The organism is Falsiroseomonas bella (assembly GCF_003173615.1).
GTDB classification, from domain to species: Bacteria; Pseudomonadota; Alphaproteobacteria; order Acetobacterales; family Acetobacteraceae; genus Falsiroseomonas; species Falsiroseomonas bella.
This window is the reverse complement of record NZ_QGNA01000003.1, coordinates 115,344-169,880: the sequence shown is the minus strand read 5'-3', so window position 1 is coordinate 169,880 and position 54,537 is coordinate 115,344. Positions and strand designations below refer to the sequence as shown.

The window sequence follows — 54,537 nt, the reverse complement described above, 5'->3', positions numbered from 1 at the left end:
CCGCGCGCCTCGGCCGCGCCGCCTGAGCCATGGCGCGCGCGCCGAAGCCCGTTGTCTTCGAGGAGGACGAGGACCTTCCGGTCCGCGCCAATCCCGACCTGGTTGGCCACGAAGCGGCCGCGGCCGTGCTGGAGGCCGCCGCGCGGTCCGGGCGGCTGCCGCATGCCTGGCTGCTCGCCGGGCCGCCCGGGATCGGCAAGGCGACGCTCGCCTATCGCTTCGGCCGCTGGCTGCTGGCCGGCGGCGCGGACCAGCCCCCCACGCCCGGCGCGCCACCGCTGCACCTGCCGCCCGAGAACCCTGTGTTCCGCCGCGTCGCCGCCGGCAGCCACGCCGACCTCTTCGCGCTCCGGCCGGAAGCCGGCAGCGGCGTGAGGGCGCTGATCAAGATCGAGGATGTCCGCCGTGCCATCCAGAAACTGGCGCTGACGCCAGGGGAGGGCGCCTGGCGCTTCGTGCTGGTGGACCATGCCGAGACGATGCGCGGCGAAGCGGCGAATGCGCTGCTCAAGACGCTGGAGGAACCGCCGCCGCGCGCCGTGCTGATGCTGACGACGCCTGCCCCCGACCGGCTGCTGCCCACCATCCGAAGCCGCTGCCGCCGGCTGGACCTCGCCCCGCTCAGCGAGGTCGAGACTGCGTCCGTGCTGGCGCGCCAGCGGCCGGAGATGCCGGCGGCCGACCGGGTGCGGCTGGCCGCGATCGCGGAGGGCTCGCCCGGCCAGGCGTTGGCGCTGGCTGAAGGCGAGGGGCTCGCGTTGCAGGAACTGGTGGATGGCGTGCTGGCCGGGCTCGCCACGGGCGACTGGCGCCGCTGGCATGCCGTCGCCGACCAGGTCGCGGCCAAGCGCGACGGCAGCGCCTTCGTCACCTTCATGGCGCTGCTGCGCCAGGCGATCTCGGGGGCGGTGCGGCAGGCGGCCCGCGGCGGCGCGGCGCCGGGGTGGCTGGCGCTGCGTCCGCTTGCCGAGTGGTCCACCCTGTGGGATAGCCTCGGCCGCCTCGCCGCCGAGACGGACGTGCTGAGCCTCGACCGCAAGCAGGCCGTATTGACCGCCCTCGGCTGGCTCACCCCGCCGCGGCGCTGAGCCCTGGCGGCAGAACCCGGAAGACCACCGTGCCCGAGACCGGAACCGATCGGCGGCCCTGCTTCATCACGACGCCGATCTACTACGTCAACGACAAGCCCCATATCGGCCACGCCTACACCTCGCTGGCGGCCGATGTGCTGGCGCGGTGGCGCCGGCTGCAGGGTAGGGAGGTCTTCTTCCTCACCGGCACCGACGAGCACGGCCAGAAGGTCGAGAAGGCCGCGCAGGACGCCGGGATGGAACCGCAGGCCTTCACCGACCAGGTGAGCCAGCATTTCCGCGACCTGGCCGTGACCATGGGCCTCTCGATCGACGACTTCATCCGCACGACCGAGGCCCGCCACAAGCTGGCCTGCACGACGCTGTGGGACAAGCTGGTCGCCAATGGCGAGATCTACCTCGGCCATTACGAGGGTTGGTACGCCGTGCGGGACGAGGCCTTCTACGGCCCGGACGAGCTCACCGAGCGCGACGGCGTGAAATATGCGCCGAGCGGCGCGCCGGTCGCCTGGGTGAAGGAGCCATCCTATTTCTTCCGCCTGTCGGCCTGGCAGGAGCGGCTGCTGGCCCATTACGAGGCCAACCCGGACTTCATCCTGCCTGCGAGCCGTCGCAACGAAGTGATTGCGTTTGTTAAATCTGGCCTCGGCGACCTCTCGATCAGCCGCACCTCCTTCCGCTGGGGCGTTCCGGTGCCGGGCGATGCGGCGCATGTGATGTATGTCTGGCTGGATGCGCTGACGAACTACATCACGGCCGCAGGCTATCCCGCTGATCCTGAAGCTTTCCAGAAATGGTGGCCGGCCGATATCCACTTCGTCGGGAAGGACATCGTCCGCTTCCACGCGATCTACTGGCCGGCCTTCCTGATGGCCGCGGGCATCGCGCCGCCGCAGCGCGTCTTCGCGCATGGCTGGTGGACGAACGAGGGACAGAAGATCTCGAAGTCCCTCGGCAATGTCATCGACCCCGTGGCGCTGGTGGCGGAGTTCGGGCTGGACCCGATCCGGTATTTCCTGCTGCGGGAGGTGCCCTTCGGCCAGGATGGCGACTTCTCCCGCGCCGCGCTGATCGGGCGGAACAATGGCGAACTGGCGAATGCGCTCGGGAATCTCGCAAACAGAACGCTCTCGCTGATCCAGCGGAATTGCGATGCGAAGCTGCCAGCGCCCGCCGCGCGGGCGCCGGGCGATGCCGGGCTTGGCGCGCAGCTGGATGCGCTGGCCGGCCAGGTGGCCGCGCATCTCGACCGCCAGGAATTCCACCTGGCGCTTGAGGCGGTGATGTCGGTGGTGCGCGACGCCAATGGCTACATCACCGAGCAGGCGCCCTGGGCGCTGAAGAAGACCGATCCGGCGCGGATGGAGGCGGTGCTGCGCCACCTGCACGACGCGCTAAGGACCTTCGCGACGCTGCTGCAGCCCTTCATGCCCGGCAGCATGGCGAAGCTGCTGGACCAGCTTGGCGTGCCGGAGCAGGCGAGGGGGCTCGGCGACCTCGCGGTGCCGTTGCCCGGCGGCCTCGCCCTGCCGCCGCCGGCGCCGCTCTTCGCGAAGATCGAGGCCGCCGCCTGACCATGCTTGTCGACAGTCATTGCCACCTCGACCATTTCCAGGGCGAGGAACAGGCCGCCGTGGTCGCCCGCGCGCGGGAGGCCGGCGTGGGCCGGATGGTCACCATCGGCACGCGGCTCGGCGAGCAGGCCGCGACGGTGCGGCGGATCGCCGAGACCTACGAAGGCGTCTTCGCCACCGTCGGCATCCATCCGCACAATGCCGGCGAGCGCGAGCCGCCGGGGGTGGACGAGATATTGCGCGCGGCGGATCATCCGCGGGTGATCGGCATCGGCGAATCCGGGCTGGACTACTTCTACGACAAGGCGCCGCGTCCGGCGCAGGCCGAAAGCTTCCGGCGCCACATCGCCGCCGCGCGCGTCTCCGGCCTGCCGCTGGTGATCCATGCGCGCGACGCGGATGCCGACATTGCGGCGATCCTCACGGAGGAGACGGAGCAGGGAAGATTCCCCTTCCTGCTGCATTGCTTCTCCTCCGGGCCGGAACTGGCACGGACGGCGATCCGCCTCGGCGGCTACGTGTCCTTCAGCGGGATCCTGACCTTCCCGAAGTCGGAGGAGAACCGGGCGGTCGCGGCCGAGATGCCGGCCGACCGCATCCTGGTCGAGACCGACAGCCCCTATCTCGCGCCCGTGCCGCTGCGCGGGAAGCGCTGCGAGCCCGCCTTCGTGGTCCACACCGCGGCGAAGCTCGCGCAGGTGCGGGGCCTCGGCATGGCGGCGCTGGCCGAACTGACGACGGCCAATTTTCACCGTCTGTTCCAGAGGTCGGCGGCCGCGTGATCCGCGTCACGCTCCTCGGCTGCGGCGGGTCCGGCGGCGTGCCGCTGCTCGGGGGCGCCGATGGCCGGGGAAACTGGGGCGCCTGCGATCCGGCCGAGCCGCGCAACCGGCGCACGCGCAGCGCCGCCGTGGTGGAGGATGGCGAGGGACGGCGGCTGCTGATCGATGCCGGGCCGGACCTGCGGGCGCAGCTGCTGGCGGCGGGGATCGGGCGACTGGACGCGGTGGCCATCACCCACACCCATGCGGACCATGTCATGGGGCTGGACGAGCTGCGGATCGTCAACCGCATCCGCGGCGGCCCCATTGACGCCTTCGGGACCTACCTGACCCTGTCGGAGCTGCGCAGCCGCTTCGGCTACGCCTTCCATCCGCCGCCGCCGCAGGGCTTCTACCGCCCGTCGCTGACCCCTCGGCCGATCGCGCCGGGGGAGGTGGTGGACATGGCCGGGATCGCGGTGCGCGTACTTCGCCAGGACCATCGGGTTATGGAGACGCTGGGTTTCCGCATCGGCGGCTTCGCCTATTGCACCGACGTGCTGGCTTTTCCGGCCGAAAGCCTGGCGGCCCTTGCAGGGCTGGACACCTGGGTGGTCGGCTGTTTCCAGCGCGAGCCGCATCCGGTGCACGCGCATGTCGCGCTTGTCTGCGACTGGGCGGCGCGCCTGAAGCCGCGGCGCACCATTCTGACGCATATGGGCATCGACCTGGACTGGGCCTGGCTGCGCGCGAACCTGCCGGCCGGGATCGAGCCCGGCCATGACGGCATGGTGCTGCAGGTGCCGGAGGCCTGAGAGGCCCGGCGGCCGCGCTTTCCACCGCCTTTTCCCCAGCTTCTTTTTTTCCATAATATATCTTATGCGGCAAGCGGATCTGGGGAAAACCGGTGCCCGGCTTCAGCGTGCGCTGACCCTCGCCTGCTCCATCATCCTCCGGTCGAGGCAGCGATCCAGCGCCTCGCCCGTCAGGCGTTTCAGGATGCCGGGCGTGGTCTCCTCCGCCCAGAATGCCTGGCGCTCCGCCGCGCAGGCCGCGAGAGCCCGGGCCGTCGCCGGCGCGGCGGACTGGCTGCGGGCGCCGGCCTCCGCGATGGCGTGCTCGGCCACGCAGACCTCCAGTGCCTCGAAGGCCAGGATGCGCAGCATCCCCGGCGTGCCAGCCTCGGCCAGCACTCCGTCCCGCTCCCGGGCACAACCGGGATCGAGGCCCGGACTGTAGGACTGCGCCCCTCCCGGCCGGGGCATGGCAGCGACCAGAACGGCCGCTGTAAGCAGCATCCGGACTTGGATCATGTCTGCCTCCGTCGCGGCGCATCGCCGCGGCGGCAAACATGCATCTTATTTGCCGAAGATGGCCCGAAGTTTTTACGAATGTTGTGCGGCGTCACGCATGCTTGCTGCCCGCCACGCACCGCGCGAGACCTCTTCCACCTGTCCCGGAGTCCCCGATGGCCGCCGATCCCGCCGCCGCGATCCTGCGCCTGCTCGACATCATGGCCCGGCTGCGGGCGCCCGATGGCTGCCCATGGGATCGCGAGCAGGATTTCTCCACCATCGCGCCCTACACGGTCGAGGAAGCCTATGAGGTGGCGGACGCCATCGCGAAAGGCCCGGATTTCAGCATCTTGCAGGACGAACTTGGGGATCTGCTTTTCCAGGTCGTCTATCATGCCCAGATGGCACGCGAGGCTGGCCGGTTCGACTTCGCCGAGGTCGCGGGCTCCATCAGCAACAAGATGATCCGCCGTCATCCTCATGTGTTCGGCGAAGCCGAGATGCGTTCGGCGGAAGCCCAGACCGCGGCCTGGGAGGTCCAGAAGGCGGCCGAGCGACAGGCCCGCGCCGAGACCGGCACGCTCGCCGGAATCCCGCCCGGCCTCCCTGCCCTCACCCGCGCCCTCAAGCTGACCCGCCGCGCCGCGCGCGTCGGCTTCGACTGGCCCGACGCCGCCGCGGTGCTCGACAAGCTGGAGGAGGAAGCCGGCGAGCTCAGGGCCGAGCTTCCGGCCGCCGACAAGGCGCGCCAGGCCGATGAGGTGGGCGACCTGCTCTTCGTTCTGGCGAACCTTGCCCGGAAGCTGGATCTCGACCCCGAGGCCTGTCTCGCCGCCGCGAATGCGAAGTTCGAGCGCCGCTTCGGCGCGGTCGAGCGGCTTCTCGCGGCGGAGGGCAAGGCGCCGCAGGATGCCGGCCTCGACGGCATGGAGGCCGCCTGGGTGGCGGCGAAGCGGGCGGAACGCGGCGGATGAGGCCTCGGCACCCGGGTTTGTAAATCCGATTTACAACAGGGAGGGCGCGCGCGGAGCAGCTGTAGTAGCGCTACTACAAACTTTCCGCGCGCGGCCGGACCATTGAACCAAACAAGAACATTTGTTCCTTGCGCTGGATCAGCGCCTTGCGCGCTGCGTGCCGCCGCTGTGGTCGAAGCGCACCCAGCCCGGCACCTGCGCGGCCAGGTTCACCTCCCGCCACTTCGGATGCCGCGGCGGACGCAGGAAGGCGTCGAAGTTGGCGTAGAGCGCCTCGACGAAGCGGGAGACCTTCCGGTGCCGCTCGCTGCCCGGCTGCCAGGCATAGACGGCCATGACCGCGCCCACCGCGATCGTCTCGACCGACTGTCCCTCCGGAATCAGCGTGGGGTAGTCGGAGGCCTGCAGCGTCGCCGGCAGGTAGGTCTCCATCAGCGCCGGCGTCGCCGGCAGGGGCAGGAAGCGCAGCCCGCTCTCGGGCGGCACGCCCGCGAAGAGCCGCGCCGGCTTGCCGGCCACGAAGACCATGGCCGCGATCTCCCGCCGGCGCAGCTTCGTCAGCGCCAGGTCCTGCACGTCGTTCGCGGTGCGCACATCGAGGCCGAGGGCGTCGAAGACGAGGGAGGCGGTCATGGCCGTGCCGCTGCCCACCACGTCCACATTCACCACCTGCCCCGCCAGGTCCTGGACCGAGCGGATATCCTCCCGGGCGAGGATGTGGATCTCCTCGTCGTAGAGCTTGGCGATGTACTGGATCAGGCTCTCCGCACCGGGGATCAGGCCGCGGCGCCGCGCGAAGGCCAGCGCGTCGGACTGCACGATGCCGATGTCCACCCCCCGCAGCAGGACGATGTCCGCGATGTTCTGCAGCGACCCCTTCCCCAGCATCGCGATCACGCGGAGGTTGTCGCCGTTGTCCAGCACGGCCGAGAGGTCGGCGGCGATGCGGATGTAAGTTCCGTCCACTCCGCCGGCGATCACCCCGACCGTCCCGGCATTCGCAGCCGCCGTCCGGTCGCTCAGCCGCCGCACCAGGTTGGGCTGCTGGGCGAACGCGGGCGCTGCCAGCACGCCGCCGAGGGCGGAGAGCAGCAGGGGGCGGCGCGCCAGGGCGGCGGTGGTGGTCCGTGTCATCTCGGGCCCTCGAGGGTTGCGATTCGGGCGGCCGCCCCGGGCGCGCCGAGCGCGAGCGCGCGGCGATACCAGGAGAGTGCGGCGGCAGGATCGGCCGGCAGGCCGATCACGCCAAGCCGGGCGAGGTGGCCGGGGTCGTAGGTTTCGGCGAGCGCCATCGCCGCATCCGCGCTGCCGCCGCGGGCGGCGCGTTCCAGGAACAGCCGGGCGCCCGAGATGTCGCCGATGGCGATCAGGGACTGGCCGCGGCGGATCATCGCCGCCCGCAGGGCCGGGTCCATGGATGGCGGCGCCACCGCCGTGGGCGGGGCCGTGGTGGGCGCAGGGGCCTCCGGCGCGACGGTTGCGGGCGCAGGCGCCGGGACTTCCGGCGCGACGGTTGCGGGTGTGGGCGCCTGGGTCTCCGGCGCCGGCGCGGTCGCGGCGATCCGGGCTTCAGGCTCCTCCGGGGGCGCCGGGGCGGCCCAAGGTTCCGGCAGTTCCGCCAGGCTTCCCGGCGCACCGGCCGGGATCGGCGGGACACCGTCGAAGGCAGATGGCAGGGGCGGCCCCCCGGCCTCCGGCGGCGGGGTGATCGGTGCCGGGGCGGGTGCGACCGGAGCGGGCGCCGCGGGAAGCTCGGCAAGCACCGGCGGCATCGCGACGGGCAGCCGCTCCATCGGGCCCGGAGCGGCCAGGCTGGCGGGGACCGCGCCATTCCAGAGCCGCGGGGCGAGGCTTGCCACCGGCAACCGCGGCGGCGGCGCCTCCGCCACGCCTGCGGGAGGCCGCCAGGCAACGAGTTGCGGCGCGGCGATCGCGGCCGGCAATGGCGGCGGCGAGGCCGGATCGTCGGCCCAATCCGGTGGCGGCCCCTTCGTCGCTGCCTCCGCCGCCTCGGCCGCCTCGTCCATCGGCGTCCGGGCATCGCTCGCGGTGGTGGCGCCTTCGGGAAGGCGCGGCGCAGGCAGCAGCGCGACCTGCAGGCTGCGCCCCTCCGCGGCCTGGCCGGGCGCGCCGGCTGGCGTCTCCGGCACGGCGCGCGGCAGGACGGAGATCGCCGCGACACCGCCCGCGACACAGGCAAGCGCGAGGCTGGCCGCGAGACCAAGGCGCCACCGTGCCGGCGTCGCCGCCACGGGCGCCGGAGCGGCCGGCTCCCCGCTCACCTCCGAAGCGGGCACCGGGCTCTGCGCCGGGCTCGGCTCCGCCGGCGGGGTCAGGATGTGCTCGACCTCGTCCTCCCAGGACCCCTCCCCCTCGATCGAGACGGGGTCCTGCCAGGCGAAGGCCTCCGCCAGGATCTCCTCGAGGGCGGGCAGGTCCACCGGCCGCAGGCGGCGGTGGATGACCGGCAGGTGGCCGGGGAAGCGTTCCGGGAAGCCGGCCGCCTCAAGGCGTGCGCGGAAGGCCGCGAGGGCCTCGGGATGCCAGGTCGGCTCCACCTCCAGCAGGGCGATCCCGGTGGCGGGGCGGATCAGGACGATGTGGATCCGAATCCCGCCGAGCGGGCAGTTGGTGAGCAGCCGCCAGCCGCTGCCGAGCCGCTCGACCGAGAAGCCGGCCGCCGGCGCGCTGGAAGCCGGAGCTGGAGCCGGCAACGGCATGACGCTGTTTCCCTCGGGCGCGATGGTCCAGGGCCTCCCCGGTTCAGTCGCGCGAGCATAGGAAAGCTGCCGGCCGCCGCGAGCGCCTCCGACCCCGTCTCACCAAGGCTTGATGTTTCGATGCGGCATCGGCGCGGGATCAGCTGGTCGGCGCCCCCTCCCCCGCGCGCACCACGCGCTTTTCCGGCAGCGGTATCCACTCCTGGTCGTCGCCCGGCACAACAAGGCCCATCCGGTCGCGCGACCAGGCCTGCTTCGCCGCCTCGATCCGCTCGCGGGAGGAACTGACGAAGTTCCAGAACAGGTAGCGCGGGCCGTCCATCGCGGCGCCGCCCAGCAGCAGCAGCCGCGCGCCCTTGGGCCCCGCGCGCAGCGTGATGGCGTCGCCGGCGCGGAAGACCAGCATGCGCCCGGCCTCGAAGGCGGTGCCCGCGACCTCGACGCTTCCGGTCATCACCCAGGCGCCGCGTTCCTCGTGCTCCGGCATGGGAAGCGCGGCGCCGGGCGCGAGCTGCGCATCGGCGTAGAACAGCTCCGAAGCGACGGCGACCGGCGCCTCCGCGCCCCAGCCCGTGCCCGCGATCAGGCGCAGATGCAGGCCGCGATCCGAGAGCTCGGGCAGCGTCGCGCCAGGATGATGGACGAAGTCCGGCGTGCGTTCCTCCTGGTCCTTCGGCAGGGCGACCCAGGACTGGATGCCGGAGAGGCGATGCGGCCCCGCGCGGCGGGCTGGCGCCGTGCGTTCGGAATGCGCGATGCCGCTGCCCGCCGTCATCCAGTTCACGTCGCCCGGCGCGATGGGCTGCGCGCTGCCGAGGCTGTCGCGATGCAGGATCTCGCCCTCGAAAAGGTAGGTGACGGTGGAGAGGCCGATATGCGGGTGCGGGCGCACATCCACGCCCGCGCCCGTCAGGAACTCGCCGGGGCCCATCTGGTCGAAGAAGATGAAGGGCCCGACCATCTGGCGCTGCTGCGCCGGCAGGGCGCGGCGCACCTCGAAGCCGCCGATGTCGTGGGTCCGCGGCAGCAGCACGGTCTCGAGGCCGGCGGGCAGCGGATCGGTGGGGTCGGTGGCGGACATCGCGGGCTCCCGTTCTTGCCCGGCTCAGATGGGCGCGGCGCCGGGCGGTGTCGAAGTCGCGCTCGAGAGGATGATCATTCAGCGCCTCAATGGGCGCTGTTGCGGGTCCAGCCGGCGTCGCGCGCGCCCGGCAGGCGGCGCAGCGTCGCCACCACCGCGTCGAGATCGGCCGCGTAGACCGAGGTGCTGATCAGGTGGGCGACGAGTTCCACGGCCTCGTTGCCCTGAGGCGCCGCGTCAACATGGCTGATGGGGTACTGCGCCTCGGCCAGTGCGCGCAGGATCGCCTCCCGCGCCGCGGCGACGGCGGTGGCGGGCACCGTCACGAACACGTCGTAATGCGCCTCGATCGCCTGGTCGCGCACGGGGATGCGGTTGATCGCGTTCACCACCGGGCGCAGGGCGGTGTTGCAGATCAGCACGAAGACGGTCAGCAGCACCGCCTGCACCGGCAGGTTCGCCCCCGCGCAGGCGCCGACTGCGGCCGAGCACCACACCGTCGCGGCGGTGTTCAGGCCGCGGATGTTCGCACCCTCCTTCATGATCAGTCCGGCGCCGAGGAAGCCGACCCCGGTCACGATGTTGGCGACGACGCGCATCGCGACATCCGCGCCGCCAAGTTGCACGCCCATGTCCACGAACTGCGCCGCGCCGAGCGCGACCAGCACATTGGTGCGGAGGTTGGCGATGCGCTCCCGGTATTGCCGCTCCGCGCCGATGATCGCGCCGAGCAGCAGCGCCAGGCCGAGGCTGGTGGCGGTGTCGAGGAAGGTGTCGAAGTCGTAGGGCAGCAGCGCATCCATGCCACAGCCGTATCATACCAGCGGTCGTTTTCAGCGACTCGTTGGTATCCTTTTGGTGCCCTCAGATGCCGGGCGCCGCCTTCCCCTCCCGCGCCGTCAGAAGCGCAGGCAGTCGCTCAGGGCGTCCCGCACCGCCCGCGTCGAGCCCTGCAGCGGCAGGCGGCCCTGGATTCCGCCATTGATCCGCACCTCCAGGCTCGCGTCGTTGCCGGCCAGCAGCCGCGCCACGGCCGAGTTGCGCAGGTCGGCCACCCAGACGGGGCCGCCGCCCGGCGTGAGCGGGGCGGAGGCACGGCCGCTGCGGCCGGCGAGGGTGAGCGTCACCGGTCCTTCGGGCGGACGCGCGCGCAGCGCGAGGGCCGCGACCGGCACGCCCTGGTGACACATGACGGTGACCGCCTGGACCACGCCGGGTCCTGCCACGAGGGCGATCTGCCGGCCATCGGCGATCTGGCGCAGCGCCCAGCTCTGGCCGGGTGGCGCGGCGGCCGCGCCGGCGGCGGGCGCACTGGATTTGGTGCCGCCGCTCGGGCCGGGCGCAGGCTGCGCCGGAGCGGGATTGGGAGCAGGGGCCGGCGCGGCGACGCGGGGTGGCCGCCCTCCCGCACCGATGCGCGCCATCTCCCGGCCGTTCCAGGCGAGCCGTACCTCGCAGCCATCCGCCCCGGAACGGCCACAGCCGGAACCGTGCGTCGCCAGCACCAGCACGGGAAGCGATCCCGTGCGATCCACGGACCAGCCCTGCACGTGGCCAAGCGGCTGCGCACGATAACCGGGCGAGAGGAAGAGCACGACCGGGCAGCCCGCCGAACCGCAGAACAGGGTGGCGGCGCCCTGGCAATCGAGCCCGTCAAAGGCGTGCACGTAGTCCGGCTGGCCGTCGCCGTTGACCTCCGTCACCGTCTCGAACTCCGGTGCGAGGGATGGGCGGCCGCCGGCGCCGCGGCAATCCGCCTCGGCCTCGGCGATGTTCCGCTGCGCAGCGGCCGGCCGCTGCGCGAAGGCCGGGGCGCTGCCGAGCAGCAACAGGGCGACGAGGATGAGGGCGCTGCGCGGCACGAAAATGTCTCCCCGCTGGTTCTGGCGATGCTGAGGCGTGCGCGACGGATCGGCAACGTCCTCCTGCATCAGGACGGACGGCGATCAAGGATAGGTGATCGCCACCACCTCGATCTCCTCGACGCCGGCGGGCGTGCGCAGGCGCCGCGTCTCGCCGACGCGGGCGCCGAGCAGGGCGCGCGCCACCGGCGCGACCCAGGAGATGCGGCCCGCATCCGCATCGGCCTCGTCCACGCCGACGATGGTGACCGTCACCTCCGCATCGTCGGACAGGCGTGCATAGGTGACTGTTGCGCCGAAGAAGACCTGGTCGCGCTTCGCCTGCGCCGCGGGGTCCACCACCTGCACGCGCTCCAGCCGCTTTCGGATGAAGCGCACGCGGCGATCGATCTCGCGCAGGCGGCGCTTGCCGTATTGATAGTCCGCATTCTCCGACCGGTCGCCGAGGCCCGCGGCCCAGGAGACGACCTCCACGACCTTCGGCCGTTCCTCCTCCCACAGGCGACGCAGCTCGTCGCGCAGCGCCTGCGCGCCGGCGGGCGTCATGTAGAAGGGCGTACCTGGGGGAAGGCCGGGCGGGCCTTCCTCATCCTCGTCATCCTCGCGGTCACTCATGCGTGACGCCCTCTCCCAGGCACGTCGTGATCGTATCGGTTGCGCCGCCGACTGGGCGGCCCAGGGTCTCGGCGGTGCGGCGCATCACGGAACCGGAGCGCGTCATGTCGAACGTCGTGCTGTCTATCCTGCTTCCGCTGCTGGCCGCCATGGCGGTGGGGTATGCCTGGGTCCGGACCGGTCGGCCATTCGACAACACGACCCTTGCGCCGCTCGCGGCCGACCTCGCGCTGCCCTGCCTGATCTTCTCGACCCTCGTCGCCGCGCAGCTTCCCGTCGAGACGCTTGCCCAGATGGCGCTCGCCTCCTTCGTGGCGCTCTGCGCCTTCGCGGCGATCGGGGCGCTGCTGTTGCGCATGGCAGGGCTGGAGCTGCGCACCTACCTGCCCTCGGTCACCTGGGGCAATGCCGGCTATCTCGGCATTCCGCTCGGCCTCTATGCCTTCGGCCAGCCGGGGCTCGCCTATGCGGCGGCCTTCTCGGCCGTGTCGCTGGTCTTCAACTCGGTCTTCGCCAGCACGATCGCGGCAGGGCGGGCGAGCCTGCGCGCCTTCATCCGCAACCCGATCCTCCTGGCCGTTTTCGCAGGCGTCGCGGTCCGCCTCGCGGAGGTGGAGCCGCCGCGCTGGCTGCTCGAACCCGTGCGGCTGTTCGGCGCGATGGCGGTGCCGCTGACCCTGATGATGGTGGGCGCCTCGCTCGCGCGGCTCAGGATCACGGCGCTTCCGCTCGCACTCGGCTTCTCCGTGGCGCGCAGCGCCGTGGGCATCGGCGTGGCGCTCGCCGCCGGCATGGCCTTCGGGCTGCCCGACATCGGCCTCGCCGTGCTGGTGCTGCAATGCGCGACGCCGGTGGCGATGCTGAGCTACGTGCTGGCCCAGCGTCACGGCAACGAGCCGGAGCGGATCGCCGCGATCGTCGCCGTGTCCACCTGGGCAGGGGTCATCACAATTCCGGCGATGCTCGCCTTCATGCCGACGGGATGACCGAACCTCAGCGGATCAACGCCTCGCGCGCCGCCTCCCAGCTCGCGCGGTCGGGCGCGCAGATCAGGCCACCGTCGCGGTGTCGTGCGGGATCGAAGGGCTTGCCGTCGAAGCGCGCCGAGTAGCCGCCGGCCTCGGCATGCAGCAGCCAGCCGGGCGCGTGGTCCCAGGGCAGCAGGCGGTTGTAGACCAGCAGATGCGCGTGGCCGCCGGCGACGAGACGGTACTCATGCGCGGCGCAGCGATAGGCGACGGCGGCGGCGAGGCGCGGCAGGCGGCCCGGGACCTGGCTGCGCAGCGGCTCCGGCATCCAGTTCCAGGAGACGGCGCCGACCATCCGCGAGACCGGCACGGGTGCGGCGACCCGCATGGCGCCATGCGTCGCGCCGGCCGAATCCTCCACCCAGGCCCCTTCCCCGCGCAGCGCGATCGCCGTGTCGTCGCCGAGCGGATCGTGGATCCAGCCGGCGACCACCTCGCCGCGCAGGAACATCGCGGCCATGCAGCCGAACAGCGGCACGCCGGCCGCGAAGTTCGCCGTGCCGTCCACCGGGTCCACCACGAAGGCGCAGTCCGCATCGGCCAGGCGATGGAGGATGGATGCATCGGCCGAGGCGCTTTCCTCGCCGACCACGACGCAGCCGGGAAACAGGCGCGCGAGGCCGGCTTCGATCACGCGCTCCGCCGCCTCGTCGGCTTCCGTCACCAGGTCGAGCGGGCCGGTCTTGGCGCGCACCGCATCGGGGGCGAGCCGGCGGAAGCGCGGCATGATCTCCGCGCGCGCGGCATCGCGCAGCAGGGCCGCGACCTCGCTCGCACGCGCACGCGTCGGCTTCACGAGGCGGAGCGCTGCTCGAAGCGCGCGCGATTGGCGGGCGAGAGGCGCACGGTCAGGCGGATCGCCTCCTCCGCATCCTCGCGCGCGATGACCTCGCCATGCTCGTAGAGCCAGGCGATGCCGGCGCCGTCGGAGGGGGCGAGGCGGAATTCCGCCGTCTCCATCCCTGCCGCGAGCCTCTCGTCCAGCGCGGCGCGCAACTGCTCCAGCCCGTCGCCGGTGAGCGCCGAGACGGCGATGGTGCCCGGCAGATGCGGCACCGCCTCCGTCCCGCCCATCAGGTCGGCCTTGTTCAGCACCTCCACGACGCGGGAAGGCCAGTCGGCATCGAGCGCGGCGTCCGGCCCGTCCGCCATCTCGGCCAGCACGCCCAGCACATCGGCGCGCTGCGCGGCGCTGTCCGGATGCGCGGCATCGCGGACATGCAGGATGATGTCGGCCGCGGCCACTTCCTCGAGCGTCGCGCGGAAGGCTTCGACGAGCTGCGTCGGCAGTTCGGAGATGAAGCCGACCGTGTCGGAGAGGATCACCGTGCGCCCCGAGGGCAGCCGGATCGCGCGCATGGTGGGATCGAGCGTCGCGAAGAGCTGGTCCTGCGCGTAGACGCCCGCGCCGGTCAGCGCGTTGAACAGCGTGGACTTGCCCGCATTCGTGTAGCCGACCAGCGCGACGACGGGATAGGGCACGCGCTCCCGCGCGCGGCGGTGCAGGCCGCGGGTGCGGCGCACCTGCTCCAGCTCCTTCTTGAGCTTCACGATCCGCTCACCGATCAGGCGGCGGTCGATCTCGATCTGCGATTCGCCGGGGCCGCCGAGGAAGCCGAAGCCGCCGCGCTGCCGCTCGAGGTGGGTCCAGGACCGCACGAGCCGCGTGCGCTGGTAGTCCAGATGCGCAAGCTCGACCTGCAGCGCGCCTTCCTTGGTCGCGGCGCGCTCCCCGAAGATCTCCAGGATCAGGCCGGTGCGGTCGATGACCTTGCAGCCCCAGGCGCGTTCCAGGTTGCGCTGCTGCACCGGGCTGAGCGCCGCGTCCACGACCACCACGGCGACGCCGTGCCGCTCCACCGCCTCCTTCACCATGCCGACCTGACCTTCGCCGAGCAGCGTGGACGGCCGCATGGCGCGCAGCGGATGGATCGCGGTGTGGACGATCGTCAGCCCGATGGAGGCGGTGAGGCCGACAGCCTCCGCCAGGCGCGCCTCAGCGGCGCGGTTGCCTGCGCCGTCGCCGCGGCCGGCCCGCTCATGAGGGAGGATGACGGCAGCCCTTGTGGGCCCCTTCTCCTCCCCCTTCGGCTCGTTGCTATTCGCCGCGCCCGACAGGATTCGCCCCCAGCGTCAGCCGGCCTTCACGCGCCGCCGAGGCGGCCTCGGCGGCCGCGGGCGCGGCAGCACCCGCACCAGCGGTGCCGGCATCGAACAGCGAGATCGGCGCGCCGGGCATCACCGTGCTGATCGCGTGCTTGTAGACCAGCTGGGTGTGGCCGTCCCGCCGCAGCAGGACGGAGAAATTGTCGAACCAGGTGATGATGCCCTGCAGCTTCACGCCGTTCACCAGGAAGATGGTGACGGGCGTCTTCGACTTCCGGACGTGGTTGAGGAACACGTCCTGTACGTTCTGCGACTTCTCGGCGGCCACGGAGGGTTGGTCCTTCTTGTTGTTGGCCTGCCGCGCCGCGTTGGCCGCGCGCAGGTCCGACAGGGTCAAGTTTCCAGAGGTGCGGGCGATCTGGCAAGGGAGGCAAGGGCGGCGGCAAGCGCATGGCCGTCCGCGAAATGGACATCCGGTCCTGCATTCGCAACGCCGCCGTCATGTGCGGCGTCACCGAGCAGCACCGCCCTGCATCCGGCCGCCCGTGCCGCCTGCATGTCGAGCGCCGTGTCGCCGACGTACCAGACATGCGGGCCGGGTGCGATGCCGCAGGCGGCGAGCGCCATGGCGAAGGGCGCGGCGTCGGGCTTGTCGGCCGCGGCGTCCCCGGCCCCGACCAGGGCCGCGAAGTGGACCGCCCAGCCGAGATGCGCCGCTTCCGCGCGCAGCAGCGGGCCCTGCTTGTTGCTGATCACGCCCTGCGGCCCGAGCGCGGCGGCGGCCTCGATCGCCGCGGCGGCGCCCGCCATCGGCGAGAGCACATCCAGGTGGCAGGAGCGCACCGCGCCATAGAACACGTCGCGCGCGCGCTCCCATCGGGCGCCGAACATGCCCGGGAAGGTGTCGCGCAGCGAACCGCGCACGCGGGCGAGCACCGTCTCCCGGTCCCATTCCGGCATGCCGAATTCGCGGAAGGTGACATTCAATCCATGCTGGATCGCGGCCCAGCCATCCACCAGCGTGTTGTCCCAGTCCCAGAGGATGCAGGCGGGGCGGTTCATGCGAGTTGTCGCCTGAGGTCGTCGAGGTCGCCGAGCACCCAGAGATCGCGGATCAAGCCGCCCGTGCAATCGAAGAACGCCGCGCCGGCCCAGCCGACCTCCCGCCCTGTCGGCGGCACGCCGAGCAGCGGCCCGCCGGCATGATGCCCGGAGAAGCGCATGCGGGCGGCGACACGCGGCGCCTCCTCCACAAGGTCCACGATGTCGCAGCGGTAGCGTTGCAGCGCGCCCCGCACGGTCCGCACATAGCCCGCGAACGCATCATGGCCGCGCAGTACGCTGCCGAGAGAGCCGCGGAAGGCGACGTCCGGCGCCATCAGTGCCGGGATGCGCCCGAGCCGTCCGGCTTCCCACACCTCGGCATAGAAGGCGCGCACCAGCGCGGCCGGAGTCACGCCGCGTTCCTGATGTTGCCCTTCACGTGGCGGGCGAAGATCTCGAAGAGGCGGCGCACGACCGGCCCGACCTTGCCGTCGCCCACCGGCTTGCCGTCCACCTTGGTGATGGGACGCACGAAGGAGGTGGCGGAGGTGATGAAGGCCTCGCGCGCCTTTGCGAGGTCGTCCAGTGTGTAGGGCGTCTCGTCCCAGGCGATGCCTTCCGCCTTGAGCTCCGCCATCAGCGCCGCCCGCGTGCAGCCGGGCAGGATGACGTGGTCGAGATGCCGGGTGCGGATGGCGCCCTTCTCGTCCACGATCCAGAAGCTGGTGGCCGCGCCCTCATGCACGGTGCGGGTCTGCTCGTCGTAGAGGATCGCCTCGATCGCGCCCTGCTCGCGCGCGGCCTGGCGGGCGAGGCAGTTGGGCAGAAGGTTGACGGTCTTGATGTCGCAGCGCGCCCAGCGCAGGTCGGGCAGGGTGATGGCGCTGGCCTGCCACTTCTCGATGTCGGTCGGATAGGGCGGGATGCGCTTCACGGTCACGACGATGGCGGGCGGCACCGGCTTTGCCGGGAAGGGATGGTCGCGCCGCGCGACGCCGCGCGTCACCTGCATGTAGAGCAGGCCCTCGGTCACGCGGTTGCGCCGCGCGACCTCCCGCAGCACCAGGCGCAGCGCGGCGCGGGACATCGGCATGGGCAGCCGGATCTCGCGCAGCGAGCGTTCCAGCCGGTCGAGATGCAGGTCCTCGTCCACGTAGCGGCCGCCATAAAGATGGACGACCTCGTAGATGCCGTCGCCGAACTGGTAGCCGCGATCCTCGATGTTCACCGAGGCTTCGGGCTGGCGGACATACTGCCCGTTGACATAGGCGATTTTGGACATTCGTCTTCGTGCCCTCAGGCGCCGGGCGCCGGCTCCGCCGGCTTGGCTTGCGCGCAGGCCGCTGGTGCGCCGCTTCGGCGGTTGGTTGGTGCGCGGCGCCCTTCGGGCCCTCGGCCGGCGCGAAGGGCGCCGGCCGCCATGCCCAGTTTCGCCGCGGATCGCGCCGTTGTCACCCGTTGGCCGGCGCGCGGTCCTCGGCGTTGACGCCCAGGAACTTCAGCTTGCGGTGCAGGGCGCTGCGCTCCATCCCGACGAAATTCGCGGTGCGGCTGATGTTGCCGCCGAAGCGCAGCAGCTGGGCTTCCAGATACTGCCGCTCGAACAGCTCCCGCGCCTCGCGCAGCGGCAGGGTCATGATCTCGCTGCTGCGGTCGAGCTTGAGCACCGCCGGCGCCGCGGCGCCCACCTGGGGCGGCAGCATGTCCGGGCGCACCGGCTCGCGTGCCTCGCCCGGCGCCATGATCAGCAGCCAGTCGATCAGGTTGCGCAGCTCCCGCACGTTTCCGGGCCATTCATAGGCCTGCATGGCGGCCAGCGCGTCCTCGGTCAGCTCCCGCGGCGCCATGCCGGAGGTCTCGACGGACTTGGCCATGAAGTGGCGGGCCAGAGCCGGGATGTCCTCCCGCCGCTCGCGCAGCGGCGCGATCTTCAAGGGCACCACGGCCAACCGATAGAAGAGATCCTCGCGGAAGCGCCCGGCCGCGATCTCGGCCTGCAGGTCCTTGCTGGTGGTGGCGATGACCCGCACATCCACCTGCACGCGCTGCGCGCCGCCGAGGCGGGTGAAACCCTGTTCCTGCAGCGCGCGGACGATCTTGCCCTGGGTCTCCATCGGCATGTCGCCGACCTCGTCCAGCAGCAGCGTGCCGCCATGCGCGCGTTCCAGCACGCCGGCGCGGCGGGGCTGGGCTTCCGGGCCGGTGCCCGCCTCCACGCCGAACAGCTCCTCCTCGAAACGGCCGGGGGCGAGGGTGGCGCAGTTCAGCGCGACGAAGGGCCCGTCAGCGCGTCGGGAGCGGGCATGCAGCATGCGCGCCGCCACCTCCTTGCCGGAGCCGGCCGGACCGCTGATCAGCACGCGGGACCCGGTGGGCGCCACGCGCTCGATCGCCTGCCGCAGCTGGGCCATGGCCGGGGAGACGCCGACGAGCTCCGTCTCCGCGCCGGCGCGCAGCTTGAGCTCGCTGACCTCGCGCTTCAGCCGAGCCGCTTCCAGCGCGCGCGCCACGATCAGCAGCAGGCGATCGGCCTCGAAGGGCTTCTCGATGAAGTCGTAGGCGCCCTGCTGGATCGCCTGGACCGCCGTCTCGATCGTGCCGTGGCCCGAGATCATGACGCAGGGAACCCGCGGCTCCTCCTGGTGCATCGCCTGCAGGATGCCAAGGCCGTCGAGGCGCGAGTTCTGCAGCCAGATGTCGAGGATGACGAGCGACGGCCGGCGCGCCCGGAAGGCCGCCAGCGCCTGGTCGGAATTCCCGGCCTGCCGTGTCTGGTAGCCCTCATCCGACAGGATACCCTCGATGAGGGCGCGGATGTCGGGCTCGTCGTCCACGATCAGGATGTCATGCGCCATGGCCGACCCGCCCCACGCTCATCTCCTCCCGTCGCGCCGCTGCCGGCGGGGCGGCCGGCAGGATCAGCACGGCGCGGGCACCCGGGCCCTCCCCGCGGTCCTCGAGCGCCAGCCGTCCCCCATGGTCCTCCATGATCTTCTTGACGATGGCAAGGCCGAGGCCCGTCCCTTTCGCCTTGTGAGTCACATAGGGCTCGGTCAGGCGGGCGCGTTCCTCGCCCTCCGGCAGGCCGATCCCGTCGTCCTCCACCATGATCGCCCAGCCTTCCGGGCAGGGTTCCAGCCGGATGCCGATTCGCCCGACCTGCCCTTCCGCCGCCTCCTCCCGCGGCCTGGCGGCGACGGCGTCGGCGGCGTTCTGCAGCAGGTTGGTCAGAGCCTGGCCGATCAGGCGCCGGTCCGCCGGCACGGTCGGGGACGGGTCGGGGATCGCGACCTCGTAGGCGATCTCGGGATGGGCGGCCTGCTGCAGGACCAGCGCCTCCCGCACCAGGCGGCCGAGATTCTCGGGGCGGATCACCGGCTGGGGCATGCGGGCGAAGGCGGAGAACTCGTCCACCATCCGCCCGATGTCGCCGACCTGGCGCACGATGGTGTCGGTCAGCGAGCGGAACGTCTCGGGATCGCTGCCGATCTCCTTGAGATACTTGCGCTTCAGCCGCTCGGCCGAGAGCTGGATCGGCGTCAGCGGGTTCTTGATCTCGTGCGCGATGCGCCGCGCCACATCGGCCCAGGCCGCCTTGCGCTGCGCCGACTGCAGCTCGGTGATGTCGTCGAAGGTCAGCACGAAGCCCACCACCACGCCCTGCTGCGTCTCGGACCCGATCCGCGCAATCAGGGTGCGGCGGCGCGAAGGCGGGCCGATCGGGATCTCGGCCATGCGCGCGCGGTCCGGGGCGGCGGACGCGTCGGCGATGAGCTCCGCGAATTCCGGCACCACCTTGGCCAGCGGCAGGCCGATGCCGGCGTCGAGATCGATGCCGAGCAGCTCGCTGGCCGAGCGGTTCGGCAGGTTGATCCGGCCCTGCGCGTCGAGGCCGACGACCCCGGCCGAGACGCCCGAGAGCACCGTCTCGGTGAAGCGGCGCCGCTCGTCGATCTGGCGATAGGCCTCCATCAGCTCGCTGCGCTGGGCGGAAAGCTGGCTGGTCATGCGGTTGAAGGCGCGGCTCAGCGTCGCGAGCTCGTCATCCGCGGTGCCTTCCTGCACGCGGGTGGAGAGGTCGCCCGCACGCACCCGCTCGGCGGCCGAGATCAGCCGGCTGATCGGGCGGGCGAGCTGGTTGGCGAAGACCAGGCCGACAAGCACCGCGCCGAGCAGCACCAGCAGCGCGGCGCAGAGGAAGACCAGCGCGAAGGTGATCTGCAGGCTGCCGCGGTTGCGGTCCAGCTGGTCGTATTCCTGGAAGGCGAGCTCGGTGCGGCGCAGATGCTCGAGGATGCCGCCATCGAGGGGCCGGCCGATCAGCAGCACCAGCCTCGGCTCCACATCCAGCGGCGCCAGGGCCCGCACCCGCGCCTCGCCCTCGACCGGGATCACCACCACTTCCCCCTGGCGCAGCTGCTCGAGCGCGCCGAGCGGAAGCTCCACGAGCGTGCCGGAGACGAAGCCGGCCTGCGCCACGACGCGGCCGAGCTCGGGCTCGACCAGCACCGCCTCGGTCAGGCCGCGGACCGAGGCCTGGGTGGCGAGCTGGCGCTCGAAGGCCGGCATGTTCTGCGGCAGGTAGAGCTGCGCGGCGCGGTTGAGATCGGCGGCCATCGCCAGCGCATCCACCCGGATCTCGTCCCGGTGCTGGTCGAGCCAGGCGCGGGAGGCGACGAGCGAAGCCTCCAGCGTGTCCCGCACGCGATCGCTGAACCAGGCCTGGATGCCGAGGTTGAAGAAGACCGCGGCGAAGGCGGCGACCACCAGCGAGGGCACCACGGCGACCACGCCGAAGACCAGCACCAGCCGCACGTGCAGACGCGCGCCGGCGCTGCCCTTGCGCCGCTCCGCCCAGACGCGCACCAGCCGCGCGGCGAGAGATGCGGCGAGCAGCAGCAGCACGCCCGCATTGGCCAGCACCACGCCGACGATCTGCCCCGGCCGCGTCGGGCCCAGCGGCGATCCGCCCGCCAGCAGCACGAAGGTGGCCATGCCCAGCAGCACCGCGGTGACCGCGAGGCCGAAGGTCATCGCCCGGCCGAGCAGAATGTCGCCGATCCGGCGGTTCCCCGGCCCGGCCGTTCCGCTCACGGCAAGCCGCGCACCACGGGCAGGTCGAGGTCCCGCAGCTTCTTGCGCAAGGTGTTGCGGTTCAGGCCGAGCATCGCCGCCGCCTTGATCTGGTTGCCCCGCGTGGCGCTGAGCGCGAGGCGCAGCAGCGGCCGCTCCACCTCGGCCAGCACGCGGTCATAGAGGTCGCGCACGGGCATCCCGTCCTTGTGCGCCGCCATGAAGCCGCCGAGATGGCGCTCCACCGCCTGCTCCAGCGTCTCCGGGGCGCGAGGCGCATCCTCGGCCGGGGCGGTCGCTTCCGCAAGCTCCGCCGCGACCGCATCCGCCCCGATCACCTCCTGCGGGTAGAGCGCGGCGAGGCGGCGCATCAGATTCTCGAGCTCGCGGGCGTTGCCGGGCCAGGGATGCGCCTTCAGCCGCTCCATCGCGCCGGCGTCGAGCTGCTTGCCGGGCAGGCCCGCATTGCGCGCGCGCTCGAGGAAGTGACGGGCGAGCAGCGGGATGTCCTCGATCCGCTCGCGCAGCGGCGGCAGGCGGATCGGCACGACGTTCAGGCGGTAGAACAGGTCCTCGCGGAACTGCCCGGCGCGGATCGCCTGGCGCAGGTCGCGATGCGTGGCGGCGACGATGCGGACATTCGCCTTGATCGGCTGGCGCCCGCCGACGGTGGTGAACTCGCCTTCCTGCAGCACGCGCAGCAGGCGGGTCTGCGCCTCGGGCGGCATGTCGCCGATCTCGTCGAGAAACAGCGTGCCGCCGGCCGCCTGCTCGAAGCGGCCGACGCCGCGGTTCAGCGCGCCAGTGAAGGCGCCACGCTCATGCCCGAACAGCTCCGATTCGATCAGCTCGCGCGGGATCGCGGCCATGTTGATCGCGACGAAAGGCCCGGAGCGGCGGCGGCCGTAGTCATGCAGGGCGCGGGCCACCAGCTCCTTCCCGGTGCCCGACTCGCCGGTGATCATCACCGTGAGGTCGGTGGTCGTGAGGCGCGCGACGGTGCGGTAGATCTCCTGCATCGCCGGGCTGCGGCCGACCAGCGGCAGGCGTTCCTCCTGCTCCTCGCCCTCCGGTGTCTCGCTGGCCGTCGGCGCGGCGAGCGCGCGCGCGACGACGGCGAGCAGCTCCTTCAGGTCGAAGGGCTTCGGCAGGTAGTCGAAGGCGCCGCGCTGCGTGGCCTTCAGCGCCGTCGAGAAGGTGGATTGCGCGCTCATCACCAGCACGCGCAGGTCGGGCCGCACGCGGCGGATGCGCGGCACCAGGTCGAGCCCGTTCTCGTCCGGCATCACCACGTCGGTGATGACGAGGTCGCCTTCCCCGTCCTCCACCCAGCGCCAGAGCGTCGAGGCCGAGGAGGTGGCGCGGACATGGTAGCCCGAGCGGCCGAGCGCCTGGCTCAGCACGGTGCGGATCGCGCGGTCGTCGTCGGCGATCAGGATGGTGCGCGTGGCGGCCTGGGCGGGCGGTGGTGCCGTGACAACTTCGCTCATGTCGTGGCTCCGTGGTCGGCGCGGCGGGGAGGTGCCGGAAGGGACAGGCGGAAGGTCGTGCGGCCCGGGCGGCTGTCGCATTCGATCAGCCCGCCCTGGTCGGTGACCAGCTTCGCGACCAATGCAAGTCCCAGGCCTTGGCCGCCGCGCTTCGTCGTGACGAAGGGCTCGAACAGCGTGGCGCGGACCTCCTCGGCGATTCCCGGTCCGTTGTCGCGCACCATCACGGTCAGCGGCAGGTGCACGCGTTCGGCGCTGCCGGGCACGGCGATGCGCACGCCGTGGTGATAGGCGGTGAGGAGCTGGATCTCGCCCTCTCGCGGATCAACGGCTTCTGCCGCGTTCTTCACCAGATTGAGCAGGATCTGCACAAGCTGGTCGCGGTTTCCCCAGACCGGCGGCAGGGAGGGATCGTAGTCCTGCGCCACGCGCAGCCCGGCGGCAAAGCCCGAGAGCGCGATGCGCCGGACATGGTCCAGCACCTCATGGATGTTGACCTCGGCGCACTCGATCGGGCGCTCGGAGAACATGTCCATGCGCTCGACCAGGTTCTTGATGCGGTCGGCCTCGTCCTGGATGAGCTGGCAGAGCTCGCGGTCGGATTCCGCTGCGCCGAGTTCCAGAAGCTGCGCCGCGCCGCGAATGCCGGAGAGCGGGTTCTTCACTTCATGCGCGAGCATCGCCGCCATGGCGCTCGCACCGCGGGCCGCGCCGCGGAAATTCAGCTGGCGGTCGAGCATCTGCGCGGTGGAGGCGTCCTGCAGCGTCAGCACCACGCCACCCGGCAGCTCGGGCAGCGGCGCGCCCTGCGCCGCGACGCCGAAGCGCCGCAGGCGGGGGCTTTCGAGCGCGAGGTCGTGGTCATAGACCGGCGCCTCGTAGCGGCGCACCTGGTCCAGCAGGCCGAACAGGCGGTTGTCCTCGGGCAGCAGGTCGCGCAGCGAGAGCGCGGTCAGCGACGGCGCGGAGAGCTGGAAGAACAGCTCGGCGGCGGGGTTGGCGAAGAGGAAGCGGTCCTCGCCATCCAGCGCGACGGCCGGCACCGGCAGGGCGCCCAGGATGGCGATGGCATCGGGCACGGCGGGGGCAGCCACCGGGGCTGGCGGTGCCTGGCGGCGAGCGAGCAGGCCGGCCCTCATGCGGCCATCAGCTCCGCATCGGCGGCGGCCTCGCGCACGGCGCGCTCGCGCGTGACGCCGCGTTCGACCAGCGGCTCGTAGAAGCGGCGGATCAGGTCGAGCACCGCCTCCACCTCGTGCAGGCGGTTCACCTCGGCGCGGAACTCGGCGGAGCCGGGCAGGCCCTTGGAGTACCAGGCGACGTGCTTGCGCGCGAGGCGCAGGCCGGGATCGCGGCCGTGATGCGCCAGCATGCCCTCGTAATGCGCCAGCAGCGTCGCGAGCTGCTCCGCGAGGTCGGGCTCGGGCACGGGTTGGCCGCTGCGCAGCTGCTCGGCGACGAGGCGCGGCAGCCAGGGGCGGCCGTAGCAGCCGCGGCCGATCATCACGCCGTCGGCGCCGGACCGGCGCAGCGCCTCGGCCGCGTCCTCCGGCCCCAGGATGTCGCCATTGACGATGACGGGAAGGCGCACCGCCTCCTTCACCTGCCGCACGAAGTCCCAGTCGGCGGTGCCGGTGTAGAACATCTGCCGGGTGCGGCCATGGACGGTGACGAGGCGGATGCCGCATTCCTCGGCGATCTTCGCCAGCCGCGGCGCATTGAGGCTCTTGTGGTCCCAGCCCATGCGCATCTTGAGCGTCACCGGCACGGAGACGGCCTTCACCGTCGCTTCCAGGATGCGCGCGGCCGCAATCTCGTCGCGCATCAGCGCGGAGCCTGCCTGCTGGCCGAGTGCCACTTTCTTCACCGGGCAGCCGAAATTGATGTCCACGATGGCGGCGCCGCGATCCACGGCGAGCCGCGCGGCCTCCGCCATCACCTGCGGATCGCAGCCGGCAAGCTGCACGGAGGACGGCGCGCCGAAGCCGTCCACTTCGGCCATCTTCAGCGTGTTGCGGTTCTCCCGCACCATCGCGTTGGAGGCGATCATCTCGGAGACGACGAGGCCGGTGCCGAGGCCGCGCGACAGGCGGCGGAACGGCAGGTCGGTCACGCCCGACATCGGCGCGAGGATGACGGGCGTCTCGATCCTGGCCCCGCCGAGGTCGATGGCGGGGAGTGGATGGATCCCCCCTTCCGGCTTTGCAATGCTCATGATTTGGGCGGAGTAGCGTTCAATTCGGGTTTCGTCCACTCCCGTTGAGCAGATCCGGATGCATCTGCCGAATATGCGGGCAGGTCTGGACGCCCTCCCGAAGGGCCGGGCAGGCGGCTAGCATCGCCGCGATGAGAACCATTGCCTTGCTGGTCGCGGCGGGTCGCGGCACCCGCTTCGGGGCCGAATTGCCCAAGCAGTTCCTGCCCCTGCTCGGCCGCCCCGTGCTGCGCCACGCCGCCGAGGCGCTGCTGCGGGAAGGCGGCGTCGCCGCCATCCAGCCCGTCGCCCCGCCGGGGGACGAGGCGCTGCTGGCCGGCATGCTCGAAGGGCTGCCCTGCCTGAAGCCGGTGGCGGGCGGGGCGACGCGGCAGGCCAGCGTGCTGGCGGGGCTCGCGGCGCTGGAGGCCGACCCGCCCGACTTCGTGCTGGTGCATGACGCGGCGCGGCCCGTGGTGCCGCCGGGCACGGTCCCTGCCCTGCTCGCCGCGCTGCAACAGGCGCCGGGCGCGATCCCCGCCCTGCCCGTGGCGGATACCCTCAAGCGCGGCGAGGCCCGGCGAATCGCGGCGACGGTGCCGCGGGACGGGCTGTTCCGTGCCCAGACGCCGCAGGCCTTCCGATACGCCGCGCTGCTCGCCGCCCATCGCATCCTGGCGGGCGAGGTCACCGACGACGCGCAGGTGCTGGAAGCCGCCGGGCTTCCGGTGGCGCTGGTTCCCGGGCACGACTCGAACATCAAGATCACCTGGCCGGAGGATCTGCGGCGGATGGAGGCGACGATGCTGGCCGGGATGATGCCCCGCATGGGAACCGGCTTCGATGTCCACCGCATCGTGCCGGACCGGCCGATGGTGCTGTGCGGCGTGGTGGTGCCCGGCCCCTTCGGCCTGTCGGGCCATTCGGATGCCGATGTCGGCATCCACGCGCTCTGCGACGCGATCTATGGCGCGCTGGCCGAGGGCGACATCGGGCGCTGGTTCCCCCCTTCCGAGGCCGAGTGGAAGGACGCCGACAGCGCCCGCTTCCTGCGCCATGCCGCCGAGCGCATCGCAGCGCGCGGCGGCGTGCTGGCCAATGCCGATGTCACGCTGATCTGCGAGCGGCCGAAGATCACGCCCCACGCGGAGGCGATGCGGACGCGGCTGGCGGAATTGCTGGGCGTCGGCATCGACCGGATCTCGGTGAAGGCGACGACCACCGAGCGCCTCGGCTTTCCCGGCCGCGGCGAGGGCATCGCCGCGCAGGCCGCGGCGACGGTGCTGCTGCCGGGCTGAGCCACCGCCGGCGCGGCCGCTTGGCGAGGATGCGCCGCGCCGGGCATGCTCCCGCCCCGTGCCTGATCCCGAGACAAGGCGGCTGCTCGGCCGCCTGCCCTTCCTCGGCGGCGTTCCCGACGCCGCGCTCGACCGTCTGGCCGCCATCGCGCGGCCGGTCCGGCACGACGTCGGGGCGCTGCTGTTCCGTCGGGGCGATCCCGGCGAAGGGCTGGTCGTCGTGGTGGACGGGCTGGTGCGGATCCATCTCTCCACCGAGGCGGGGCGGGAACTCACCCTCGGCCTGATCGGGCCGGGCGAGCCGCTGGGCGAGATCGCGCTGATCGATGGCGGGCCGCGCAGCGCGGACGCCACCGCGCTGACGCCGGTGCGCGCGCTGCTGCTGCGCCATGCCGATGCGGCACGGATCATCGGCGAGGACGCGGCGGTCGCGGCCGCGTTGCTGCGCACCCTGGCCGCCCGGCTGCGGCGCACCACGGACCAGGCCGAGGCGGTCGGGCTGCGCAGCCTGCCGGAGCGCGTGGCGATGGCGCTGCTGCAGCTTGCCGCGGCTGATCCCTCCGGCCTGGTGCGCCTGCCGCAGGGCCAGATCGCCGCGCTGGTCGCCGCGACGCGGCCCAAGGTGAATGCCGTGCTGGCCGAGTTCCGCGGCCGCGGGCTGATCGAGCCGGTGCGCGCCGGTCTGAGGCTCAGCGATCCTGCGGGGCTGCGCGGGCTGGCCGCCGGCGGGTGAAGGCGGGCGCTGCCGCCGCTGCGCTGCTGGCGCTGGCCGCGCTGCTGGCGCCCGGCCCTGCGGCGGACATCCGGGAGGCCGCGACCGACCGGCTGATGGCGCTGGTCCCCCGGCCCTCGGAACCCGCCGCGCCGGTGGTGGCGGTGGCGGTGGACGAGGCCTCGCTCGAAGCGGAGGGGCCCTGGCCCTGGCCGCGCGAGAAGCTCGCCGCCCTGGTCACGGCGGTCGCAGAGGCCGGCGCGGCAGCGGTCGCGCTCGACATCGTCGTGGAGGAGCCTGCGGCGGGCGATGCCGCCCTGGCCGAGGCGCTGGGCCTCGTCCCGACCGTGCAGGCGGCGCTCGCCGGGCCGCGCGCGGCGGCGGGATTCGGGGTCGCGCAGCTCGGCGGGCCCGATCTGGCCGGCGTGGCGCTGCTGCCGGGCCTGGCGCCGCCGGCGATCGGCGGCGTGCCCTCGGCCTTCGCGGGCCTGCCGGGCGAGGTGGTGCGCGCCGCGCCCCTGCTGGTGCGGCTCGGCGCGCCGGGGGCGGAGGCGACGGCGGCGCCGGGCCTGGCCCTCGCGGCCATCGCGAGCGCGCTCGGCGAGCGGACGCTGCTGCTGCGCGGCGGCGCACCGATGCGGCTGGAGGTCGGGCCGCTGGTGCTGGACTTCCCGCCGGACGGCCTGCTGCGCCTGCATCCGGCGCGCGAGACCGTGCCCATGCTGCCCGCCACCGCGCTGCTCGACGGCGCGCTGGGGCCGGAGGCGCTGCGCGGGCGGCTGGCGGTGATCGGCGTCACGGCGCCGGGTGCCGCGGCGTTGCGCGGCTCCGTCTTCGGCCCCTTCACCCCCTCCCTGCGCCTGCAGGCAGAGGCGGCGGCGCAGATCGTGGCGGGCTGGCAGCCCAGCCGCCCGCCAGGCGGCGCCATGGCCGAGGCGCTGGCCGCGTTGCTGCTCGGCGCCGTCGCGGCGGTGCTGGTGCGGTGGCGCAGCGGCGCGGGGCTGGTGCTGGCGGCGCTGCTCGCCCTCGGCTGGGTCGGTGCGGCCGCCGCGGTGCTGCGCTTCGGGCCGCTGTTGCTCGACCCGGTGCTGCCGGCAGTGGCGGCCCTGCTCGGCGGCGTGGCGGAGGCGGCCGCGGCGGCGCTGCGCCTCGCGCGGGAGCGCTCTGCGCTGCTCGCCCGCTTCGCGCATCGCCTGCCGACCGGCGTCGCCGACCGCCTGCTCGCATTGCCCGAGGCGGAGCGGCTGCGGCCGGAGCGCTGCAATGTGGCGGTGGTGATGACCGACCTGGCCGGCTTCTCCGCCATGGTGAACCGGACCGCACCGGGCTCGCTGGTGCCGGCGCTCAACGCCTATCTCGCCGGGATCGAGGCGGCGATGCTGGCCGAGGGCGCGACGCTGGAGCGGCTGATCGGCGACAGCGTGCTCGGCGTGTTCGGCGCGCCGCTGCCGCAGGCCGATCACGCGGCGCGGGCGCTGGCCGCGGCGCGCGCGGTGGACCGCTTCGCCGAGGCGTTCCGGGCCACGCCGGAGGCCGCCGCGCTGGGCTGGGGCGAGACGCGGATCGGCGTCGCGGCGGGCGAGGTGCTGGCGGGCGAGATCGGCGGCTCACGCCTCACCTGGGCGGTGTGCGGCGATGCGGCGAACATGGCGGCGCGGCTGCAGGAACTCGGCAAGGAACTCGGCCGGCGGGCGTTGGTGGCGGCGATCGAGGACCCCTCCCTGCCGCCGCCGCTCGGCCGCTTCGCGCTGCGCGGGCTGCCGGGGCAGTGGGAGGTGCGGCCGCTGTCCTAGGTCACCAGCGCAAGGGCGCGCGCGATGCGCGGCGCGCCCCAGCGCGTGACGGGGCCGGGCGGACCGCCCTCGGCCACGTCCACGCCCTCCCCTTCGGTGAGCACGGCCGTCGCGCCGGCGGCCGAGACCGCGACCTGGCCGCGCTCCACGAAGACCGCGTTGCGGCCATCCAGCGTGCCCGCGAAGAAGCGCGTGCCGCGCACGCCAATCGCGGCCCAGGGCAGGGTCAGCGTGGTCGCGCCGCGCCGCGCGCCGGTCTCCGCTGGTGGCAGGTCCATCAGCACCGCGCCGCCGAAGTTGCGGATCGCCGTGCCGGGCCGCGCGCCGCGCAGTGCCGCGCGGTCCACCCGCAGGCTGGCATTCTCGCCGAGCCGCAGTTCCTGCCCGCCTTCCAGCCGGCAGGCGAAGCGCGTCGCCGGGCCGGTGCTGAGCAGGTCCTCGATCATGATCGGCGCGGCGGGCGCGAGCGTCCGCGGCGGCTCGCCGGAAAAGAGCGCGACCGCCGAGCCATCGAGCTGCGTCACCTCCCCCACGCGGGTGCGCGCGGCCAAAGCGGGCAGCGGCAGCCAGGCAGCGGCGGCGAGCGGCAGGAGGGCGCGGCGGAGCATGCGCGATGCTAACGCAGCTTCCGCGCCGGACGCTACGACAGCGTGCCGAAGCGCCCGGCCTGGTAGTCGCGCACCGCCGCGACGATCTCCTCGCGCGTGTTCATCACGAAGGGGCCGTGCGCGACGACCGGCTCGCTCAGCGGCGCGGCATGGCCGAACAGCGCGACGGCGCCTTCCGCACCGGCGACGAGCGCAACGCTGTCGCCGTCATCGGCGAGCTCGACGAGGTTGAACTTCGGCACCGGCGTCCCCGCCACCTCCAGCGTGCCGGCGACGACGTAGAGAAAGACGTTGCGGCCCTGCGGCGCCGGCGCGCTGACGCGCCCGCCGGGCGCCAGGCGCAGCACGGTCATCGCCACGCCGGTGAGCGATTCGAAGGCGCCCTTGTGGCCCTCCCAGGTGCCGGAGATCAGCTCGATCCGCACGCGGCCGTCATCGGCCTCGACCAGCGGGATGTCCTCGCGCTGCAGGCCGGTATAGGCGGGCGCGGTCATCTTCAGCCGGCCCGGCAGGTTCACCCAGAGCTGCAGGATTTCCATCGGCCCGCCGGCGCGCTTGAAACTCTCGGGTGAGACCTCGGCATGGACGAGGCCCCTGCCCGCCGTCATCCACTGCACGCCGCCGGCGCGGATCACGCTCTCATGCCCGCCGCTGTCGAGATGGGCGAGCTCGCCCTCCAGGATGAAGGTCACCGTCTCGAAGCCGCGATGCGGATGCGGGCCGAAGGGCAGGCCCTGGTTGCCCGGCCTGTAGGTCTGCGGACCGTGATGGTTCAGGAACAGGAAGGGGTCCACCTGATCGAGCCCCGGCCCCGGCAGCGGGCGGCGGGTGACGAGGTCCCCGATGTCGTCGCGCATCGCGGGATGGACGGCGACAAGGCTGCGGCTCGGCATCGCATCTCTCCTTCGGGCGCGTGGCATGGCGCCGCATGGCATGTCCGGTCAACGCCCGGCACCGGCTTCCGCGGCGCGCGGCGCCTGCCCATCATGGCGGGGGGAGATTCCGCATGACCGACCTCGCGCCGCCGCCGACGCGGCTGCAGCTGTTCCTGGCCTTCACCCGCGTCGGGCTGTTCGGCTTCGGCGGCGCCGCGGCGCTCGCGCGCCAAGTGGTGGTGGAGGAGAAGCGCTGGTTGTCGGAGCGCGACTACGCCGAGATGCTCGCCGCCGGGCAGGTGCTGCCGGGGCCGAATGTGGGGAACACCTCGGTGATGCTCGGCCGGCGCTTCCACGGCTTCACCGGCGCGCTGGCGGCGAGCAGCGGCTTCTACGCGGTGCCGCTGGTGCTGCTGACCGGGCTGCTGCTGGTCTATGGCAGCGTCGCGGACGATCCGCGCGTGGACAGCTTCATGCACGGCATCGCCGCGGCGGCGGCGGGCATGGTGGTCGGCACGGCGGTGAAGATGGGCCAGAAATTGCGGCCGCCGCCGGAGATGGTGGTGATCGGGCTGCTGGCGACGGCCGCGGCCGCTTGGCTGCGCCTGCCGCTGCCGCTGATCGTGCTGCTGCTGGCGCCCTTCGCCGTCGGCGCCGCGCTGCGCCGCCAGAAGGCGCGCGGCTGATGGGCGGCGTTCTGCTCTCCCTGCTGCTGACCTTCGGCACGCTGTCGCTGCTGGCGGTCGGCGGCGCGAATGCCGTGGTGCCGGAGATGCACCGCCAGATCGTGGAGATCCATGGCTGGCTGGACAGTGCGACCTTCGCGCAGGTCTACGCGCTGGCGCAGGCCGCGCCGGGGCCGAACATCCTGGTGGCCGCGGCGCTGGGCTGGGTGATCGCGGGGCCGGCGGGGATGGGGGCCGCCTTCCTCGGCATCGTCGCGCCGGCCTGGGGGCTGGCCTGGTGGGTGGCGGGCGTGACGGAGCGGCTGGCCGCGAAGCCCTGGCTGAAGGCGGTACGGGCGGGGCTGGTGCCGATCGCGATCGGGCTGATCCTCGCCTCCGGCCTCATCATGGCGCAGGCGGCGGCGGCGCAACTTGTCGGGCTTGCCGTCGCGGTCGTCGCGGCCCTGCTGGTGTGGCGGACGGAGCTGAACCTGCTGTGGGTGCTGGCCGCGGGCGGCGTGGCCGGCCTGGCGTTCCTCTGACGCACAGCGCATCGCGATTTCGCGAGCCTTCCGCAAGGGCAAGGCGTGGCCGCTTTGCCGCAGCGTGGCGGCCAATTCGACGCATTGCGCGCGCCGCGAAGCGGGCCTTACCTCGCCGCCGCCGGCGATGCCGGCGAATGAGGAGGGTGAATGATGTCGCGTATCGAAACGCCTGCGCCCGCGCCTGCGCCCCACGTCGCGGCGCTGCCGGAAAGCCCCTTCGCCGCCAACCTGATGCTGAGCGAGATGGCGGCCCAGATCACACAGGAGATGTTGGATTTCTCGGGCCGCCGCATGCGCGCGCAGATGGAGTTCGTCTCCTCCATGCCGGTCGGCGACGTGAAGGGCATGATGGAGGCGCAGTTCCGCTTCCTCGCGCAGGCCTCGCAGGACTACGCGCAGGAGATGGTGCAGGTGGGCGAGGTGATCCGCCGGATCACGGATGGGCAATCGGCGCCGCGCGGCTGACGCCGCGGGCCGCGGTCAGGCCTCCCGCGGCGCGGGTTCGCCCGCGGGGGGCGCGCTGCGGCGATACAGGATGTAGGCGCGGCGTTCGAAGGCGCGGACCATCAGGCGCACGGCCTCGTTGAACACCGTGCCGATCACCGCCTGCAGCAGGCGCGAGCGGAACTCAAAATCCACGAAGAAATCCACCTCGGTTCCGTTCGGCACCGGCGCGAAGCGCCAGTGGTTGTTCAGGTAGCGGAAGGGGCCGTTCAGGTAGCGCACATGCACATGGTGCGGTCGCTCCAGCGTGACCTGGCTGCGGAAGGTCTCGCGAAACATCTTGAAGCCGATGGTCAGGTCCGCGATCAGCTCGTCTTCGGTGCGCGAGATCACCCGCGCGCCGACGCACCAGGGCAGGAATTCCGGGTAGCGGCGCACATCGGCCACCATGTCGAAGAGCTGCTCCGAGCTGTAGGGGAGCACCTTCTTCTCGGCATGGGTCGGCATCAGGCGGCCTTCAGCCGCGCCTCGCGCGCCGCACGCAGTTGCGCGAAGTCCCGATCCGCGTGATAGGAGCTGCGCGTCAGCGGCGTGGCGGAGACGAGAAGAAAACCCTTGCCCCGCGCGACCTGCGCGTAGTCCGCGAATTCCTCCGGCGTGACGAAGCGGTCCACCGCGGCGTGCTTCACCGTGGGCTGCAGGTACTGGCCGATGGTGAGGAAATCCACTTCCGCGCTCCGCAGATCGTCCATCACCTGCAGCACCTCGATCCGCTTCTCGCCCAGGCCGACCATCAGGCCGGACTTGGTGAAGATGGAGGGATCGAGCTGCTTCACGCGGTCCAGCAGGCGCAGCGAGTGATAGTAGCGCGCCCCGGGTCGAATCGTGGGATAGAGCGCGGGAACCGTCTCGAGATTGTGGTTGAAGACGTCGGGGCGCGCCGAGACGACGACTTCCAGCGCGCCGTCCTTGCGCAGGAAATCGGGCGTCAGGATCTCGATGGTGGTCTCCGGCGCGGCGTCGCGGATGGCGCGGATGGTCTGCGCGAAATGCTCCGCGCCGCCATCGCGAAGGTCGTCGCGGTCCACGCTGGTCACGACGACATGGCGCAGGCCGAGCTTCGCAACGGCATCGGCGACCCGGCGCGGCTCGTCGGTGTCGAGCGGCTTCGGGATGCCGGTGGCGACGTTGCAGAAGGAACAGGCGCGGGTGCAGGTCTCGCCCATGATCATCATGGTGGCGTGGCGCTGCGACCAGCACTCCCCGATGTTCGGGCAGGCCGCTTCCTCACAGACCGTGACCAGGCCGTTGGCGCGCATCAGCGCGTGCGTCTCGCGATAGACCGGGCTGGTGGGCGCCTTCACCCGGATCCAGGCGGGCTTCCGCTGGATGGGGTTGTCGGGCCGATGCGCCTTCTCGGGGTGCCGGTCGGCACCCGTGCGCACGGCACGGTGGTCGATCTCGAGACGGGTGGTCATGACCTAGATATGGATAACCCGGCCGTAGGCGTCCAGAACCGACTCATGCATCGTCTCGCTGACCGTCGGGTGGGGGAAGACGGTGTGCATCAGCTCGGCCTCGGTGGATTCCAGGGTGCGGGCGATGCCGTAGCCCTGGATCATCTCGGTCACCTCCGGGCCGACCATGTGGGCGCCCAGCAGTTCGCCGGTCTTGGCGTCGAAGACGGTCTTCACCAGGCCCTCGGGCTCGCCCATCGCGATGGCCTTGCCGTTGCCGATGAAGGGGAAGCGGCCCACGCGGACCTCGTGGCCGAGTTCCTTGGCACGAGCCTCCGTCAGGCCCACCGAGGCGACCTGCGGGCGGCAGTAGGTGCAGCCGGGGATGTTCAGCACGTCCATCGCATGCGGGTGCTTCCCGGCGATGGCCTCGACACAGATGATCGCCTCGTGGGAGGCCTTGTGCGCCAGCCAGGGCGGGCCTGTGAGGTCGCCGATGGCATAGACGCCGGGCTCGCCGGTGTTGCCGAAGGCGTCGGTGACGACATGGGTGCGGTCCACCTTCACCTTGGTGCCCTCGAGCCCGATGTCCTCGACATTGCCGACGATGCCGACGGCGGAGATCAGGCGGTCGGCGGTGATCTCCTGCACCTTGCCGCCGGCCTCGATGATGGCGGTGACGTTGTCCGCGCCCTTGCGCACGCCCTGCACGCGGGCGCCGGTGAGCAGCTTCATGCCCTGCTTCGTGAAGGATTTGGCGACGAAGGCGGATATCTCGGCGTCCTCCACCGGCAGGATGCGGTCCATGACTTCGACCAGCGTCAACTGGGCGCCCATGTTGAGGTAGAAGCTGGCGAACTCGCTGCCGATCGCGCCGGACCCGACGACGATCAGCGACTTCGGCATCGCCGTGGGGGTCATCGCCTCGCGGTACGTCCAGATCAGCTTGCCGTCCGGCTCCATGCCCGGGATCACGCGCGCCCGCGCGCCGGTGGCGAGGATGATGTGCTTCGCGGCGATATCGGCGACCGGCTTGCCGTCCTTGCTCACGCTGACCTTGCCGGGGCCGGCGAGCTTGCCGTGGCCGTCGAACACCGTGACCTTGTTCTTCTTCATCAGGTGCTTCACGCCGCCGGAAAGCTGGCCGGCGACGCCGCGGCTGCGCTTGATCACCTTGGCGAAGTCGAAGCGGATGTTGTCGGCGGCGAAGCCGTACTGGTCGAGGCTGTGCAGCAGGTGGTTGATCTCGCTCGCGCGCAGCAGCGCCTTGGTCGGGATGCAGCCCCAGTTGAGGCAGATGCCGCCGAGATTCTCGCGCTCCACCAGCGCGGTCTTCATGCCGAGCTGGCTGGCGCGGATCGCCGCGACGTAGCCGCCGGGGCCGCCACCGACGACGACAATATCGAAGTTCTCGGCCATGGTTCTTATCCTTGCCGTGCGGCCAGCGCGTTGAGCGCTTCGCCGGTGAGTTGCTGCAGCGTCCAGCCATCGCGCGGCTTCGCACCGAGGCTGCGATAGAAGGCGATGGAGGGTGCGTTCCAGTCCAGCACGGACCACTCCATCCGGCCGCAGCCCTGCGCCAGCGCGCGGGCCGCGAGGTTTCGGAAGATCGCCTTGCCGATCCCCCTGCCCCGCGCTTCCGGCTTCACGAACACATCCTCGATGTAGAGCGAGGGGCGGCCGACGAAGGTCGAGAAGGAGTAGTACCAGACGGCGAAGCCGACCGGTTCGTCCTTCCAGCGCGCGATCAGCGCCTCGGCGCGGCGGGGTTCGCCGAAGAGGAATTTTCCGAGTGTCGCCTCATCGGCGCGGACCTCGTGCGAGAGGCGCTCGTAGTCGGCGAGCGCGCGGATGAAGTGGAGCACGAGGGGGAGGTCTGCGGGGGTGGCGTCGCGAAGCGAGAGGGTCATGGCGCACAGGCCCCCACCCCAACCCTCCCCCGCACCGCGGGGGAGGGAGACAAAGCCCTCCCCCGCGGTGCGGGGGAGGGTTGGGTGGGGGCAGCGACCACCTCTGCGATCGCCCTACAGCATCAGGCTGAGCGGCTGCTCGACGATGCGCTTGAACTCGGCGATCCACTCCGCCGCCAGCGCGCCGTCCACGATGCGGTGATCCACGGAGAGCGTGCAGGTCATCACCGTCGCGATGGCAAGCGCGCCGTCCTTCACCACCGGCCGCTGCTGCCCGGCGGAGACGGCCAGGATGCCGGCCTGCGGCGGGTTGATGATGGCGGAGAAATCGCTGACGCCGTACATCCCCATGTTGGAGATGCTGAAGCCGCCGCCCTGGAATTCCTCGGGCTTCAGCTTGCCGGCCTTCGCCCGCGCGGCGAGGTCCTTCATCTCGTTGCTGATCGCGGCCAGGCCCTTCTGGTCGGCCTTGCGGATGATCGGCGTGATCAGGCCGTCCGGGATGCTGACCGCCACCGAGATGTCCACGTCGTCGTAGAGGATCGTCGCCTCGTCGGTCCAGGAGGCGTTGACCTTCGGGATGCGCCGCAGCGTCACCGCCGCGGCCTTGATCACCAGGTCGTTGACCGACACCTTGAAGGCGCCCGGGCCGTCCTTCGGCGAGGCCGCGTTGAGCTGCCCGCGCAGCTTCAGCAGCGCGTCCAGCTCGATGTCCATCGTGACGTAGAAGTGCGGGACGGTCTGCTTGGACTCAGAGAGCCGCCGAGCGATGACCTTGCGCATCGTGCTGTGCGGCACCGCCTGGTGCGGCGCCGTGATCGGCGCTGCGGGCGCCGCCGGCTTCGGCGCGGGCGCCGGTGCGGCCGCGGCCGGCTGGGCGACGGGCGCGGCCTTCGGCGCCGGGCCATTGGCCAGCGCAGCCTCCACATCCGCCTTCACGACCCGGCCGTTCGGGCCGGAACCGACGACGCCGGAAAGGTCCAGCCCTGCCTGCTGCGCCATGCGCTTCGCCAGCGGCGAGGCGATCACGCGGTCGCTTGAAGCCGGCGCGGCCTGGCCGTTCGGCTTCGGCGCGGTCGGCACGCTCGGCGTCGCCGCGGTGGCGGCGGCGGCAGCCGGTGCGGGTTCGGTCTTCGGCGTGGCGGGGGCCGGGGCGGGCTTCGCGGCGGGAGCGACATCCGCCTTCTCGCCGGGCTCGACCAGCACGGCGATCACGTCGTTGACCTTCACGCTTGCCGTGCCGTCGGGGACGAGGATCTTGCCGAGGATGCCCTCATCCACGGCTTCGACTTCCATCGTCGCCTTGTCGGTCTCGATCTCGGCGATGATGTCGCCGGCCTTGACCTGGTCACCTTCCTTCTTGAGCCAGCGCGCGAGCGTGCCCTCCGTCATGGTGGGCGAGAGCGCGGGCATCAGGATGTTGGTCGCCATCTGTGCGCGCCCCCTTTACTTGTACGTCACTTTGCGCACGGCCTCGACCACCTGCTCGAGCCGCGGCAGGGCAAGCTTCTCGAGGTTCGCGGCATAGGGCATCGGCACGTCCTCGCCGCAGACGCGGACCGGCGGGGCGTCGAGGTCGTCGAAGCAGTGCTCCAGCACCTGCATCGCGATCTCGGAGCCGATGCCGGCGAAGGGCCAGCCTTCCTCCACCGTGACGATGCGATTGGTCTTGCGCACGCTGCGCGCGATCGTCGCGATGTCGAGCGGGCGGATGGTGCGGAGGTTGATCACCTCGGCGCTGATCCCCTGCGCCGCCAGGGCCTCGGCCGCCTGCATGCAGAGACCGACGGTGATGGAGAACGACACCAGCGTGACGTCGCTGCCCTCGCGCTCCACCTTCGCCTGGCCGATCGGCAGCACGAAATCCTCGGCTGTCGGACAGTCGAAGGTCTGGCCGTACAGGATCTCGTTCTCGAGGAAGATCACCGGGTTCGGGTCGCGGATCGCGGCGCGCAGCAGGCCCTTCGCATCCGCCGCCGACCAGGGCGCGATCACCTTCAGCCCTGGGATATGCGCGTACCAGGAAGCGTATTCCTGGCTGTGCTGCGCGGCGACGCGCGCCGCCGCGCCGTTCGGGCCGCGGAAGGTGATCGGGCAGCCGAGCTGGCCGCCGGACATGTAGAGGGTCTTGGCGGCAGAATTGATGATGTGGTCGATCGCCTGCATCGAGAAGTTGAAGGTCATGAACTCCACGATGGGCTTCAGGCCGGTGAAGGCGGCGCCGACCGCCATGCCGGTGAAGCCGTGCTCCGTGATCGGCATGTCGATCACGCGCTTCGGCCCGAATTCCTCGAGCAGGCCCTGGCTGATCTTGTAGGCGCCCTGGTACTGCGCGACCTCCTCGCCCATCAGGAACACGTCGGGGTCGGCGCGCATCTCGGCGGCCATGGCATCGCGCAGCGCCTCGCGCACGGTGATCGGCTTGGTCGGGCCCCAATCCTTCTCGGGCGCGGCTGCGGCGGGCTGGGCGGGGATGCTGGCGGCGCCCTCCTTCTTCGCCGCGCCGGTCGCGGCGACGGCGCCGTGGTCCTCGGCCTTCGGCAGGGGCGCGGCGGGCTCGCGCGCGGCGGGCGCCGGCGCGGCCCCCGCGCCGCCGTTCAGCTCGGCGATCGGCGTGTTCACCGCCACTGCCTCCGTGCCTTCCGGCACCAGGATCGAGGTGAGCGTGCCCTCGTCCACCGCTTCCACCTCCATCGTCGCCTTGTCGGTCTCGATCTCGGCGATCACGTCGCCGGCCTTGATGGTGTCGCCCTGCTTCTTGAGCCAGCGGGCGAGCTTGCCCTCGGTCATGGTGGGCGAGAGGGCGGGCATCAGGATCTGCGTCATGATCAGCGCGCCTCGATCAGGATGTCCGTGTAGAGCTCGCTCTCGTCGGGCTCCGGCGATGTCTGCGCGAAGTCGGCGCTGTCCTGCACGATGGCCTTCACCTCGTCGTCGATCACCTTCAGCTCGGCCTCGGTGACGCCGTAGGATTCCAGCAGCAGCTTGCGCGCCGTGTCGATGCAGTCCGACTGCTCGCGCATCTTCTGCACCTCCTCCCGCGTGCGGTACTTCGCGGGGTCGGACATGGAGTGGCCGCGATAGCGGTAGGTCTTCATCTCCAGCAGGTACGGGCCGTTGCCGGCGCGGCAATGGGCGACGGCGCGCTCGCCGGCCTCCTTCACCGCGATCACGTCCATGCCGTTCACCTGCTCGCCGGGGATGCCCCAGGGCGCGCCGTTCTTCGACAGGTCCTTGGAGGCGGAGGCGCGCTCCACGCTCGTGCCCATGCCGTACTTGTTGTTCTCGATCACGAAGATGACCGGCAGCTTGAACAGCGCCGCCAGGTTCAGGCTCTCATAGACCTGCCCCTGGTTCGACGCGCCCTCGCCGAAATAGGTCATCGCGACGTTGTCGTTGCCGCGATACCAGTTCGCGAAGGCGAGGCCGGCGCCGAGCGGCACCTGCGCGCCGACGATGCCGTGCCCGCCGTAGAAGCCCTTCTCGCGGCTGAACATGTGCATCGAGCCGCCCTTGCCCTTGGAGTAACCGCCGATGCGCCCGGTCAGCTCCGCCATGACGCCGCGCGCCTCCATGCCGGTGGCCAGCATGTGCCCATGGTCGCGGTAGGAGGTGATCACCTGGTCGCCGGGCTTGGTGCACATGGTCAGGCCGACGACCACGGCTTCCTGGCCGATATACAGGTGGCAGAAGCCGCCGATCAGGCCCATGCCGTAGAGCTGGCCGGCCTTCTCCTCGAAGCGGCGGATCAGGAGCATGTCGCGATAGGCGCGGAGGAGTTCGTCGCGGCTCATCGCCGGCTCCTTCGGGCCCTTGCCCCGTGGCTTGCGGGTGGCGGCTTCGGCCATGCCCCATTCCTCCTTGGCGAGCTTAGCAGGGCGGCATCTACGCGGCCGGGTCGCAGCGTGCAAGTTTCGCTTGCGGCAAAATTCTCTTATTGTGCAATGCAATAGTCGAATTAATCGGAATTGAGTTAACCCGATTTTCCGAGCGTCGATACGGCAAGACGCCAGGCGAGACAGCGTCTCGCGCCGGCCAAGGCTGGCTGCCGCGCGACGCGCCGGACAAGAAAAAGGGGCGCCAGGCGCCCCCTCGTTCCCGCTCGCGGCTCCAAGCCTGCCTAGAACAGCCGGCGGTCCGCCCCGTAGGGCACGACGATCTCGTGCTGGCCGACCATGTTGAGCAGCTGGCGCGCCCGCTCCTCGAGCTGGTCGCGGTCGAGCCGTTCTCCGCGCAGGCCGTTCACGCGCCGCTCCATGGCGGCGAGTTCGGCCATGGCGCGGTTCCGGTCGGCCGTCGCCTCCGCGATGTCGCGCTCGCGCTGTTCCATCGCGACCAGCCCGCGCTCGCCATGCACGGCATGCCAGGCGAAATAGCCGCAGCAGGCCAGGAACAGCACGGGCAGCATGGCCGAGCGGGCCCAGCGCCCGATCGCGGCCAGCGCGCCACGGCGCTCCGTGACCACCTCGTCGACATCGTACACGGATCGAGCCCCCCAGCTCGCGGCACTGCGCGGGACCCCTCCCCCGCCGGACGCCGCGGGCAGAGAATCAGACGGCGCGCGAAGTGTCCAGCGGAAAGCGCGGATTCGGCTCGCGAATTTGCGTCAGGCGGCGAAGGCGCGGAGCGCATCCGCCTCGGTGGCATGGATGCGCAGCAGGCTGTCGAAGCCGGCGGTGCGCAGAACTTCGGCGACCATGGGCTGCGCCGCGCCGATCTGCAGCTCGCCGCCGAAGGACTGCAGCAACCGCGCCAGGCGCAGGATCACGCGCAGCCCGGCGCTGGAGACGAAATCCAGGCCGGAGAGGTTCAGCACCACCTGATGCGCCGTCCCCGTGCCGATCGCGTCGATGCGGTCGCCGACCTCCCCGGCCGTGCGCGAATCCAGGCGCCCGGCCAGGTCGATGACGAGAACCTTGCCGACCTCACGCGTGGCGATCTGCATGGCTGGCTCCGGCGGCGAAGGTTGCGTCCGCCGGAAGCCTAGAGGTCGGACGATCCGCCCGTCAAACGAGGCTCAGCGCCGCACCGCAGCCCGGCCGCCATAGCGCGCCGCAGGGCCGAGCTGCTGCTCGATGCGGATCAGCTGGTTGTACTTCGCCGTCCGGTCGGAGCGGCTGAGCGAGCCGGTCTTGATCTGCCCGCAATTGGTGGCGACGGCGAGGTCGGCGATGGTCGAATCCTCGCTCTCGCCGGAGCGGTGCGACATCACGCAGCGATAGCCGGCGCGGTGGGCGGTCTCCATCGCCTCCAGCGTCTCGGTGAGCGTCCCGATCTGGTTGACCTTCACCAGGATGGCGTTGGCGGTGCCGCTCTCGATGCCGCGTCGCAGGCGCTCGGTGTTGGTGACGAACAGGTCGTCGCCGACCAGGTTCACCTTGCTGCCGAGCTTGTCGGTCAGCAGCTTCCAGCCGGCCCAGTCGTCCTCGGCCATGCCGTCCTCGATGGAGACGATCGGCCACTTGGCGCAGAGTGCGGCGAGGTACTCGGCCATGCCGGCGGAATCGAGCGTCTTCCCCTCGCCTTCCAGCTTGTAGACACCGTCGTGGAAGAACTCGGTGGAGGCGCAGTCGAGCGCGAGCACGATGTCCTCGCCCATGCGGTGCCCGGCCTTCTCGGCGGCCTTGGCGATGAAGGAAAGCGCCTCATCCGCGCTGCCGATGTTCGGCGCGAAGCCGCCCTCGTCGCCGACATTGGTGTTGTGGCCGGCGTCGTGCAGCGCCTTCTTGAGCTGCGCGAAGACCTCGGAGCCGATGCGCACGGCATCCGCCATGGTGCCGGCGGCGACCGGCATGATCATGAATTCCTGGATGTCGATCGGGTTGTCCGCGTGCTTGCCGCCATTGATGATGTTCATCATCGGCACCGGCAGGGTGCGGGCGAAGACGCCGCCGACATAGCGATAGAGCGGCTGGCCGAGCTCGGCCGCGGCCGCCTTCGCGGTGGCGAGGCTGACGGCGAGGATCGCGTTGGCGCCGAGGCGCGCCTTGTTCGGCGTGCCGTCCAGCTCCAGCATCGTCTCGTCGATCTTCACCTGCTCGGTCGGGTCCATCCCCCCGATGGCGTCGAAGATCTCGCCTTCAACGTTGGCACAGGCCTTCAGCACGCCCTTGCCGCCGTAGCGGGCCTTGTCGCCGTCCCGCAGTTCCACCGCCTCATGCGCGCCGGTGGAGGCGCCGGAGGGGACGATGGCGTGGCCACGGGTGCCGGTGTCCAGCACCACCTCGGCCTCGACGGTGGGGTTGCCGCGGGAATCCAGGACTTCGCGGGCGATGATGTCGGCGATGGCGGCCATGTCGGGCGGGCTCCGGCGGTGCGTCCGGGGCGATTAACGCCCGTGCGGCGGGGCGGCAAGGGTTGGGCGGCGCCCCGGCTCAGGCGATCGTGGCGTGCCGCGCCGCGAGGTCGGCGGCCGGAAGCCCGGCCCGCGCCATCAGCCGCGCCACGACCAGGTCGCAGACCAGCCAGAGGGCGATCTCGTATTGCCCGCCCATCGGCAGCACGGAGTCCCCCTCCCAGACCTGAGCGGGGATGCGCCAGACGAGGTCGGCCGCCTCCAGCGCCGCGCCGCTCTCCGCGGCCGTGAAGACCGCGCCTCGCGCCCCAAGCGCCCGCGCCTGGCGCAGAAAGGCCGTCGCGCTCGGCAGGTCGCCGCGGCTGGCATTGGTCACCAGCAGGTCCCTCGCCCGCAGCGGCGGGGTGGTGACGCCGGGCAGCCAATGCGCATCCAGCCCGAGATGCCCGAGGCGCATCGCGAAGCCCATCAGCGCGAAGCCGGTGCGGCCGGCGCCCCAGACCAGCACGCGGGGCGCGGCGGCGATGGCCTCGACGGCGCCGTCCAGAGTCGCCGGCGGGATGCGGGCGAAGACTGCCGCCTGCTCGGCCAGGATCGGCGCAACCTGCTGCGCGGGGGTCATGTCTCGGCCCCGTGCAGCACGCCGCGCGCCAGGAAGAGCGCCGTCACCTCCTCCACCGCCGCGATGAAGCGCGGATCGCGCCGTGCCGCGAGGCCGCGCGGGCGCGGCAGGTCCACCTGCAGCAGCCGCTCGATCCGGCCGGGGCGCGGCGACATCACCGCGACGCGGTCGGCGAGCAGCACCGCCTCGTCCACGCTGTGGGTGATGAACAGCACGGTCTTGCGGCTGCGCATCCACAGCGCCTCGAGGTCGAGGCGCATCTGTTCCCGCGTCAGCGCATCCAGAGCGCCGAAGGGCTCGTCCATCAGCAGCAACGGCGGATCGTGCAGCAGCGCGCGCGCGATGGAGGCGCGCTGGCGCATGCCGCCGGAGAGCTCATGCGGGTAGCGGTCGGCAAAGTCTTCCAGCCCCACCTGGCGCAGCAGCGCCAGCGCGCGGTCGCGGAAGGCGGCTTCGCTCAAGCCCCGGATGCCAGCCTGGAAAAGCACATTGCCGAGCACGTCGCGCCAGTCGAGCAGCACCGGCTGCTGGAACACGATGCCGAGTTCCGTCACCGGCCCCGCGACATCGCGGCCGAAGACCTGCACGCTGCCGGAGGATGCCGGCATGAGGCCCGCGACAAGGCGCAGCAGCGTGGACTTGCCGCAGCCGGATGGGCCGACGACGGCCAGGAACTCGCCCTCCGGCACGTCGAGGTCGAGCGCATCGAGTGCCAGCGTCTCGCCCTGGCGCGTGCGGAAGCGCTTGGACACGCCCGCGAGATGGATGCCGCCCTCGCCGCTGCTTTCCCCCACCCTGCCCGCCCTTGACTGCCCGTGCTTGCGAGGAACAGTGTTCCAGCGAAGGGCGCGCTTCAAGGGCGGCGCCGCGGCGGGAGGAAGCTCGGGCGCATGGGCCAGGCGTCGCGCCAATGGATTGCGCGTGCGCGCATCGCCGCGGCCTTCCTCGGCTTCCTGCTGGCCTGGGAGATCGCGGTGGATGTCTTCGCGATGCCCGAATACATCCTGCCCGCGCCGAGCCGCATCTTCGCCGATGGCGCGCAGCGCTGGCGGTCGCTCCTGGAAGCCGCGATGTTCACCGTGCAGCCGATGGTGCTTGGCTTCGTGCTGGCGGTGGTGCTCGGCGTCGCCATCGCGCTCGGCATCGCCTTCTCCGACACGGCGCGGCAGACGGCTTATCCGCTGCTGGTCTTCCTGCAGATCGTGCCGAAGATCGCGGTGGCGCCGCTGTTCATCATCTGGTTCGGCTTCGGGCTGATGCCGAAGGTGCTGCTGGTCTTTCTGCTCAGCTTCTTCCCCGTCGTGGTCAGCGCGCTCCAGGCCTTCCGCAGCCTGGAGGCGGAGGTGGCGGAGCTGCTGCGCTCCTCCGGCGCGACGCGCTGGCGCGCCTTCCGCATGGTGCAGTTGCCGGCCGCGCTGCCGGTGCTGTTCGGCGGCTTCAAGGTGGCGGCGGCGCTGGCGGCGACGGCCGCGGTGGTGGCTGAGTTCGTCGCCTCCGACCGCGGGCTCGGCTACCTGCTGCTGGAATACAACGGCAACCTCGACACGCCGATGAGCTTCGCGGCGATCTTCATGCTGACGGCGTTGGGCTTGTCGCTCTACGGTCTTGTGGAACTTGCGGAACGGCTGGCGGTGCCCTGGCATGTCTCGCGCCGGCGCGCCGAGGGCGAGGTCGCGGGCTTGTAGGAGGAAACGAAGCATGATTCGCAGGCTGTTCCTGGCGCTCTGCGCCACCGCCGCGCTGGCCGCGCCGGCGGCGGCGCAGGACCGCGTGACCTTCCGGCTGAACTGGCTGATCTACGGCTTCCACACGCCCTTCTACCTGGGCGTCGAGCGTGGCTATTACCGCGAGGCGGGGATCGACCTGACCATCGGCGAGGGCCAGGGCTCGGCGCGCGCGGTGCAGCTCGTCGCCTCGGGCGGCGACATGTTCGGGCTTTCGGACGGCGCCTCCATCATCAACGGCGTGGCGCGTGGCGCCCCGGTGCAGGCGGTGATGGGCATCATGAACAAGTCGCCCTTCGCGGTGATCGTGCGTGCCGACAGCGGCATCCGCACCATGCGTGACCTCGCCGGGCGCACCATCGCGGCGACGACCGGCGAGGCGGGGCTGGTGATGTTCCCCGCGATGCTGCGCGCCAACAACATGCCGGCGGACGCCGTGCGCTTCCTGCGCGTGGACGGCGCGGGCAAGCTGGTCGCGACCCTGGAGAACCGCACCGTCGGCATGCTCGGCGGCGTCGAGAACCAGGCCCTGATCCTGCCGCAGCGCGGGCTGCCGGTTCATTCGATCCTCTATGCCGACAATGGCGCCAACACGATGGGCCTCGCCATCCACGCGACGCGCGAGACGATCCAGCGCAATCCCGACCTGGTGCGTCGCTTCGTCCGCGCCACGCAGCGTTCCTTCGAGGCCGGGATGAGCGAGCCGGAAGCGGCGATCGCCGCCGGGCTGAAGGTGAAGCCGGACATGGACCGCGAGCTTGCGCTGGCGCAGCTGCGCGCGGGGCTGCAACTGGTGCGCTCCGCGCATGGCGCGGACCGGCCGATCGGCTGGATGGCGCCGCAGGACTGGGCCGAGACGCTGAACCTGATGCGCGAGTTCCAGGACCTGCGCACGGAATTGCCTGCGGACGCCTTCTACAGCAACGCCTTCCTGCCGCAGTGAGTCGCGGCGCGGCGGTCGTCACGGGCGGCGCGGGCGGGATCGGCCGCGCCGTCACGGAGCGCCTCGCCCGCGACGGCTACCGCGTGGCGTCCTGGGATCTGTCGCAGGATGCTCCGCGCGCGGATCTGGCGCTGGCCGTGGACGTGACCGACGACACCGCCTGCGCAAAGGCCACGGCGGAGACGCTGGCGCGGCTCGGCCCGATCCGCGCGCTCGTGGTGAATGCCGGCATCCTCGGGCCCGTGGCGCGCAGCTGGGACGTGCCGCTGGCGGAGACGCGGCGGGTGCTGGAGACGAACCTGCTCTCCGGCTTCGCCACGACCGGCGCGGTGATCCCGGCGATGCTGCGCAACCCGATGCCGGATCGCGGGCGCATCGTGCTGATGGGCTCGGCGGTGGGCAAGGAAGGCAGTGCGATGGCGGGTGCCTATGCGGCCTCCAAGGCCGGGCTGATGGCGCTGGCGAAGGTGCTGGGCAAGGAGCTCGCGACCGAGGGCATCCTGGTCAACGCCATCGCGCCGACCGTGGTGCGCACGGCCATGGAAACCACGCTCGATCCCGCGCAGCGCGCCGACAAGCTGCGCCGCATCCCGATGGGCCGCTTCGCGGAGGCCGCGGAGGTCGCCGCGATGGTGAGCTTCCTCTGCGGCCCCGATTGCAGCTTTTCGACTGGCGCCGTCTTCGATCTCTCGGGCGGCCGGTTGCATGATTGAGGCACGGAGAAAGAATGCTCGCAGGTGAAGCCGCGGTGGCGATCTGGAACGGCGTGACGCCGGAAGGCCGGGCGGAGTTCTACGCCTGGCACCTGCACGAACACATGGCCGAGCGCGTCGGCATCCCCGGCTTCCGCCGTGGGCGCCGGTTCAGCGCCGTGGATGCCACGACGCATCCGGAATTCTTCACGCTCTACGAAGCCGACACGATGCAGGTGCTGCAGGGCCAGGACTACGCGAACCGGCTGAACGCGCCGACGGCCTGGACGAAGCGCGCCACGCAGGGGTTCCGGGACACCTCGCGCGGCCTGGCGCGCGTGCTGGCGAGCCACGGCGTGGGGCCGGGCGGCGTGATGCTGACGCTGCGCTTCGATGCAGCGCCGGGTGCAATCTCCACCTTCGCGGCGCTGGTCGCGAAGGCCGCGACGGCCGCGCGCGTGACGGGCGCGCATCTGCTCATCACCGACGACGCGGCGAGCAACGTGGACAGCGCGGAGAAGCAGGGCCGCAACGACATTGCCGCCCCGCCCGCCTGGATCATCCTGGCCGAAGCCACGGATGCCGAGGCGCTCGCCCCGCTGTTCCCCGATGCCGAATTGCGTGCGGCCGGCGCGATCGCCGCGCCGCAGCGCGGCACTTACCGGCTGGAATTCACGCGCCTGAAGACCGCCTGGGGCGCCTGATCAGGTTTCGCGCGACGCAGCACGCGCGAAGCCGGCCCGTCATGTGCGGCATCATGTTGCGCGCCGCATGCAGTCATCCGGCAACGCGCAGGGCGCATTCCTCCCGCCACGCCATCACGGCGTCCAGAGGAGGAAATCATGGCAACATCGCTTCGCGCCCACGACCTGCTTCGCGGGCATCTGCAGCTTCCGGCGGTGCAGTTCGTCGCCGACGACATCGAGGCTGTCCAGCTTCCGGCCGTGCAGCGCAGCCTGGCGCCGTCCGCCTCGCTGCTCGAAGGTCTCGGCGACTTCTTCGGCGGCCTCGGCAACGATTCCTGGATCGGCACCGCGGCCAACGAGACCGCCTTCGGCAGTGCCGGGCACGACACGCTGAAGGGCGGCGGCGGCAACGACCTGCTGTCCGGTGACGAGGGACACGACCAGCTTCACGGCGACGACGGGGCCGATACGCTGCAGGGCGGCAACGGCAACGATCAGCTGAGCGGCGGCAGCGGCGACGATCGCATCTTCGGCGACGCCGGAAACGACACGATCAATGGCGGCACCGGTCGCGACATCATCCGCGGTGGCGACGACGCCGACCACGTCAGTGCCGGCGATGGCAATGACGAAGCCTATGGCGACGCCGGAAACGACACGATGTTCGCCGGCGACGGCAACGACGTGCTGGTGGGCGGGGATGGCAACGACGCGCTCAATGGCGGCGCGGACAACGACATCCTCTACGGCGGCAACGGCCAGGACGGCATCGGCGGCGGCACGGGGAACGACGTCGTTCTCGCCGGCAGCGGGAACGACACGGTGGACGGGCAGTCCGGCAACGACCTGGTCCATGGCGAGGCGGGGAACGACGTCCTGAAGGGCGGCGAGGGCAACGACACGATCGTCGGCGGCAGCGGCTTCGACCAGATGGATGGCGGGCTCGGTGCCGACCGCTTCGTCTTCAATGCCGTCTCGGACAGCGGCAGCGCGGGCATCGCCGACGTGATCAGCTATTTCCAGCGCGGCTCGGACAAGATCGACCTCGCCGCGATCGACGCCGACACCACCGATGGCGGGTGGCTCAATGACAGCTTCACCTTCATCGGGAGCGCCGAGTTCAGCGGCGATCCGTCGCATAGCTGGAACCTCTCGCCCGGCGAACTGCGCTATGAGCGATACAACGGCTTCACCTATGTGATGGGCGACGTGAACGGCGATGGCGATGCCGACATCACCATCGCGCTGCAGGGGAACTACACGCTCGCGGCGAGCGACTTCGTGCTGTAGCCGGCCTGTGCCGTGGGCGCGCGCTACATGGTCGAGCGGCGCGTGTCCCACACCGCGGCGCGGCCGCGCAGCAGCGGGCGGCCCTGCAGATCGCAGGGTTCCACGCGGCTGCGCGCCACCGCCACCGCGCGCACCATGTCCGCGTCCTTGGCGCGGCTGTAGCCCGCCAGCTTGATGTCGAGGGAGCCGTCCGGATTCACCCGCATGACGCGGCCCCAGTCGCCCGCATAGGCGGTAACGAGCGGGCCGTCCTCATCGCGCTTCAGCCGGACGAGGTCACCCTGCTCGTAGAAATAGATGTCGTCGCCGTCATGGCCGCTCATCACGCGCATGACGGCAGTTAGCCGCGGCAGGCTTGCGGAAGTGTAAAGCGCTCAGCGCTTGCCGAGGCCGCCGCCGGCGAACAGCGTCACCGCGAGGCCGAGCGCCAGGGCGGCGGTGACGCCGAGCGAGCCGAACAGGTAGCCCGCGATCACCACGAGCAGGACAGTCGCCGCAAGGCCGTAGCCGAAGCGCCGCAGCCGGGATTTCTCGTCCATCCCCTCCTCCGTCAGACCAGCCGCGCCTGGCGGACCGCGGCGCCGATGAAGCCGCGGAACAGCGGGTGCGGGTCGAAGGGCTTGGATTTCAGCTCCGGATGGAACTGCACGCCGATGAACCAGGGATGGTCCGGCCGCTCCACGATCTCCGGCAGCGAGCCGTCCGGCGACAGGCCGGAGAAGCGCAGCCCGACCTCCTCCAGCCGGTCCTTGTAGTTGACGTTGACCTCGTAGCGGTGCCGGTGCCGCTCCTGGATCTCCGCGGCGCCGCCATAGACCTCCCGCACCAGGGATTCCTCGGCGAGCCGCGCCGGATAGGCGCCGAGCCGCATCGTGCCGCCGAGGTCGCCGCCGGCCGCGCGGCGCTCCACCTCGTTGCCGCGGGTCCATTCGGTCAGCAGCCCGACCACCGGCTCGGTGCAGGGGCCGAATTCGGTGGAGGAGGCGCCCTTCAGGCCGGCCTGGTTCCGCGCCGCCTCGATCACCGCCATCTGCATGCCGAAGCAGATGCCGAAGAAGGGCACGCGGCGCTCCCGCGCGAAGCGCACCGCCTCGATCTTGCCTTCGGTGCCGCGCTCGCCGAAGCCGCCGGGCACCAGGATGCCGTTGACCTTCTCGAGCCGCGCGACCGCGGCCTCGTCATCCTCGAAGATCTGGCTGTCCACCCAGTCCAGGCGGACCTTCACGTTGTGCGCGATGCCGCCATGGGTCAGCGCCTCGGCCAGCGACTTGTACGCGTCGAGCAGGTTCGTGTACTTGCCGACCACCGCGATGGTCACCTCGCCTTCCGGCGCGCGGATGCGGTCCACGATGCGCTGCCAGCGGCTCATGTCCGGCTCGCCATAGATGGACAGGCCAAAGTGGCGCAGCACTTCGCGGTCCAGCCCTTCCTCGTGGTAGCTGATCGGCACGGCGTAGATGCTGTCGGCGTCGTAGGCGGGGATCACGCTTTCCGGCCGCACATTGCAGAACAGTGCGATCTTGCGGCGCTCATTCTCCGGGATCTGGCGGTCGCAGCGGCAGAGCAGGATCTGCGGCTGGATGCCGACGCCGAGGAGCTCCTTCACGCTGTGCTGCGTCGGCTTGGTCTTCAGCTCCCCGGCGGAGGGGATGTAGGGCACCAGGGTCAGGTGCACGAAGAGGCTGCGGGTCGGGCCGAGCTCGTTGGCGAGCTGGCGGATCGCTTCCAGGAAGGGCAGCGACTCGATGTCGCCCACCGTGCCGCCGACCTCGACCAGGACGAAGTCGTAGCCCTCGGTCTCGGCCTGGATGACGTCCTTGATCTTGTCGGTGATGTGCGGGATCACCTGCACGGTGCCGCCCAGGTAGTGGCCGCGCCGCTCCGCCGCGATCACGTCGGAATAGATGCGCCCGGTGGTCCAGTTGTCGGCCCGCGTCGCATGCACGCCGGTGAAGCGTTCGTAATGGCCGAGGTCGAGGTCGGTCTCCGCCCCGTCGTCGGTGACGTAGACCTCGCCGTGCTGATACGGGCTCATCGTGCCCGGATCCACGTTGAGATAGGGGTCGAGCTTGCGCAGGCGGACCTTGTAGCCGCGCGCCTGCAGCAGCGCCCCGAGGGAGGCGGCAGCGATACCCTTGCCGAGCGAGGAGACCACGCCGCCGGTGATGAAGACAAACCGCGTCATGGACCGCCCTCTTAGCGTGCCGTGGGAGTCGGGCAAAGCCCGGGCGCGCGGCGCAGATGGGCAGCGGCCATGCGGCCGGCGCTTGCCGGCCGGGGTTGCAGGTCAGTTCGTCGGAACCGACGGGGACGCGGGCACCGCCGGGGCGCCGGGCACGAGGCCGCCGGGCACGAGCGTGCCGGGGGCGGTGGCCGGCGCATCCAGGATGGAGCCGGTCGGCGCCCGGCCCTTGCCGGTGATGGCGAGCACCAGCGCCAGCGCCATGAAGGCGGTGCCCAGGATGGCTGTGGTGCGGGTGAGCAGGTTGGCGGTGCCCCGCCCGCTCATGAACGAGCCCATCCCCTGGGAGGACCCCACGCCGAGGCCCCCGCCCTCGCTGCGCTGGACCAGGATGACCCCGATCATGGCGAGGGTGACGAGCAGGAACAGGACGAGCAGCACGGTGTTCATGGCGGCGGCGTTCTAGCGGTTGCCGGCGGGGAATGCCAGCGGCGCGGCGGGGCGCTGCCTCACGCCGCCGCCCGGGCGATCGCCAGGAAATCCTCCGCCACCAGGCTCGCCCCGCCGACCAGCCCGCCATCCACGTTCGGCAGGGCAAGGATCGCCTTGGCGTTGCCGGGCTTCATCGAGCCGCCATAGAGGATCCGCATGCCCTGCCCGGCCGCGCCGAAGCGCGCCGCCAGCCGGGCGCGGATGGTGCCGTGGATGGCGGCGATGTCGGCCTCGGTCGGGGTGCGGCCGGTGCCGATGGCCCAGACCGGCTCGTAGGCGATGATCCCGGCGAACCCGTCGGGCAGGCTTTCGGCAAGCTGGCGCTCCACCACCGCCTCGGCCCGGCCGGCCAGCCGCTCGGCCTCGGTCTCGCCGACGCAGACGATCGGGACGAGGCCGGCGGCGGCGGCGGCCTCGGCCTTGGCGCGGACCGCCGCGTCCGTCTCGGCGTGGTCGGTCCGGCGCTCGGAATGGCCGAGGATCACGAACCCCGCCCCGGCATCCTTCAGCATGGGCGCGGCGACGTCGCCGGTATGCGCGCCCTTGGCGGCGGGGTGGCAATCCTGGCCGCCCACCGCCACCGCGCTGCCGGCCAGCGTGGCCGCCACCTGCGCGACATGCAGGAAGGTAGGGCAGACCAGCAGGTCGGCCGGGAGGCCCCCCGCCCCGTCCCGCACCGCCCCGGCCAGCGCGGCGGCCTCGGCCAGCGTCCCATGCATCTTCCAGTTGCCGGCGATCAGCGGCTTCACGCCCGGGGTCATGCGCGCCCTCCCTTCGTGCCCTGCCGCCCGGCTAGCAACGGCGTGCCGGGCTGGCAACGGACGGGCCTCTGCGCTACGCCGCCACCATGATCACCTGGTTCCGCAACCTCGCGAAGTCCTGGGTCGCGAAGGTCCTCTTCGTCCTGCTGATCCTCTCCTTCGCGGTCTGGGGGATCGAGGACATCGTCCGCAACTTCTGGCGCGAGACCGCCGTGGTCCGCATGAACGGCGCGGAGATCGAGGTGCCGCAGGCGCAGAACGCCGCGCGGCGCGAGCTGCAGCGCCTGCAGCGCCAGCTCGGCCCGGATTTCGAGCCGAGCCAGGCGGTGCGGGAGGCCATCGCGCGGCAGGCGGTGGAGACCTTGATCCAGGAGAATGCGCAGCGGGTCGAGGCGCATCGCCTCGGCCTCGCCACGCCGGACGAGCAGGTGGCGGCCTATGTTCGCGCCATCCCGAGCTTCCGCGTGGGCGGCGAGTTCAGCCGCGCCATCCTCGACCAGTTCCTGCGGCAGAACGACATGACGGAGGGCATGTTCCTGCAGCTGGTGCGGGACGACCTGCAGCGGATGCAGCTGGTCGGCGCGGTGCGCGCCGGCGCCGCCGCGCCCCCTTCCCTCGCCCGCGCCCTGTTCAACTGGGAGCGCGAGCGCCGGGTGGCGCAGGTGGCGGAGCTCACCCTGCTCGACGCCCCGGAGCCGGAGCCGCCGACCCAGGCGCAGCTCGAGCGCTTCCACGCCAACAATCCCGACCAGTTCTCCACGCCCGAGCTGCGCGACGTGACGCTCGGCGTGCTCTCCGCCGAGACGCTGGCGGACCAGGTGGAGGTGTCGGAGGAGGAACTCCGCGCCGCCTTCGAGGCGCGGCGCGGCCAGCTCGAGACACCGGAGCGCCGCGCGCTGCAGCAGGCGCTGCTGCCGACCGAGGAGGCGGCGCAGCGCATCGCGGAGGCGTGGCGCGCCAATGACGATTTCGATGCCATCGGGCAGGCGGCCCAGGCCGCCGGCGGGGCGGCGGTGACGCTCGGCGACGTGGCGCGCGCCGACCTTCCGGTGCCGGAACTCGCCGCCGCCGCCTTCGAGACGCCGCAGGGCGGCATCACGCGGCCGGTGCAGTCGCCCTTCGGCTGGCACGTACTGCGCATCGCCGGCGTCACCCCTGGCCGCAGCATCACCTTCGATGAGGTGAAGGACCGCCTGCGCGAGGAGGTCGCGCTGGAGAAGGCGGCCGACCTCGCCTTCGAGCGGGCGAACCGTGTGGAGGATGCGCTCGCCGGCGGGGCCACGCTGCAGGAGGCCGCGCAGCGCTACGGCATGCAGGTGACGAGCCTGCGCCTCGACGCCGAGGGCCGCGACGCGGAGGGCGCGCCGGTGCCGATCCCGGTGCCGGTGGATGCAAGGGCGGAGACGCTGCGCGCCATCTTCACCGCGGAGCCCGGCGCCTCGCCGCGGCTGCAGGAGCTGCGCCAGGGCGACGGCTTCATCGCGGTGGAACTTCGCGGCGTCTCGCCGCCGGCGCTGCGCCCCTTCGAGAACGTGGAGGCCGATGTGCGCCTCGCCTTCATCGCGGAGGCCAGGCGCCGCCACCAGGAGGAGCGGGCCGCGGCGCTGCTGGCGGCGGTGCGGGGCGGGCAGAGCCTGGAGGAGGCTGCGCGCGCCGCGGGCATCCCCTCCGAGCGCTTCGGGCCCTTCGGCCGTCGGCCGGAGCCTGGCGTGCCCGGCCTGACAATCCCGCCCGAGCTGCTGGCGCCGCTGTTCGCCGCGCAGCGCGGCGAGGCGACCATGGTCCCGACGCGGGCCGGCTTCGCCGTCGGCCAGCTGCTCGAGGTCGTGCCGCCCGATGCGGGCGCCGAGGCCGAAGCGCTGGAGAATGCCCGCCGCACCGCCCAGGCGCAGTCGGCGGAGGACCTGGAGGCGCAGTTTGCCGCGGCCCTGCGCGCCCGCGCCGAGCCGCGCATCAATCCGGGGCTGATGCAGCAGGTCATCCCATGAGCGGGGCGAAGGAGCGGATCGCATGCCCGGCGGCCTGACCTACGCGCAATTCGCCGAAGGGCTCGCGGCCGGCGAGGGCCAGGTGCTCGCCCGCGAGCGTGTGGCCGACCTCGACACGCCGGTCGGCGCCTTCCTGCGGCTGGCACAGAACCGGCCCAACGCCTTCCTGCTGGAAAGCGTGGAGGGCGGCGCGGCGCGCGGCCGTTTCTCCTCCATCGGGCTGGAGCCCGACCTGATCTGGCGCTGCCGCGAGGGGAAGGCGGAGCTGAACCGCCACGCCCAGGCGGCGCCGCATGGCTTCGTGCCGGAGGCGGCGGCGCCGCTCGACAGCCTGCGCGCGCTGATCGGCGAATCGCGGCTGGCGATGCCGGCGGGGCTGCCCTCGATCGCCGCGGGGCTGTTCGGCTTCCTCGGCTACGACATGGTGCGCCAGATCGAGCGCCTGCCGAACAAGAACGCCGATGCGCTCGGCATCCCGGACGCGGTGATGTTCCGCCCGACCCTGACGGCGGTGTTCGACCATGTGCGCGATACGCTGACGCTGGTGACGCCGGTCTGGCCGGCCGAGGGGCTGGACCCGAAGGCCGCATGGGATCTGGCGCAGGCGCGGCTGGACGAGGCGGAGGCGGCACTGGACCGTCCCCTTCCCCGCCCGGCGCCGCCGGCGGCGCTGCCCGCGCTGCCCGCACCGAGCTCCAACTTCACCAAGGCGGAGTACATGGCCGCGGTGCGACGGGGGAAAGAATACATCGCGGCGGGCGACGTCTTCCAGGTGGTGCCCTCGCAGCGTTTCTCGGTGCCCTTCGCGCTGCCGCCCTTCGCACTGTACCGCGCGCTGCGGCGGCTCAACCCCGCGCCCTACCTGTTCTTCCTCGATCTCGGCGGCTTCGCGCTGGTCGGCGCCAGCCCGGAGATCCTGGTCAGCGTGAAGCATGGCGAGGTGAAGCTGCGGCCGCTGGCCGGCACGCGCCCGCGCGGCGCGACGCCGGAGGAGGATGCGCGGCTGGAACGCGAGTTGCTCGCCGACCCGAAGGAACTGGCCGAGCACTTGATGCTGCTCGACCTCGGCCGCAACGACGTGGGCCGCGTGGCGGAGATCGGCAGCGTGCGCGTCACCCAGCGCTTCCAGGTGGAGCGTTATTCGCAGGTGATGCACATCATGAGCGAGGTGGTCGGCCGGCTGCGCCCGGGGCTCGATGCGCTGGATGCACTGATGGCGGGCTTCCCGGCCGGCACGCTCTCCGGCGCGCCGAAGGTCCGCGCGATGGAGATCATCGAGGAACTCGAGCCCTCCCGCCGCGGCACCTATGCGGGCGGCGTCGGGTATTTTGGCGCCGATGGCGACATGGACACCTGCATCGCGCTGCGCACCGCGCTGGTGAAGGACGGCGTGATGCATGTGCAGGCCGGCGCGGGGGTGGTGGCCGATTCCGACCCCGAGGCCGAATACGCCGAGACGCAGCAGAAGGCGCGCGCGCTGTTCCGCGCCGCCGAGGAAGCGGTGCGCTTCGCGGCGGGGCGGCGGGGGTAAGCTTTTCGGCGGTCGGCTGCCCACGAAATGGGCAGAGCGCCAGGCTTCCCTTCCCTGAGTTCCGTCGTGCCCCCACCCCGACCCTCCCCCGCACCGCGGGGGAGGGAGAGAATCGC

At 71.8% G+C, this 54,537-nt stretch carries 57 protein-coding genes (1 of these 57 cut by a window edge); 20 read left to right on the top strand and 37 right to left on the bottom strand.

What is annotated here, in order from left to right; translation table 11 throughout:
• The 5 genes in view from tmk to DFH01_RS13320 are tightly spaced (at most 29 nt apart) and all read left to right on the top strand, a layout consistent with a single transcriptional unit that may run on beyond the window.
• A protein-coding gene (gene tmk / locus DFH01_RS13340; protein WP_109870976.1) for a dTMP kinase crosses the window boundary here: on the top strand, window positions 1-26 show its 3' portion. 604 nt of this gene lie to the left of the window's left edge; only the last 26 of its 630 coding nucleotides appear in the window; its start codon lies beyond the left edge, outside the window; its stop codon occupies window positions 24-26.
• Window positions 27-29: 3 nt separating this feature from the next.
• Window positions 30-1,088 carry a DNA polymerase III subunit delta' gene (locus DFH01_RS13335; protein ID WP_109870975.1) on the top strand — a complete coding sequence of 353 codons (1,059 nt, stop codon included), beginning with the start codon at window positions 30-32 and terminating at the stop codon, window positions 1,086-1,088.
• 29 nt (window positions 1,089-1,117) lie between these two features.
• Complete coding sequence (metG, locus tag DFH01_RS13330; protein ID WP_109870974.1) at window positions 1,118-2,665, top strand: methionine--tRNA ligase; 1,548 nt, start codon at window positions 1,118-1,120, stop codon at window positions 2,663-2,665.
• Window positions 2,666-2,667: 2 nt separating this feature from the next.
• Window positions 2,668-3,447, top strand: a complete 780-nt coding sequence (locus tag DFH01_RS13325) for a TatD family hydrolase (RefSeq protein WP_109870973.1) — start codon at window positions 2,668-2,670, stop codon at window positions 3,445-3,447.
• The gene (locus DFH01_RS13320) at window positions 3,447-4,241 is read left to right on the top strand and encodes an MBL fold metallo-hydrolase (RefSeq protein ID WP_109871602.1); all 795 of its coding nucleotides are present in this window, start codon (window positions 3,447-3,449) and stop codon (window positions 4,239-4,241) included. The genes DFH01_RS13325 and DFH01_RS13320 overlap by 1 nt, the downstream gene beginning before the upstream one ends.
• A gap of 102 nt (window positions 4,242-4,343) precedes the next feature.
• Here DFH01_RS13320 and DFH01_RS13315 read toward each other — a convergent pair whose 3' ends face one another.
• Window positions 4,344-4,739 carry a hypothetical protein gene (locus DFH01_RS13315; RefSeq protein WP_109870972.1) on the bottom strand — a complete coding sequence of 132 codons (396 nt, stop codon included), beginning with the start codon at window positions 4,737-4,739 and terminating at the stop codon, window positions 4,344-4,346.
• A gap of 155 nt (window positions 4,740-4,894) precedes the next feature.
• Between DFH01_RS13315 and mazG the strand changes: the two genes are divergently transcribed.
• Window positions 4,895-5,695, top strand: a complete 801-nt coding sequence (gene mazG, locus DFH01_RS13310; RefSeq protein WP_109870971.1) for a nucleoside triphosphate pyrophosphohydrolase — start codon at window positions 4,895-4,897, stop codon at window positions 5,693-5,695.
• 138 nt (window positions 5,696-5,833) lie between these two features.
• Here the strand turns inward: mazG and DFH01_RS13305 are convergent, their stop codons facing one another.
• The 6 genes from DFH01_RS13305 to greB form a co-directional block, all read right to left on the bottom strand.
• A complete protein-coding gene (locus tag DFH01_RS13305; protein ID WP_109870970.1) occupies window positions 5,834-6,829 on the bottom strand; it encodes a TAXI family TRAP transporter solute-binding subunit in 996 nt (331 codons plus the stop codon).
• The gene (locus DFH01_RS13300) at window positions 6,826-8,415 is read right to left on the bottom strand and encodes a hypothetical protein (RefSeq protein WP_109870969.1); all 1,590 of its coding nucleotides are present in this window, start codon (window positions 8,413-8,415) and stop codon (window positions 6,826-6,828) included. Before DFH01_RS13300 ends, DFH01_RS13305 begins: the two co-directional genes overlap by 4 nt.
• Before the next feature lie 139 nt (window positions 8,416-8,554).
• Complete coding sequence (locus tag DFH01_RS13295) at window positions 8,555-9,496, bottom strand: pirin family protein (protein ID WP_109870968.1); 942 nt, start codon at window positions 9,494-9,496, stop codon at window positions 8,555-8,557.
• An 86-nt stretch (window positions 9,497-9,582) separates the two neighbouring features.
• The gene (locus DFH01_RS13290; protein WP_109870967.1) at window positions 9,583-10,299 is read right to left on the bottom strand and encodes an MgtC/SapB family protein; all 717 of its coding nucleotides are present in this window, start codon (window positions 10,297-10,299) and stop codon (window positions 9,583-9,585) included.
• 96 nt (window positions 10,300-10,395) lie between these two features.
• Window positions 10,396-11,358 carry a hypothetical protein gene (locus DFH01_RS13285; protein WP_109870966.1) on the bottom strand — a complete coding sequence of 321 codons (963 nt, stop codon included), beginning with the start codon at window positions 11,356-11,358 and terminating at the stop codon, window positions 10,396-10,398.
• Between the two features lie 84 nt (window positions 11,359-11,442).
• On the bottom strand, window positions 11,443-11,973 hold the full coding sequence (greB, locus tag DFH01_RS13280) for a transcription elongation factor GreB (protein WP_109870965.1): 531 nt from the start codon (window positions 11,971-11,973) through the stop codon (window positions 11,443-11,445).
• Window positions 11,974-12,077: 104 nt separating this feature from the next.
• On the opposite strand from greB, the gene DFH01_RS13275 reads away from it, so the two are divergent.
• Complete coding sequence (locus DFH01_RS13275; RefSeq protein ID WP_109870964.1) at window positions 12,078-12,959, top strand: AEC family transporter; 882 nt, start codon at window positions 12,078-12,080, stop codon at window positions 12,957-12,959.
• A gap of 7 nt (window positions 12,960-12,966) precedes the next feature.
• Here DFH01_RS13275 and DFH01_RS13270 read toward each other — a convergent pair whose 3' ends face one another.
• From DFH01_RS13270 to dusB, 11 genes are all read right to left on the bottom strand, one after another.
• A complete protein-coding gene (locus DFH01_RS13270) occupies window positions 12,967-13,797 on the bottom strand; it encodes an inositol monophosphatase family protein (protein WP_109870963.1) in 831 nt (276 codons plus the stop codon).
• Window positions 13,794-15,119, bottom strand: coding sequence for a GTPase HflX (gene hflX / locus DFH01_RS13265; RefSeq protein ID WP_109870962.1), 1,326 nt, complete (start codon window positions 15,117-15,119; stop codon window positions 13,794-13,796). The genes DFH01_RS13270 and hflX overlap by 4 nt, the downstream gene beginning before the upstream one ends.
• Window positions 15,100-15,435, bottom strand: coding sequence for an RNA chaperone Hfq (hfq, locus tag DFH01_RS13260; protein WP_109871601.1), 336 nt, complete (start codon window positions 15,433-15,435; stop codon window positions 15,100-15,102). Before hfq ends, hflX begins: the two co-directional genes overlap by 20 nt.
• A 65-nt stretch (window positions 15,436-15,500) precedes the next feature.
• Entirely contained in the window at window positions 15,501-16,169 is a 669-nt protein-coding gene (locus tag DFH01_RS13255) for an HAD family hydrolase (RefSeq protein ID WP_109870961.1), read from the bottom strand.
• Complete coding sequence (locus DFH01_RS13250; protein WP_199231228.1) at window positions 16,166-16,564, bottom strand: ester cyclase; 399 nt, start codon at window positions 16,562-16,564, stop codon at window positions 16,166-16,168. Before DFH01_RS13250 ends, DFH01_RS13255 begins: the two co-directional genes overlap by 4 nt.
• Window positions 16,561-17,433: a D-amino-acid transaminase gene (locus DFH01_RS13245; protein WP_109870960.1), complete on the bottom strand. Its 873-nt coding sequence runs from the start codon at window positions 17,431-17,433 to the stop codon at window positions 16,561-16,563. The genes DFH01_RS13250 and DFH01_RS13245 overlap by 4 nt, the downstream gene beginning before the upstream one ends.
• Before the next feature lie 169 nt (window positions 17,434-17,602).
• Entirely contained in the window at window positions 17,603-19,006 is a 1,404-nt protein-coding gene (ntrX, locus tag DFH01_RS13240) for a nitrogen assimilation response regulator NtrX (RefSeq protein ID WP_109870959.1), read from the bottom strand.
• Window positions 18,996-21,185, bottom strand: a complete 2,190-nt coding sequence (locus tag DFH01_RS13235) for a sensor histidine kinase NtrY-like (protein WP_109870958.1) — start codon at window positions 21,183-21,185, stop codon at window positions 18,996-18,998. The genes ntrX and DFH01_RS13235 overlap by 11 nt, the downstream gene beginning before the upstream one ends.
• 56 nt (window positions 21,186-21,241) lie before the next feature.
• Complete coding sequence (gene ntrC / locus DFH01_RS13230) at window positions 21,242-22,714, bottom strand: nitrogen regulation protein NR(I) (protein ID WP_109870957.1); 1,473 nt, start codon at window positions 22,712-22,714, stop codon at window positions 21,242-21,244.
• Window positions 22,711-23,853 carry a two-component system sensor histidine kinase NtrB gene (locus DFH01_RS13225; RefSeq protein WP_109870956.1) on the bottom strand — a complete coding sequence of 381 codons (1,143 nt, stop codon included), beginning with the start codon at window positions 23,851-23,853 and terminating at the stop codon, window positions 22,711-22,713. Before DFH01_RS13225 ends, ntrC begins: the two co-directional genes overlap by 4 nt.
• Entirely contained in the window at window positions 23,850-24,929 is a 1,080-nt protein-coding gene (dusB, locus tag DFH01_RS13220) for a tRNA dihydrouridine synthase DusB (protein ID WP_109870955.1), read from the bottom strand. The genes DFH01_RS13225 and dusB overlap by 4 nt, the downstream gene beginning before the upstream one ends.
• A 131-nt stretch (window positions 24,930-25,060) precedes the next feature.
• On the opposite strand from dusB, the gene DFH01_RS13215 reads away from it, so the two are divergent.
• Genes DFH01_RS13215 through DFH01_RS13205 form a run of 3 tightly spaced genes read left to right on the top strand, consistent with a single transcriptional unit; the run spans window position 25,061 to window position 28,711 of the window.
• Window positions 25,061-26,206, top strand: coding sequence for a bifunctional 2-C-methyl-D-erythritol 4-phosphate cytidylyltransferase/2-C-methyl-D-erythritol 2,4-cyclodiphosphate synthase (locus DFH01_RS13215; RefSeq protein ID WP_109870954.1), 1,146 nt, complete (start codon window positions 25,061-25,063; stop codon window positions 26,204-26,206).
• A 58-nt stretch (window positions 26,207-26,264) separates the two neighbouring features.
• The gene (locus DFH01_RS13210; protein ID WP_109870953.1) at window positions 26,265-26,939 is read left to right on the top strand and encodes a Crp/Fnr family transcriptional regulator; all 675 of its coding nucleotides are present in this window, start codon (window positions 26,265-26,267) and stop codon (window positions 26,937-26,939) included.
• On the top strand, window positions 26,936-28,711 hold the full coding sequence (locus DFH01_RS13205) for a CHASE2 domain-containing protein (protein WP_109870952.1): 1,776 nt from the start codon (window positions 26,936-26,938) through the stop codon (window positions 28,709-28,711). Before DFH01_RS13210 ends, DFH01_RS13205 begins: the two co-directional genes overlap by 4 nt.
• Here DFH01_RS13205 and DFH01_RS13200 read toward each other — a convergent pair.
• Together DFH01_RS13200 and DFH01_RS13195 are read right to left on the bottom strand one after the other, a co-directional pair.
• Window positions 28,708-29,319, bottom strand: coding sequence for a FecR domain-containing protein (locus DFH01_RS13200; protein ID WP_109870951.1), 612 nt, complete (start codon window positions 29,317-29,319; stop codon window positions 28,708-28,710). The genes DFH01_RS13205 and DFH01_RS13200 overlap by 4 nt on opposite strands.
• 32 nt (window positions 29,320-29,351) lie before the next feature.
• Entirely contained in the window at window positions 29,352-30,212 is an 861-nt protein-coding gene (locus DFH01_RS13195; protein WP_109870950.1) for a pirin family protein, read from the bottom strand.
• 113 nt (window positions 30,213-30,325) lie between these two features.
• On the opposite strand from DFH01_RS13195, the gene DFH01_RS13190 reads away from it, so the two are divergent.
• From DFH01_RS13190 to DFH01_RS13180, 3 genes are all read left to right on the top strand, one after another.
• Window positions 30,326-30,880 (top strand): chromate transporter, encoded by a 555-nt coding sequence (locus tag DFH01_RS13190; protein ID WP_158287748.1) that lies wholly within the window; start codon window positions 30,326-30,328, stop codon window positions 30,878-30,880.
• The gene (locus tag DFH01_RS13185) at window positions 30,880-31,401 is read left to right on the top strand and encodes a chromate transporter (protein WP_109870948.1); all 522 of its coding nucleotides are present in this window, start codon (window positions 30,880-30,882) and stop codon (window positions 31,399-31,401) included. The genes DFH01_RS13190 and DFH01_RS13185 overlap by 1 nt, the downstream gene beginning before the upstream one ends.
• Before the next feature lie 153 nt (window positions 31,402-31,554).
• On the top strand, window positions 31,555-31,869 hold the full coding sequence (locus DFH01_RS13180) for a hypothetical protein (protein WP_158287747.1): 315 nt from the start codon (window positions 31,555-31,557) through the stop codon (window positions 31,867-31,869).
• Window positions 31,870-31,884: 15 nt separating this feature from the next.
• Here the strand turns inward: DFH01_RS13180 and DFH01_RS13175 are convergent, their stop codons facing one another.
• The 12 genes from DFH01_RS13175 to DFH01_RS13120 all read right to left on the bottom strand — a co-directional run bounded on the left by DFH01_RS13175 (window position 31,885) and on the right by DFH01_RS13120 (window position 42,926).
• On the bottom strand, window positions 31,885-32,355 hold the full coding sequence (locus DFH01_RS13175) for a type II toxin-antitoxin system RatA family toxin (RefSeq protein WP_109870946.1): 471 nt from the start codon (window positions 32,353-32,355) through the stop codon (window positions 31,885-31,887).
• Window positions 32,355-33,326, bottom strand: a complete 972-nt coding sequence (gene lipA / locus DFH01_RS13170) for a lipoyl synthase (protein ID WP_109870945.1) — start codon at window positions 33,324-33,326, stop codon at window positions 32,355-32,357. The genes DFH01_RS13175 and lipA overlap by 1 nt, the downstream gene beginning before the upstream one ends.
• 3 nt (window positions 33,327-33,329) lie before the next feature.
• The gene (gene lpdA / locus DFH01_RS13165) at window positions 33,330-34,724 is read right to left on the bottom strand and encodes a dihydrolipoyl dehydrogenase (protein ID WP_109870944.1); all 1,395 of its coding nucleotides are present in this window, start codon (window positions 34,722-34,724) and stop codon (window positions 33,330-33,332) included.
• Between the two features lie 5 nt (window positions 34,725-34,729).
• Window positions 34,730-35,215: a GNAT family N-acetyltransferase gene (locus DFH01_RS13160; RefSeq protein ID WP_109870943.1), complete on the bottom strand. Its 486-nt coding sequence runs from the start codon at window positions 35,213-35,215 to the stop codon at window positions 34,730-34,732.
• A 114-nt stretch (window positions 35,216-35,329) separates the two neighbouring features.
• The gene (locus tag DFH01_RS13155; protein ID WP_109870942.1) at window positions 35,330-36,646 is read right to left on the bottom strand and encodes a pyruvate dehydrogenase complex dihydrolipoamide acetyltransferase; all 1,317 of its coding nucleotides are present in this window, start codon (window positions 36,644-36,646) and stop codon (window positions 35,330-35,332) included.
• Window positions 36,647-36,661: 15 nt separating this feature from the next.
• Window positions 36,662-38,041: a pyruvate dehydrogenase complex E1 component subunit beta gene (locus DFH01_RS13150; RefSeq protein ID WP_109870941.1), complete on the bottom strand. Its 1,380-nt coding sequence runs from the start codon at window positions 38,039-38,041 to the stop codon at window positions 36,662-36,664.
• A gap of 2 nt (window positions 38,042-38,043) precedes the next feature.
• The gene (gene pdhA / locus DFH01_RS13145; RefSeq protein WP_109870940.1) at window positions 38,044-39,063 is read right to left on the bottom strand and encodes a pyruvate dehydrogenase (acetyl-transferring) E1 component subunit alpha; all 1,020 of its coding nucleotides are present in this window, start codon (window positions 39,061-39,063) and stop codon (window positions 38,044-38,046) included.
• Window positions 39,064-39,335: 272 nt separating this feature from the next.
• Window positions 39,336-39,698 carry an FtsB family cell division protein gene (locus DFH01_RS13140; RefSeq protein ID WP_233256094.1) on the bottom strand — a complete coding sequence of 121 codons (363 nt, stop codon included), beginning with the start codon at window positions 39,696-39,698 and terminating at the stop codon, window positions 39,336-39,338.
• 123 nt (window positions 39,699-39,821) lie between these two features.
• On the bottom strand, window positions 39,822-40,160 hold the full coding sequence (locus DFH01_RS13135) for an STAS domain-containing protein (RefSeq protein WP_109870939.1): 339 nt from the start codon (window positions 40,158-40,160) through the stop codon (window positions 39,822-39,824).
• A 72-nt stretch (window positions 40,161-40,232) separates the two neighbouring features.
• On the bottom strand, window positions 40,233-41,510 hold the full coding sequence (gene eno / locus DFH01_RS13130) for a phosphopyruvate hydratase (RefSeq protein WP_109870938.1): 1,278 nt from the start codon (window positions 41,508-41,510) through the stop codon (window positions 40,233-40,235).
• Between the two features lie 79 nt (window positions 41,511-41,589).
• Window positions 41,590-42,132 (bottom strand): phosphoheptose isomerase family protein, encoded by a 543-nt coding sequence (locus DFH01_RS13125; protein WP_109870937.1) that lies wholly within the window; start codon window positions 42,130-42,132, stop codon window positions 41,590-41,592.
• Window positions 42,129-42,926: an ABC transporter ATP-binding protein gene (locus DFH01_RS13120; protein WP_109870936.1), complete on the bottom strand. Its 798-nt coding sequence runs from the start codon at window positions 42,924-42,926 to the stop codon at window positions 42,129-42,131. The genes DFH01_RS13125 and DFH01_RS13120 overlap by 4 nt, the downstream gene beginning before the upstream one ends.
• 96 nt (window positions 42,927-43,022) lie before the next feature.
• On the opposite strand from DFH01_RS13120, the gene DFH01_RS13115 reads away from it, so the two are divergent.
• From DFH01_RS13115 to DFH01_RS13095, 5 genes are all read left to right on the top strand, one after another.
• Window positions 43,023-43,817 (top strand): ABC transporter permease, encoded by a 795-nt coding sequence (locus tag DFH01_RS13115; protein ID WP_109870935.1) that lies wholly within the window; start codon window positions 43,023-43,025, stop codon window positions 43,815-43,817.
• A gap of 13 nt (window positions 43,818-43,830) precedes the next feature.
• The gene (locus DFH01_RS13110) at window positions 43,831-44,799 is read left to right on the top strand and encodes an ABC transporter substrate-binding protein (protein ID WP_158287746.1); all 969 of its coding nucleotides are present in this window, start codon (window positions 43,831-43,833) and stop codon (window positions 44,797-44,799) included.
• Window positions 44,796-45,512, top strand: a complete 717-nt coding sequence (locus DFH01_RS13105) for an SDR family NAD(P)-dependent oxidoreductase (RefSeq protein ID WP_109870933.1) — start codon at window positions 44,796-44,798, stop codon at window positions 45,510-45,512. Before DFH01_RS13110 ends, DFH01_RS13105 begins: the two co-directional genes overlap by 4 nt.
• 14 nt (window positions 45,513-45,526) lie before the next feature.
• The gene (locus DFH01_RS13100) at window positions 45,527-46,195 is read left to right on the top strand and encodes a hypothetical protein (protein WP_109870932.1); all 669 of its coding nucleotides are present in this window, start codon (window positions 45,527-45,529) and stop codon (window positions 46,193-46,195) included.
• A gap of 138 nt (window positions 46,196-46,333) precedes the next feature.
• Complete coding sequence (locus DFH01_RS13095) at window positions 46,334-47,467, top strand: calcium-binding protein (protein WP_109870931.1); 1,134 nt, start codon at window positions 46,334-46,336, stop codon at window positions 47,465-47,467.
• 23 nt (window positions 47,468-47,490) lie between these two features.
• Here the strand turns inward: DFH01_RS13095 and DFH01_RS13090 are convergent, their stop codons facing one another.
• The 5 genes from DFH01_RS13090 to tpiA form a co-directional block, all read right to left on the bottom strand.
• On the bottom strand, window positions 47,491-47,790 hold the full coding sequence (locus DFH01_RS13090; protein ID WP_146217054.1) for a hypothetical protein: 300 nt from the start codon (window positions 47,788-47,790) through the stop codon (window positions 47,491-47,493).
• Window positions 47,791-47,841: 51 nt separating this feature from the next.
• Entirely contained in the window at window positions 47,842-48,006 is a 165-nt protein-coding gene (locus DFH01_RS28210; protein ID WP_158287745.1) for a hypothetical protein, read from the bottom strand.
• A gap of 11 nt (window positions 48,007-48,017) precedes the next feature.
• Window positions 48,018-49,652 carry a CTP synthase gene (pyrG, locus tag DFH01_RS13085; protein ID WP_109870929.1) on the bottom strand — a complete coding sequence of 545 codons (1,635 nt, stop codon included), beginning with the start codon at window positions 49,650-49,652 and terminating at the stop codon, window positions 48,018-48,020.
• Window positions 49,653-49,754: 102 nt separating this feature from the next.
• Window positions 49,755-50,099: a preprotein translocase subunit SecG gene (gene secG / locus DFH01_RS13080; RefSeq protein WP_109870928.1), complete on the bottom strand. Its 345-nt coding sequence runs from the start codon at window positions 50,097-50,099 to the stop codon at window positions 49,755-49,757.
• A gap of 59 nt (window positions 50,100-50,158) precedes the next feature.
• A complete protein-coding gene (gene tpiA, locus DFH01_RS13075) occupies window positions 50,159-50,890 on the bottom strand; it encodes a triose-phosphate isomerase (RefSeq protein ID WP_199231253.1) in 732 nt (243 codons plus the stop codon).
• Between the two features lie 98 nt (window positions 50,891-50,988).
• Between tpiA and DFH01_RS13070 the strand changes: the two genes are divergently transcribed.
• Together DFH01_RS13070 and trpE are read left to right on the top strand one after the other, a co-directional pair.
• Complete coding sequence (locus DFH01_RS13070; RefSeq protein ID WP_109870926.1) at window positions 50,989-52,890, top strand: peptidylprolyl isomerase; 1,902 nt, start codon at window positions 50,989-50,991, stop codon at window positions 52,888-52,890.
• 22 nt (window positions 52,891-52,912) lie between these two features.
• Window positions 52,913-54,421 (top strand): anthranilate synthase component I, encoded by a 1,509-nt coding sequence (gene trpE, locus DFH01_RS13065; RefSeq protein ID WP_109870925.1) that lies wholly within the window; start codon window positions 52,913-52,915, stop codon window positions 54,419-54,421.
• Window positions 54,422-54,537: the final 116 nt, after the last annotated feature.

What these genes read in the sequence shown, in the direction of transcription:
- DFH01_RS13335 (WP_109870975.1), top strand. Translation starts at nt 30, where the DNA reads ATGGCGCGCGCGCCGAAGCCCGTTGTCTTCGAGGAGGACGAGGACCTT.
- DFH01_RS13325 (WP_109870973.1), top strand. Translation starts at nt 2,668, where the DNA reads ATGCTTGTCGACAGTCATTGCCACCTCGACCATTTCCAGGGCGAGGAA.
- DFH01_RS13315 (WP_109870972.1), bottom strand. Translation starts at nt 4,739, where the DNA reads ATGATCCAAGTCCGGATGCTGCTTACAGCGGCCGTTCTGGTCGCTGCC.
- mazG (WP_109870971.1), top strand. Translation starts at nt 4,895, where the DNA reads ATGGCCGCCGATCCCGCCGCCGCGATCCTGCGCCTGCTCGACATCATG.
- DFH01_RS13305 (WP_109870970.1), bottom strand. Translation starts at nt 6,829, where the DNA reads ATGACACGGACCACCACCGCCGCCCTGGCGCGCCGCCCCCTGCTGCTC.
- DFH01_RS13300 (WP_109870969.1), bottom strand. Translation starts at nt 8,415, where the DNA reads ATGCCGTTGCCGGCTCCAGCTCCGGCTTCCAGCGCGCCGGCGGCCGGC.
- DFH01_RS13295 (WP_109870968.1), bottom strand. Translation starts at nt 9,496, where the DNA reads ATGTCCGCCACCGACCCCACCGATCCGCTGCCCGCCGGCCTCGAGACC.
- DFH01_RS13290 (WP_109870967.1), bottom strand. Translation starts at nt 10,299, where the DNA reads ATGGATGCGCTGCTGCCCTACGACTTCGACACCTTCCTCGACACCGCC.
- greB (WP_109870965.1), bottom strand. Translation starts at nt 11,973, where the DNA reads ATGAGTGACCGCGAGGATGACGAGGATGAGGAAGGCCCGCCCGGCCTT.
- DFH01_RS13275 (WP_109870964.1), top strand. Translation starts at nt 12,078, where the DNA reads ATGTCGAACGTCGTGCTGTCTATCCTGCTTCCGCTGCTGGCCGCCATG.
- DFH01_RS13255 (WP_109870961.1), bottom strand. Translation starts at nt 16,169, where the DNA reads ATGAACCGCCCCGCCTGCATCCTCTGGGACTGGGACAACACGCTGGTG.
- DFH01_RS13245 (WP_109870960.1), bottom strand. Translation starts at nt 17,433, where the DNA reads ATGTCCAAAATCGCCTATGTCAACGGGCAGTATGTCCGCCAGCCCGAA.
- ntrX (WP_109870959.1), bottom strand. Translation starts at nt 19,006, where the DNA reads ATGGCGCATGACATCCTGATCGTGGACGACGAGCCCGACATCCGCGCC.
- DFH01_RS13235 (WP_109870958.1), bottom strand. Translation starts at nt 21,185, where the DNA reads ATGACCTTCGGCCTCGCGGTCACCGCGGTGCTGCTGGGCATGGCCACC.
- ntrC (WP_109870957.1), bottom strand. Translation starts at nt 22,714, where the DNA reads ATGAGCGAAGTTGTCACGGCACCACCGCCCGCCCAGGCCGCCACGCGC.
- DFH01_RS13225 (WP_109870956.1), bottom strand. Translation starts at nt 23,853, where the DNA reads ATGAGGGCCGGCCTGCTCGCTCGCCGCCAGGCACCGCCAGCCCCGGTG.
- dusB (WP_109870955.1), bottom strand. Translation starts at nt 24,929, where the DNA reads ATGAGCATTGCAAAGCCGGAAGGGGGGATCCATCCACTCCCCGCCATC.
- DFH01_RS13215 (WP_109870954.1), top strand. Translation starts at nt 25,061, where the DNA reads ATGAGAACCATTGCCTTGCTGGTCGCGGCGGGTCGCGGCACCCGCTTC.
- DFH01_RS13200 (WP_109870951.1), bottom strand. Translation starts at nt 29,319, where the DNA reads ATGCTCCGCCGCGCCCTCCTGCCGCTCGCCGCCGCTGCCTGGCTGCCG.
- DFH01_RS13195 (WP_109870950.1), bottom strand. Translation starts at nt 30,212, where the DNA reads ATGCCGAGCCGCAGCCTTGTCGCCGTCCATCCCGCGATGCGCGACGAC.
- DFH01_RS13190 (WP_158287748.1), top strand. Translation starts at nt 30,326, where the DNA reads ATGACCGACCTCGCGCCGCCGCCGACGCGGCTGCAGCTGTTCCTGGCC.
- DFH01_RS13185 (WP_109870948.1), top strand. Translation starts at nt 30,880, where the DNA reads ATGGGCGGCGTTCTGCTCTCCCTGCTGCTGACCTTCGGCACGCTGTCG.
- DFH01_RS13180 (WP_158287747.1), top strand. Translation starts at nt 31,555, where the DNA reads ATGTCGCGTATCGAAACGCCTGCGCCCGCGCCTGCGCCCCACGTCGCG.
- DFH01_RS13175 (WP_109870946.1), bottom strand. Translation starts at nt 32,355, where the DNA reads ATGCCGACCCATGCCGAGAAGAAGGTGCTCCCCTACAGCTCGGAGCAG.
- lipA (WP_109870945.1), bottom strand. Translation starts at nt 33,326, where the DNA reads ATGACCACCCGTCTCGAGATCGACCACCGTGCCGTGCGCACGGGTGCC.
- lpdA (WP_109870944.1), bottom strand. Translation starts at nt 34,724, where the DNA reads ATGGCCGAGAACTTCGATATTGTCGTCGTCGGTGGCGGCCCCGGCGGC.
- DFH01_RS13160 (WP_109870943.1), bottom strand. Translation starts at nt 35,215, where the DNA reads ATGACCCTCTCGCTTCGCGACGCCACCCCCGCAGACCTCCCCCTCGTG.
- DFH01_RS13155 (WP_109870942.1), bottom strand. Translation starts at nt 36,646, where the DNA reads ATGGCGACCAACATCCTGATGCCCGCGCTCTCGCCCACCATGACGGAG.
- DFH01_RS13150 (WP_109870941.1), bottom strand. Translation starts at nt 38,041, where the DNA reads ATGACGCAGATCCTGATGCCCGCCCTCTCGCCCACCATGACCGAGGGC.
- pdhA (WP_109870940.1), bottom strand. Translation starts at nt 39,063, where the DNA reads ATGGCCGAAGCCGCCACCCGCAAGCCACGGGGCAAGGGCCCGAAGGAG.
- DFH01_RS13135 (WP_109870939.1), bottom strand. Translation starts at nt 40,160, where the DNA reads ATGCAGATCGCCACGCGTGAGGTCGGCAAGGTTCTCGTCATCGACCTG.
- eno (WP_109870938.1), bottom strand. Translation starts at nt 41,510, where the DNA reads ATGGCCGCCATCGCCGACATCATCGCCCGCGAAGTCCTGGATTCCCGC.
- DFH01_RS13125 (WP_109870937.1), bottom strand. Translation starts at nt 42,132, where the DNA reads ATGACCCCCGCGCAGCAGGTTGCGCCGATCCTGGCCGAGCAGGCGGCA.
- DFH01_RS13115 (WP_109870935.1), top strand. Translation starts at nt 43,023, where the DNA reads ATGGGCCAGGCGTCGCGCCAATGGATTGCGCGTGCGCGCATCGCCGCG.
- DFH01_RS13110 (WP_158287746.1), top strand. Translation starts at nt 43,831, where the DNA reads ATGATTCGCAGGCTGTTCCTGGCGCTCTGCGCCACCGCCGCGCTGGCC.
- DFH01_RS13100 (WP_109870932.1), top strand. Translation starts at nt 45,527, where the DNA reads ATGCTCGCAGGTGAAGCCGCGGTGGCGATCTGGAACGGCGTGACGCCG.
- DFH01_RS13095 (WP_109870931.1), top strand. Translation starts at nt 46,334, where the DNA reads ATGGCAACATCGCTTCGCGCCCACGACCTGCTTCGCGGGCATCTGCAG.
- DFH01_RS13090 (WP_146217054.1), bottom strand. Translation starts at nt 47,790, where the DNA reads ATGAGCGGCCATGACGGCGACGACATCTATTTCTACGAGCAGGGTGAC.
- DFH01_RS28210 (WP_158287745.1), bottom strand. Translation starts at nt 48,006, where the DNA reads ATGGACGAGAAATCCCGGCTGCGGCGCTTCGGCTACGGCCTTGCGGCG.
- pyrG (WP_109870929.1), bottom strand. Translation starts at nt 49,652, where the DNA reads ATGACGCGGTTTGTCTTCATCACCGGCGGCGTGGTCTCCTCGCTCGGC.
- secG (WP_109870928.1), bottom strand. Translation starts at nt 50,099, where the DNA reads ATGAACACCGTGCTGCTCGTCCTGTTCCTGCTCGTCACCCTCGCCATG.
- DFH01_RS13070 (WP_109870926.1), top strand. Translation starts at nt 50,989, where the DNA reads ATGATCACCTGGTTCCGCAACCTCGCGAAGTCCTGGGTCGCGAAGGTC.
- trpE (WP_109870925.1), top strand. Translation starts at nt 52,913, where the DNA reads ATGCCCGGCGGCCTGACCTACGCGCAATTCGCCGAAGGGCTCGCGGCC.